We start from the raw sequence: 41694 nt of genomic DNA on the forward strand, positions 1-41694 counted from the left end.
TGCTGAAAAAGTTTTTCGGTGGGGGCAGGGTGTGGGGTGTGGGGTGTGGGGTGTGGGGTTTTACCGGTTTTGAGGTGGCCAATTACCTAATTTTCAGGGAAAAAGTGCCTAAATTTACCCCCGATCACTCCCAGATCCAGTACTTTTTGATTGACAAAAGGTCTAAAAGTCTTACCCAACAAGGTTTTTACCCACATTCCGCACCCTAGTCGTTGAAATCAAAAGTTGCTCTAGCCCTTGTATAGTAAGACTTTTAGCGATTACTAAGAATTATGAAGTGTCACACTCTAGTCAGCGATCGCCAGCTTAATGAGAGTTTATCTCAATAATTTGGTATCAGAGCTATCAGATTTTTAGGGCTAATTGTGCATCTGCTGGTCAAACAAATTAGCCTGTAATTCAGAGCCGGCAATCGTTTTGACGATTTAGATAAAATTTTCAATGTGACACTTTAGGGTGCGGAATGTGGGTTTTTAGATTTATTCAGCAAGCCCTAGATAGCGGCAAATTTGTCACATCTTCCCAGAAATTTCTTGACAATTGCTAGAGGAAAGGGTATATTAAGGGCAGATTTTCTGAAGTTTTATGTCCCTATCTAAAGTTATCAATCATGGGGGGCGGGAGAAGCGTAGCTTATCAAAGGCTCTGCTGAAATCCTTTTCCCTAGTCACGGCCACTGCGATCGGATGTATTAGTATCGCCACCAGTGCCACTGCGGCCGATTTTAAATTCGCTTTCGGTAGCAAAGGTAACTTGGACGGTCAGTTCAATAACCCCTACGGTATCGCCGTCGGTAGCGGTGGTAAGATATATGTAGCCGATACTGCCAACAATCGCATACAGGTGTTCGACTCCAATGGAGGCTTCCTGTCCACTTTCGGTATCTTCGGTACGGGGACAGGTCAGTTCGATTCACCCAGTGGTATCGCTGTCGATGGCGTTGGTGATATCTATGTGGCCGATACCTACAACAACCGCGTACAGGTGTTCGACTCCGATGGAAAATGGAAGTTAAATGTCGGGGTCGGTGCTTTGAGTATGCCCAGTGGTATCGCCGTCGGTAGCGTAGGTAATATCTATGTGGCCGATACTCTCAACGATCGCGTACAGGTGTTTAACTTCAGTGGAGTCTTCCTGTCCACTGTCGGGGTCGGTGATTTGAGTATGCCCCAAGGTATCGCCGTCGGTAGCGGTGGTAATATCTATGTAGCCGATACTGCCAACGATCGCGTACAGGTGTTCGACTCTAGTGGTACCTTGCTGTCCACTTTCGGTAGCTCCGGTTCGAGGAACGGTGAGTTCTTTTCACCCGGTGGTGTCGCTGTCGATGGCGATGGTAAGATCTATGTGGCCGATACGCTCAACGATCGCATACAGGTGTTTAACTCCGGTGGTGTCTTCCAGTACGCTTTCGGTAGCTCTGGTTCGGGGAACGGTCAGTTCCATTCACCCAGTGGTATCGCTGTCGGTGGCGGTGGTAATATCTATGTAGCTGATACGTTCAACAATCGCGTACAGGTATTCAGAACGCCCGAACCTTCTACTATTATCGGATTAGGCATACTAGGGGGCGGTTTAGTGGTGCGTCGCCTCGCTAAACGTGGTTAATCGGTGTGGAGTGGGGAGATGAGTTAAAATTTTCCTAATTCCCCACCCTTTGCGGTTAAAAGCTTTAATTGTCCTGCTGCCTTTGTAAGTCCTCGATAGTTGCGGGGGATAAATCGGTAAATCGGGCAATTTCTGGGATAGGAAAGCCAGCAGATAGCATTTTTAGAGCAATTTGTCGAGCTTTTTCTTCTTTGCCTTCCTCTTTGCCTTCCTCTTTGCCTTCCTCTCTGCCTTCCTCTAAAGCTTCTTGATAGACTTTAGTTTCTCTTAGATCACTTAAACTAAACATTTTTTCTATCTCCTTACGGTTTAATTTGGGCAATTTATAAATGAGAATTGTCTCAATTAATTCGAGAATGTCCTCTCTTTTTAAAGACTCCTGGAATTGTTGTCTAACTTGTTGAATCAGTTCTTTTCCTTGCCCTAAGGTGTTGGCTTCCGATTCCACAATTAATTGTAACACTTTTACCCCCAGAGAATCCCCCTCATCTAACTGATTCAGATAATAACAGTTAACCCGGCCTGACTCAAAGAATTCTTGATAACGAGATTTGGGACTATTTTCAATTTCCCGATGGGGATAAATGATCACCCCTTGCCAATTGTTACTAATCTCACTTTGATGAAAATAGAGAAATATTTCACTAAAAAAGCGCGAGTAAAACCGTTCATCTTTTTGAAATTGTACCTCAACAAAGTAAATCGGATCATTCAGGTTATCGGGAAGAAAGACCCCATCTAAACGAAAAGCGAGTTGTTTAACTTCTAGGGAGGAAAATTGATAATGATTGACGGTTTCTGGGGGAAGATTGAGCAAATCAAAGAAACTTTCGGGAAAAGTCTCAAAGAGACGATAGAAAATACTGTCCGTTTTCACTCAATTTTGTCCCTCAATGACTTCTGGTACTTGTTCAATTTCTAAGTCTAAAGCTTGGGCAATTTGTTCTACACTTAATCCTAAGGCTGATAAACGGGGAATAGAGTTTAATTTAGCGGTTAATGCTCCTTCCTCTAAAATATCTTGATAGATGACGGATTCTCTCATAATGTCACTCCGAAGGATTTTTTTAATCGTCTCTCGATTGTAATTCCTCGATTGCGTCGGGGGATAAATCGGTAAATCGGGCGATTTCTGGGATAGGAAAGCCAGCAGATAGCATTTTTAGGGCAATTTGTCGGGCTTTTTCTTCCTTACCTTTTTGTAGTCCCTTTTCCTGGCCTTCCTCTAAAATATCTTGATAGATGACGGATTCTCTCATAATCTCACTCCGAAGGATTTTTTTAATCGTCTCTCGATTTAATACTAACCCGGCGAGAATACTGGTAGCGGCAGCGAGATTGCTTTGCACCTGTTTTTGGGAGATAGTTTCTAGAGAACGGGACACCTGACTTAACACCTGTTCGGGATCATCGGTGTTGCTGAGGATGGCAAAGGGTAATAAACCGGGTTGATGGAAAAATTGTGGCGTATTTTCTTCCCAAAGACGGATGACTTGAAAAGAATGAAAGGTTTCCCCCAGACGGAAAGTATTTTCTTGCACTAGGGGGGAATCACTGCGTCGCAGATAAATTACCACTTGACGCATTGGTTTTTGGGGATGACGACGATAGACGCGAAGGCGATAATCGAGCATTCGGAAGGGAATTTTGGAGTCGGGGTCGGTTTGAAATTCGGTATGGAGAATTAATTCCTCTGACTGCAAAAAAATCAGAGAATCGGCGCGAATGGGGTCTAATTGTAATTCCGTCGGGTCGAGGACGGTTAAGGAGAGGGGAGAACCCAATAACCAAGTGGCTAGATCATCGGAGAAGTTTTCGGCAATAAATTTACAAATATTATCAAACATTGCGAGCGTTCTGCCTTTGTAATTACTACCATCCACATCAATAAATTCAAGATTACTTGCTATAAATTCCTTAACAATTAAGCTAGATAACCCCCCGATAATTAGTAAAATTCTTTGATTTTATGGTAGTCTTTGAACCAAGCTTACGAAATATTATATCACCGATTCAGATAGATCATGATTTGATCCTGTTTTAATTTCACAAACATAATTAAAGGTAGCATGATCGGTCTGAATAACCAACTTTACATCAGCCAATAATTTACCCTATATATAGGGTTTATCTTGAATAGTTTCCTGAAAATTAGGTAAGGATTCCAGACAGGTCAAACATTGATGAAATAGGGGATGTTTGGGCTACATAAGCAATAGAAAGTTACCTTTTCTCTAAAATTAGTAAATATTCTGATTTCATGCCATCAGGATTTTTATTCTTGCGAGATTTGAATAATTGTCTGGTTTTAATTCTATCCTCAAAGACGGTATCAAAAATAAAGCCATTTTCCTGAAAATATTCCCCTAATATTCGCCAAGTTTCTACTTCCACCCCATCCACTTTCGGATTACCCACAAAAATGCAAGCTTTCCCAGCTTGTTTTAATTTTCTGGTGGCATTTTCTAAAGCATTGATAGTGTGACAAAAATAGGAATCGAGTATTTTATGTAAATTCTCTTTCTCTAAAGTCGATCTCACTTGATTTAAGGTTTCGGTTTCGATTAATCTGGTAGCCTGTCGGTAGGGAATTTCTAGCTTAGAGATTTTTTGTACTTCTTTTTCTGTATATCCTAACCAATATAAATCTAGTTTTGCTGTTCTGATATATTCTTGTGCTTGCAGATAGGGGGGGGAACTAATTAAACAATCTAACTCTAGATTTTGATCGATCTCAAAAGTGGCACTATCTACTCCCCCATAAAAAAGCACCTGATTACAATTATGCCAAGTGACGGCAATATATTGATTAACGCTGGTTAAAGTTTCAAAACTCATCTCTTTAATCGTTTGTTTTAATTCCTCTTGCCAATCTCTTTGTAATAGTTCTTGTATATCTGATTTTTTGTATTTCGATTGAAATAATTTTGGTTTCGTATGTTCTGCATAGGAAAACTGTTTACTAACTTTCACTAAAACCGCTTGAATGATCTGGGAATACAAATCAGCTTCTAGATTTTTTTGACCTGCCCACAGTTTCTGCAAAACTGCTAAAATCTCCTCTGGATACCAATAGTTTAAATTTGACCACTGAGGGATAAATTTATCCTCGTTGGCAAAAACTTGTAAGATTTTTTTATCTAACTCTGAGTAACTCAATTGTTCTTGGTGTTCTGTGATCTTAATCGGTATAATATGGTTTAAAAGATAATTCAGGTCAGTTAAAACCGCGTTTCTTTGACAAAGTTTAGCCTCTAAACCCACCGTACCAGAACCAGCAAAAGGATCGATAATCCAATCATCCTTTTTAGTGTAATTATCAAGACAAAATCTCACCACTTGGGGAATAAATTTAGCAGGATAATAATAGATGCCATGGGTTAGATAACTGGTGCTGGTGATTTCTGGTACTAAATCTCGAAAAGAAACTAATCGCGGGGTTCCCCGATTAATTTCTTCTAAATTATTAAAATCGAAAAGTTCTAACTGCATGATTCGGCTATCAATTCTTCCTAGGGTAGGCCAGCCAATTAAAATAAAGATTAAAACCGTAGTCGATCAATATTCTAACTTATCGTCCCTTAACCTAACCGAGAACTCAACTTTTTTACTTTTTACTTTTTACTTTTTACTTAACGTGATATACTGCCAGAGGAAAAAATGACGTTTTAATTAGTCTGCGTGAATAGCCAATCCTCGACGATCATAGAACAGGTTAGAGTCCTTGACCCCCTGACACAAACCGATCGCATTGCCGATGTCTGGATTGAGGAGGGGGTAATTAAAGCGATCGAATCTCAGCTTCCCCCAAGAGAAAATAGTAACTATATTTCTGGTCAAAACTGTATTTTTGCCCCCGGATTAGTCGATCTCTACAGTCATTCTGGGGAACCCGGCCACGAGGACAGAGAAACCCTCGCATCTCTGATCCAAGCTGCCACGGCCGGAGGCTGCACCCGGGTGGCAATTCTCCCCAATACTCTCCCCCCCCTCGATCACCCCGCAATCATTAGCACATTACAGCAAAAAAGTCAAGGGTTTTTTGACTCAAAATCGACTCGTCTGCATTTTTGGGCAAGTCTCACACTAGGAAGACAAGGGCAAAAAATGACCGAATTAGCTGATTTAATGCCTGTAGCGGTGGGTTTTACCGATAATCGCGGACTGGAAGATTTGGGACTGTTGCGGCACTTATTGGAATACCTAAAACCCTTCGGTAAAAATATCGCCCTTTCCCCCGTAAATCAGCAATTAAAGGGTAATGGAGTCATGCGTGAGGGAGAAACCTCGATTCGCTTCGGTTTACCGGGGGATCCTGCTATTTCCGAAACCACTGCTTTAGCCACAATTTTAGAAATCGTCGGCGAAATTAATACACCTGTTCACCTAATGCGAATTTCTACCCGTCGAGGAGTGGAATTAATTCGCGAGGCAAAAATGCGGGGATTGCCGATAACCGCTAGTGTGACGTGGTTGCATCTGCTCTTAAATACAGGATCGATCGCCAGCTATCATCCCAGTTTACACCTCGCTCCACCCTTGGGCAACGAAAGCGATCGCAAGGCGTTAATTGCGGCAATTAAGGAGGGAATTATCGATGCAATCGCGATCGATCATCGTCCCTATACCTACGAAGAAAAAACCGTCTCTTTTGCAGAAGCACCCCCCGGCGCGATCGGGTTAGAATTAGCTTTACCGCTACTCTGGGAAAAATTAGTAATAACTGGGCAATTATCAGCTTTACAATTGTGGCAAGCGCTTAGTCTCAATCCCTGTCATTGTTTACAACAAAAACCGGCATCTCTCAACCCCGGTAATCCCGCAGAAGCAATTCTTTTTCATCCCCAAGCAAGCTGGAAAGTAACGGCAAATAATCTTCACTCCCTCAGTCATAATACTTTCTGGTTAAATCAAACAATTACGGGAAAAGTCTTAGAAATGTGGAATTTTTAAAGGGTGGCCAATTTCTATCTTGAGACTCTCCTAGTTTTTTGGATAATGATCAGCTAGAATTCTAGAGAGAACTAGAGTAATGCCATGGAAAAAGAACTGGTATCGGACAAGCGCGGTTATCTGCTTCGCACGGTGGCAGAAGCTAAAGAAATTGTCCTTAATTGGTTGCGGGAAATAAATTTAGTTAATGCGATTAAATTAGGTTTACCAGAAGTGGATGACAGATATCATATTTGGCGAATTCCTTTATGTAATGAACAGAAAAAAACCGTTGGGGAAGTGGTGATCGATGCCTACACCACCGAAATTTTGTTAGATAAAACAACTCGGACTGAAATTATTATCGCTCGTCTGTTAAAACAGGATGAATCTAAATTAGAAACCCGCAAGAAAACCAAAAAAGAATACAAGCTTTCCTCTCTGAGAAATACCATCGGATTTGGTGATTGTGGCGAACTTTTGGAGGAAATGCCAGCAGAAAGTGTTGATTTAATCTTTACCTCACCACCCTATTTTAATGCTCGCCCAGAATATTCGGAATTTGAAGAATACGAAACCTATCTATTGAAGCTGCGACAGGTAATCAGAAAATGCCATCGAGTTTTGAGTGAAGGGCGTTTTTTTGTCATTAATATTTCTCCCGTGCTGTTGCGTCGTGCTTCCCGTAATCAAGCTTCTAAACGTATTGCTGTCCCCTTTGATTTGCATCGAATTTTTGTTGAGGAAGGTTACGATTTTATTGATGATATTATTTGGCTAAAACCAGAGGGAGCAGGGTGGGCAACTGGTAGAGGGCGCAGATTTGCTGCCGATCGCAATCCTCTCCAATACAAAACTGTGCCAGTGACTGAATACGTTTTAGTCTATCGTAAACACACGGATCTACTCATCGATTGGCATATTCGTAATCATCCCGATCAAGAAGTAGTAAAAGCCTCAAAAATTGCCGATGGTTATGAACGCACTAATGTCTGGAAAATTAACCCAGTCACTAACTCAAAACATCCCGCCGCTTTTCCCGTAGAATTGGCAGAAAAAGTGATTACCTATTACTCTTTTAAAGGTGATGTGGTTTTAGATCCCTTTGCTGGTTCAGGAACCGTGGGACTAGCGGCCGCTTCTTTAGATAGACGTTTTGTTTTATTCGAGAGTAATTTTAATTATATTGAACTGATACGAAAGCTAATTACTGAAGGCAATCAGACTGATTTAGACTCAGTTATTTGGCTTAATTGTCCGTTAGAAAACTAACAATGAGCGAGGTAAACACCATGACAGCCAGTAAAAGTCACGCTTATTTTACTCCAAAAGACTATCTGGAAATAGAGAAAATTAGTCCCATTAAACATGAATATATACAAGGGCAAATCTTGGCGATGGCGGGGGCCAGTAAAGCCCATGTTATCATCACAGGTAATCTTTCAGCCCAATTAATTAATCATTTACGGGGTAGTGGTTGTCTTGCCTACGCTACCGATATGAAAGTGCGTCTCCCTAGCTTAAATATCTTCTATTATCCCGATTTTGCCATTACTTGTGACGAACGGGATCGAGTTTCCCAGGAAGATTTTATCCTGCATCCGCGAGTGATTATCGAGGTTTTATCCGACTCCACAGCAGCCTTTGATAGAGGCGATAAATTTGCCAATTATCAAACTATCCCTGAATTAGAGGAATATCTACTTATCGAGCAAAAACAAGTCCTAATCGAACAATATCAACGTCAATCTAATAACCTCTGGATTCCCCATATTTATCAAGCGGGAGATTTAATCACTATTAACTGTATTAACTTTTCTTGTCCGATAGAAATTCTTTATCAAAACCTAGAAATTCTTAGCTAGAATTTTGACCGTAAAAATAGTAAAATGGGGTCAGGTATTATAGGAGAAATTTGCCCTATTTCCTAACCCCCCAACAACTTAGATAATTAACCCCTTTGTCGAGTATTGATCACCTCACCGGCTGCATTAACTAACTCTAGCTGTAGCGGCATTTGTCCCATAGCGTGAGTGGAACAACTTAAACAGGGATCATAGCAACGAATACCCGCTTCCACCCGGTTTAACATCGCTTCGGGAATTTCGCCACCATGGATATAATGTTGGGCGATTTGTTTCACCGTTTGATTCATGGCCAAATTATTATTACCCGTGGCAATAATCAAATTCACCGTTTCAATCAAACCATTTTCATCCACTTTATAATCATGGAATAAAGTACCCCGGGGCGCTTCACTAACTCCCACCCCTTGCAGATTATTAATTCCTGCTTCGGCCCGGCAGCGTGGAGAAACTATATCGGGATCGTCGATTAAAAGTTCGATACGCTCTAAACAGCCTAAAATCTCCACTAATCGGGCATAATGATAGTAAAAAGAAGAGGTTGCTACACCACCGACCCGATGGCGATATTCCCGTAACTCGATATCCGCTCCCTCCGTGCCAAAATGGGAACAAACATTTAAGCGCGCCAACGGACCAACCCGATAGATACCGTTGGGATAACCGAGGGGTTTATAGTAGGGAAACTTTAAATAAGACCATTTTTCTACTGATTCGCCGATATAATCGCGATAATTGTCTTCGCTCAGGTTATCGGCCACGATATTGCCTTGACTATCGGTAAAACGAATATGACCGCCGTAGTGTTCCCACTCGTCCCGTTTACCGACCAGTCCCATAAACAGGGAAGGGAAATTCCCAAAAGCGGCGATTTCTGTGGTTAAATTGTCTAGAAGTCCTTTAAACAGGTTTAAGGCCGTGTAAAGAGTCGCTTTAGACTCCGGCAGTCGTTCTTTAATCCATTGTCGCCCTTCTTCGCTCAGGGGAGAACGCACACCTCCCGGGACGGACCAAGCGGGGTGAATTTTTTTTGCTCCCAAAAGTTCAATAACTTTCTGTCCAAATTGACGTAAACGGATGCCCGCTCGCGCTAGGTCGGGATCGGCCGCGATTAAACCGAAAATATTCCGTTTAGCGGCGTCACTTTCCCAACCAAGCAGAAAATCGGGACTGCTAAGATGGAAAAAGCTTAAAGCATGGGATTGGGTTAACTGTCCCAAATTCATCAAGCGCCGCAGTTTTTCACCCGCGGGGGGGATTTGCACCGCTAGAATTTTATCGCCAGTTTTGGCGGCACAAAGTAGGTGACTAACGGGGCAAATGCCGCAAATTCGGGCAGTAATTCCCGCCATCTCCCACATCGGCCGTCCCTCGCAGAATTTCTCGAAACCGCGATACTCGACCACATGAAAACGCACGTCATCCACTTCCCCCCCATCGTCAAGGAAAATCGAGATCTTGGCATGGCCTTCGATCCGGGTGACGGGATCGATAACGACGGTTTTAGTCATAGTAAGTCCTCATTGTTCAGGAGTTTCACAGAACGGCATTGTGGAGATTGCGATCGAGCTTGGTTTCAACGATAATTTATCCCGATCTCCGCCCTGCTGTCTCTATGATAGTTATTACCCCCCTAGCAATCCTAATTTTTTTGACAATTTTTTCCGATTCTCAATCGGAAAAAAAATTAAAATTTTGTAGCAAATACTACAGAAAATAGTTCGGAAATCCGCAATGATTACATCTCGCTTTGCTGGTGTTGATCGGTCATTATATATATAGAAGTCGGTTCTCGGCTGTCAGTCTTCCTCTCAAAGCTGAGGGTGAAAGGGTCGGAAGTCAGCCAAATTGTTTATGACTAATCGGGAAAACCGCCTTTTTGTCTTGTAATCTTACCTAACAGTATCAGCGGCACTGCCGAGGATTCAGGAAAAAGCGACCCAAAAACAAGCGATTGTAGTTGATAGTCCTACACTATAATACTTTTGTTCTGGATGTTGAGAAAAAAGCATAGACTTAACATCATACCAAAGAATGAATTAACTTTGAACCTTTAGGGGATTGCCCGCGTCTAAAAGCGCAGGATACAATCAAAGAAATTCCGATCAAACTCATACCGACTTCAGATAAGCCAGACTCACCCGCGAGTCGGAATAGTAACAGACTTTTTCTGTGTCAAGGAGTCACCACCAAACCAATGCCCACCGCAAAAACCAACCAAACTCAATCACAGCCCACCCTCAATGCCGATATGGTGCGTACCTATCTGCACGAAATTGGGCGAGTTCCCCTCCTAACTCACGAACAAGAAATTATTTACGGCAAACAAGTCCAACGGATGATGAGCCTGTTAGAAGCGAAAGAAGCACTATCGAAGCAATTAGGACGGGAACCACAGCGCTTGGAGTGGGCGGATTCGGTGAATTTAAGCGAAAATGAACTGGATCGAGCCTTGAAGACCGGCGATCGAGCTAAACGGAAAATGATTGAAGCTAACCTCCGCTTGGTGGTTGCGATCGCCAAAAAATATCAAAAGCGGAACATGGAATTCCTAGATCTAATTCAAGAGGGTAGTCTGGGATTAGAAAGGGGTGTAGAGAAATTTGATCCCACCAAAGGTTATAAATTTTCTACCTATGCCTACTGGTGGATTCGACAAGCGATTACCCGTGCGATCGCTCAACAGGCCCGCACCATTCGTTTACCCATCCATATCACCGAAAAACTGAATAAAATCAAAAGAACCCAGCGCGAACTCGCCCAAAAACTGGGAAGAAGTGCCACTCCTGCCGAGATTGCCCTGGAATTAGAGCTAGAACCCGCTCAAATCCGCGAATATCTCAGTATGGCTCGTCAACCCATCTCCCTTGATGTGCGCGTCGGCGATAACCAAGATACGGAATTGTCGGAATTATTAGAAGATAGCGGAGTTTCTCCCGATACCTTCATCACCCAAGAATTATTACGGCAAGACTTAGCCAATCTCCTGGCCGAATTAACTCCCCAACAACGGGAAGTAATTACTCTCCGTTTCGGTTTAACCGATGGCAAAGAGTTATCCCTAGCCAAAATCGGTCAGAGAATGAACATCAGTCGGGAACGGGTGCGACAATTAGAACACCAGGCCCTGGCTCATTTACGCCGTCGCCGGGCCAACGTCAAGGAATATATTGTCGCTAGTTAGTAAAATTAGCAAATAACCAAGAAGGAGAGCTTGCGCTCTCTTTTTGGCTCTTCTCTACTTTGTGTGATAAGCACTGATTATCATTCGTAGGAGTCTTGCTAGGCAAGGCTTTGAAGACTATATTTCTATAAAATTATCCCTATTCTTCTTCCCTCCACACAGAAACCAGAAGAGCCTCTTTTTTTTGGGTTTAATTAATATAGAATCCCGATTAGTTTTCACCTGTGGCAGTTCCTTCATGACTAGATCGACAGAAACAGCGACCCCAACACTATACGAAGAAGATTTTTATCTCTGGCTAAAAACCACGGCAGAACAATTAAAAAAAGGCAAATTTGCCGAGGTGGATTTAGATAACTTAATTGAGGAGATTGAATCGATGGGGAGAAGTGAAAGACACGCGCTCAAAAGTCTTTTAACTCGTCTCCTAGAACATTTACTCAAATTAACTTACTGGCAATCGGAAAGAGACCGGAATGGCAATCATGGTCATGGAGAAATCAATAATTTTCGGGCAGAAATTCAAGATTTACTGGAGGATAGCCCTAGTTTAAAGCCCTATCTTCGGGAGATTTTTGAGCCATCCTACCATACAGCTTTAGAGACCGTCCGGAAAAAAATGGGTTTATCCCCCGGCGGTTTACCCAGTCAGATAATTTTTAATCTCGAACAGGTGTTAGATAATCAATGGCTGCCGATCGATTGGGAATAAACTATTGACTGTCTAAATCACTCCTTAAATCGCTAAACAGTCATCAGTGAACTGAAAACTCAAATCTGATAACTGATAACTGATAACTGATCTGGTTTTATTCAAGCAACTTCTTCAGTAGAGCATCCACTTCCTGGAGGCCAGATTGATTATTTTTCTGCACATAAACCGCTCGCGCTTGCTTAAAAGCTTCCGCAGCCTCTGTTTTTCGTCCCCGGCCCGCGTAGGCCCGACCGAGATTAAGATAGACATCGGCGTTATTGGGGGCGATTTCGGCCAAATCTTGATAGGCGATAATTGCTGCAAGATAATCTTTTCTGGCCAGATGGATGCGACCGATTCCCGCTTGTGCTTCCAAAGATTGGGGTTGCAGGAAAACAGCCCGACGATAAAAGGGGAGAGCCTCGTCAAAACGCTCTTGTTTTTCGAGTAAAATACCTATTTTTAGCTGAATTAAAAAATTTCCTGCACTTTGTCGCTCTATTTCCTTTAAAATTTGGGTTCCGCCATTTAAATCGCCCTGTTTGAGCAAAAGGCTGGCCAGTTGCAATCTTAATTCACTATTGTTAGGGAATCTTTGCAGGGATTTTTGGAGAAAATCGAGGGCTTCGGTGCTTTTATTCTGTTCGATCAAGGCTTTACCCATGATTTCGTGGGCTTGCTGATTATTGGGGTCGAGAGCTAAAACCCATTGGTAAACTTCGCCCGCTTTAGCATAGTTTTTTTGGCGTAATAACACCACCCCTAAACCGAGGTAGTGTTGGACGTTTTTCGGTTCTATTTGGATAGCGTAGTAGTAAGCGGTGGCTGCATTGTCATAATCACCGATATTAGCCAAACTATAACCGAGCGCATGGAAAAAGTCGGGATTACTCGGATCGAGACTTAAAGCTTTTTGGTATGCTTGGGCGGCGGCGTTATAATCCCCTTGCCGCGTTTGTAAAAAGCCGATCCCGGAGAAAATTTTGGCATTATTGCCATCAAGGGCGGCAGCCCGCTCGTAAATGGCTATAGCTTCCCCATAATTGCCATTTTTGACCAATTGCCGCGCTTGACGCAGTAGTTCGTTAACCTGTGAATCCTTGCTCACGATTGCCCCTGCGGGATTATCGGCGATCGCAATTGAGGCAGAGAAACAGCCCCCCGCGAGAAGACCGACGAGCAAGATTAAACGGGTAAATTGTTTCATCGCTTTACCTTTGTTAACGATTCTTAATTAAAGTTTATTGTAAATGGTATTGACAAAAATCAACTATTCTGCATCACCCTTGGGCGAGATTATTGCGGGCTTCTTGGGCGACTTGGGCGCTTTTGTCGCCGGTTAACTGGGTCAAAACAGCGATCGCATCTTGCCCCCCTAAGCGGCCTAAAGCTTGAGCGAGACGATAGCGCAGTTGCCAGTCATCATCATTAGCCAAGGGAACAAGTAAAGAGACGGCGCGAGGGTCGCCTAGTTCCCCAAAAGCGCTAACGGCGGCCGTTTTTACCAATTCATTATCGGAGTTAAGGGCGATTTCCAGCAGTTCAAAGCCCCGGGGTTCCCCCAATTCGCCCAAAGCTGCCACAATGCTAAATTGAATTAACCAGTCGCAGGATTGTTGATAGACGGCCACCAGATCATCGTAGGCTGCCGTTAATTTTAACCCCCCGATCGCATCGGCCGCGGCCGCTTTTACGTCTGCTTCCGGATCATGCAACAAGCGATCGCGTAGAATAGTTAAGGCCAGATCAAGATTCTGACGACCGAGGATATCTAGCTGACTTACCGCCGAATAACGCACTCTAGCGTTACTATCCTTAATTAAAGGCTGTAACATCTCGAAGGCGATTTCTGGGGCTAAATAACGCAGTTGATTAACTCCCGATAAGCGATCGCCATAATCATCGGAATCGAGCAGCCGTTGCACGGATTCAGGGGAATAATTCATAATTTGATGACACCCTTAACAATTGGACTGGTATTAATTGTCCCATGAATAGTTATCGACTCCTGACTATTTTGATCATGTTTAGTTCCCCGGTTTTTTGGGGCTGTAGTCCTCCCTCTCCCCTTAAAAAAGAACCTACGGCCGAGATGATCGTTTCTCCTTCTCCCAGTCCGATTATTTCCGCATCAGACATTAAAGCTGCTAATCGTTATCGTCAATTGGGATTACAGTATCGTCAACAGGGAGACTTTATCAAAAGTATTGAAGCTTTCAAAAAATCGGTACAGTTAAACCCCAATCATCTAGACGGGAGAGTAATTTTAGGCTGGACACAACACCTAGCTAAACAACCTTTAGCGGCACAAATAACCCTCGAAGAAACGATTAAAATTGCTCCCGATCATGTGGCTGCTTATAATGCTTTGGGTATTGTTTATCTTGTCGGTGGTCATCTTGACAAGGCCGTGGTTACTCATACTAAAGCCGCTAATTTAAAACCCGATAATGAAATTGCCTACTATAATTTATCCCTCGCCTATCATCGCTTAAAAGATTTTAATTCAGCTATTACTAACGCTGAAAAAGCAGTTAAATTAGAGCCGAATAATCCCCATCCTCTTGTGGCTTTGGCAATGATTTATTTAGATCAAGGTGATAGTAAAAAAGCGCGGGATACCTACAAAAAGGCTAGGGATTTAGACGGTCGTTATCGACAAAAATGGTTTCTGGCACACCTGAAGGAAGCTGGTTTTAGTCAGGAGCAAATTAAATTAGTCGAAAAGTTACTATCTGGTTAGATTGAAAAATTATTATTTCCCCTTAGGATGCCTGTCGATGTCCCAGTTTTAGGAAAATAGTTTCTAAATCTTCGCGGCAAGTATAAAACTCGCTTAAGGTCAGACCAGAAACGACTAAAGATTTCAACAATTCGGCACTATCTTCTAGGGTTCCCGTAAATTTAACCCGGAGAGTATTAGTATGAATAATTCTTTGCCAACTTTCCACAAAAACACATTGTTTAAGAGCAGTTTCTAAGGCTTCTAAATTGCCTAGAGTCGTAATCTGCAAGTATTGACCAGCTAGACGTTGATTTAATTCTTGTAAAGAGGTACTTTCCACTAGATAACCTAATTCCATGATGCCCACAGAACTACAAAGTTCGGCCAAATCACTAAGGACATGGGAGGAAATTAAAATCGTCATACCTGCCGATTGTAAGACTTTAATAATCTCACGAAATTGTAGGCGAGCGATCGGGTCTAATCCAGAAACTGGTTCATCGAGAAGTAAAATTAAAGGTTCATGAATAATCGTTCGGGCTAAACTTAAACGTTGTTTCATCCCCCGGGACAAAGTAGCGATCGAATTATGGCTTTTACCGGTTAATTGTACCAGTTCTAGAACCTCATAAATGCGGCGATGACGTTGGGAGCGAGGGATATGATAAAGACGGGCAAAATAATCCAGATAATTCCAGACATTTAGGTCATCGTAGAGGGGAAAATTATCGGGTAGATAACCTAAGTTTTTTTTGAGACGGGGATTACTCTCATCTCTTAAAAGACGTTCTCCGTGCAGATATATTTCTCCCGTTGTCGGTTCTTCCGCTGCCGCTAACATCCTAATTAAAGTGGTTTTTCCCGCTCCATTTGGACCGATTAACCCGTAAACTTCCCCCGCTTCAATCTGTAAATCCACTTGATTAACAGCCCCATGGCGGTCAAATTGTTTGGTTAAACCAACGGTAGCAATGGCTAATTCGGGTGTGTTCATAAAGTTTTAGTAGTGGGATTGCTGACAAACTGGCCACCACATTCTTAACATTAACGTTTGGGTTTCCCGTTATCAATAGAACCACTCTTGATGGTATGGTGAGAACCACAACTAGGACAAGGCAATACAGGCGAAGAGGTGATTTTGTTCTGTGTTAGACTGATATTTGAGTAAGTCTAACACGAACCACAAAAAGATATTGATCAGAAAACTGATCATCAAGCTAGATGTTTAAAGACTGATTGGGTTCCAATTATTTTTTTTTGTTAATGAATATTTTACACAGTTCATACCAGATAAGCAAGAGGGCTACGCCACTACCACCAAATCCTTACCTTGCGCTATTTTACCCCCGAAGGTGAATTAGTTCCCACTCCCGCAGAAGCGGCAGGCAAAGCAGAAAATCGAGTCCAACAGGAAAGGCAGAAAGCCGCAAAATTAGCGGCTAAATTGCGGGAATTGGGCATAAATCCCCGATAAAATTGCTAATTATCCGATGATTTCTGGATTTAATACGATGTATAGACGAGAATTACTGCAATTTATTGGCTCTCACGCTCTTTTTGGGGCTATTAATCCAGAATTTGCTTGGAATTATCAAAATATTGACCATTGGGGCGAATTATCAAGGAATTATCGCCTCTGCACCACGGGAAAGCAACAAACACCGATCGATCTGAGTATAGTGACTGAAAAAGAGCTATACCACCCCACCTTTAATTATCGTCCTGTACCCCTAAAAATTCGCCATAACGGTCGTACAATCTTGGTTCAGACCGAAAAAGGTGGAAACATGAGTTTTCACGGCGAAAACTGGGATTTATTGCAGTTTCATTTTCATCACCCCAGCGAACATCAGATTAAAGGTCAGTCTTTCCCTCTAGAAATTCATTTAGTGCATCGAAATGGGAGAGGAAATTTAGCAGTTGTGGGTATCTTAGCCGAAATTGGCGCAAATAATCCCTATTTACCAACCATTTGGGCTTATTTGCCCCAAGAACCTTCTCCTGAAATGATTATCCCCGATACTTGGGTCAATCCCGGGCTTTTACTGCCAGAAAATAGCGATTTTTATGAATATCGGGGGTCTTTGTCCACTCCCCCCTGTAGCGAGGATGTTCTCTGGTTAGTCTGGCAAAATGCGATCAAAATTTCTCCCCAACAACTGCAACAATTGGCTGAGATTTTTCCGAGTAATGCGAGGAATATTCAACCCTTAAACGGGCGCTCGATCCTGCATTCCTAGCCGAAATTGTCGGCATTTTGGCTAATTTAGATAATTTTATTAACTTTTAGACCAACAATGGTAAATAACTCAGGAATGCGCTCAATAACTAAAGCTTCGGTGGCTGTCCAGTCACTTTCCTTAGTGGCTAAAACCCCAATAACACTCAGAGGAACCTGTAGAAATAGGTGACTTAAGAGGAGAGCGATCGCAGCGATTACTAAACCTAAAAGCCGCCATTGGGGAAGATAGGCGGCCACGGCAGCCGCTAGAGGGGCAAAATTATAGATTGGCCAAGCGATGAGAATTAGAAGGACGACTCCCAAAAGAGTAAGAAGACGATGGCGAGGACGTTTAAAAAGAGAGAGAATTTTTAACTGTTCGGGGGTGAGTTGACTCGGTTTGAGAGCGACCAACAAAAGACTAAAGATATCAAAAGGTTTTGTCCACTGCATCCAAAAGACGGGTAGGATAGCGATCGCTCCTAGAAATAGCCATTCTAGCCAAAGAAAAGGCAAGGGATCGCCCACAGCTAAACCAATCCAAGCGATTTGTAAAAAGATTGGCACAGCCGCTAACCCTGCCAGATGAATCCACAAAAAAGGTTCTGATTTCATAGAGGGAAGTGGGGAGATGGGGGAGCAGGGGAGTGGGGGAGTGGGGGAATTATGAATTATGAAGTGGGGAGATGGGGAGTGGGGGAGTGGGGGAAAAAAAAGCGGCCTCCTGACTCCTGACTCCCGACTCCTGACTCCCGACTCCCGACGGTTCAAGTCTAATTAACTGGATAAAGTGCGGCGTTTCATGACCATTTCGTAGGCTTCGATAATGTCGCCTTCTTTCCAGTCATTGAATTTAGAAACACCGACACCGCACTCGAAACCGGTGGCCACTTCCCGGGCATCTTCCTTCATCCGTTTGAGGGAATCGAGAACTCCCTGATAAACAATTTCCTTGCCGCGACGCACGCGCAGGAAGCGGTTCCGCACCAGTTTACCAGATTGGACATAACAGCCCGCCACGGCTCCCCGGCCGACGGTGAAGACGGCACGCACTTCGGCAAAACCGAGGTGTTCTTCCACTTCTTCGGGGTCGAGAAGACCTTCCATCGCCCCTTGAATATCATCGAGAAGCTTGTAGATGATATTGTAATCGCGGATATCGACCCCTTCCCGATCGGCGGATGCGCGCGCACCACTGGCAAGGGTGGTATTAAAGCCCACCACCACCGCACCACTAGCGGCGGCCAGATCCACATCGGTTTCGGTGATTTCCCCCGGAGAGGCGAGGAGAACGCGAATCTGCACTTCGTTTTGGGGTAACTGTTTGAGCGCACCGAGGATGGCCTCGACGGAACCTTGCACATCTGCCTTGAGGATGAGATTAAGTTCCTTGAGTTGTCCTTCTTGAGCTTGGATAGAGAGGGTGCTAAGGCTAACGCGACGGGAGGAGAGGGCCTGTTGTAAACGGGTGTTGCGTCGTTCGATCGCCCGTTGATCAGCGATTGATCGGGCCTCTTTTTCACTTTCATAGACATCGAATTCATCGCCAGCGGCCGGCACATCACTGAGACCGAGGATTTCCACGGCGAAGGAGGGGGTGGCCGCTTCGACTTTTTGACCGCGATCATCGATCATGGCCCGAATTTTACCGAAAACGGAACCGGCGACGATGCTATCACCGACCCGGAGAGTGCCATTCTGGACGAGCAGGGTAGCCACGGGGCCTTTGGTGCGATCGAGGTTAGCTTCGATGACGGTTCCCTTCGCCAAGCGATCGGGGTTAGCGACCAATTCCTCCACTTCTGCCACCAAGAGGATCATTTCCAGCAGATTATCGAGATTTTCACCCCGCAGGGCGCTAACGGGAACCATGATCGTCTCACCGCCCCAATCTTCGGCCACCAGTCCCTGTTCGGTCAATTCCTGTTTAATCCGGTCGGGGTTAGCTGAAGGTTTATCGACTTTGTTAATCGCCACCACGATGGGGACTTCGGCAGCCCTGGCGTGACTGATTGCCTCTTTCGTTTGGGGTTGTACGCCGTCATCGGCGGCTACCACCAGCACGGCTATATCGGTGACTCTCGCCCCGCGGGCGCGCATAGCGGTAAAAGCTTCGTGGCCGGGGGTATCCAAAAAGACAATCTGTTCCGGTTTGCCGTTATGTTCCACATCGACGTGGTAAGCACCGATGTGCTGGGTGATGCCGCCTGCTTCCCCCTGGGCGACTTTGGTTTTGCGGATCGAGTCGAGGAGGGTGGTTTTACCGTGGTCAACGTGACCCATAATGGTGACGACGGGGGGACGACGCTGGAGACTTTCCCAGTCGGAGACATCGATCATTTCCGTGGTTTTGATCGCCGCCGACTGGGTGCTGGGGGTTTCCACGGCGATCTCGAAGTCCCTGGCGATCATTTCGATCGTGTCCACGTCGAGAGTTTGGGTGATATTAACCGCCATCCCTTTAAAAAATAGGGTTCTGATGATCTCAGTTTCGGGGACTTTCATCAATTCCGAGAGGTCGCGCACGGTGAGACTGCCGGTGACGACGATGCTTTCCGGGCGTTTTTCCTCTTGGGGTTCTTGGCGCTCGCTTTTCGGTCCGCCAGTGTGGGCGGTTGGTTTACTGGGCCGCTTAACTTTGACTGCTGTTAGAGTGCCAGGGGTGGCAGCCTTAGCGGTGGGCGGTTTGGGGGGACGAGCGGTGGAGAGGGTAAAACTGGGGGTATTAATTAACCCGGACAGTTCCGATTCTAGATCATCGTCATCTTCAAAGAGCGCTTGGGTGCGGCGTTTGTTTTTGCCGGCAGTTTTGGCGGTTTTGGCCGCTTTTTTTTCTTCCTCTTCTTCTTCTTCCCAGCTAGATTTTTTGGCCATGCGAGGGGGCATGGTGGGTCGTTTGAGTTTTTTGGGCCCGTCTGCTCCGAGCAATCCGGTATCTGTATCGATTTCTGTGCCATCAACACCAGATTTCTTGGTGGTATCGGTTTCCTCCTCGCTGGTAGCCGAGATTTTAGCGGGTAACCCGGGGCGAACCGGGCGCTTCAACTCCACCGTCTCCCGCACTTCCCTAGCTGGTTCCGCCAGTTTCGGGCTTTTTCCGTCGGGTTTGCGGTTGAGGGTCGGTTTTTCTGGTTTAGCCAAGCCTACCCTACGCTCAGGACTAGGGGCGTTTTCGCTCTCGCCGCGCTCGCGTTTTTCTCCCCGGCTCCTGTCGTTACTGCCAGGAGCATTTTTAGATCGGGGTTCTGGCCGGCCCGAGGCAGTTTCAGGGCGTGGTTTCGGGGTGAGGGAAGGTCGATTAGGTGGGGCGATTAAGGTGGGGGATGCTTCTGGCACTAGCGGGGTTTCGGTCGGGGTTTCTTTAACACTGGGGCTATGAGATAGCATCTCTGCTGCAGTGGCGGGAGTTTTTTCGGCCGCCTCGTCGCGCCCTGGGGGAGCAACGAGGGGTTTAACCGGGGGACGGGGGGGACTGATTAAAGTCGGTTTGGCCGAGGAACCGGCTTGACCGGGATAGCTTTCCCTTTCTTCGCCGGTTTCGGGGCGGTTGTGTTTATGCAGGGCTAAAATCTTTTGTTTTTTTTCTTCGGCAGGACTAGCCGATTCTCGCTGACCCGTGCTATTTTTACTGGTACTCGAGGCAAATCCCTTCGCAGCGATCGCTTTGATGCGTTGGGCATCCTCTTCGCTGATCGTGCTACTGTGGCTCTTGTACTCGATGTTCAACTGGTCACAGATGTCCAAAATGTCTTTGTTGTCTAGATTCAATTCTTTTGATAAATCGTAAATTCTGACTTTCGTGTTACTCATCCATTATCCCCCGGCTAAAGTGTTAGTGATCCTATAAGTTGGCTGATTTTTTGATCCTGTCAGGACTGTCCCATTTCCATGCTAACGATTTTGTGGCTATGATCCTCAATTTTAATCCTGATTTGGACGACCTTGCCAGGCAGTCCCGAGTCGCTCTTGCAAGGATTCATAGAGCGTTTCGGGAATATTGGCTTTTAGGGCGCGTCCGAGACGATTTTTTTGTCGGGCTAGTTGCAGGCAGTTGGGCTGTGGACAGATATAGGCTGATCTTCCCATGCCTTGATCTAATTGTATCTGTCCGGACGGGTGTAGTCGGACAATTCGCCAAAAGGATTCTTTCGGGGCGAAGAGACGGCAGCTAATACAGCGTCGATAATTGACGAAGGTGTTCATTCTCGGTCTAAATCATGGGATTCTGGGTCTGTTTCAGCGGTTTTTACCTCTTGTTCGCCTTTATAGAGGGCTATATCCTTAATATCGATTTTCCAGCCCGTCAGACGGGCGGCTAGACGCACGTTCTGCCCTTCTTTGCCAATCGCTAAACTCAATTGATCCTGTGCCACCAGTACCAGTGCTTGTCTTTCTTCGGCATTAGTGAACAAAACTTGGTCGATACGGGCAGGACTAAGGGCATTGGCGATGTAGGTGGCGGGGTCTGGAGACCAACGAATCACGTCGATTTTTTCGCCCCGCAATTCGTTAACCACGGCTTGAATCCGCGAACCTCTGGCCCCAATACAGGCCCCAACCGGATCCACGTCTCTTTCTAGGGTATCGACGGCGATTTTTGTCCGCGAACCAACGTGACGGGAGGGGGGATTGGCTTCCCGGGCGACGGCGACAATACGCACGATTTCCTCCTCGATTTCGGGAACTTCGTTGGCGAACAGATATACTACCAAACCCGCCGCCGCTCTGGAAACGATTAATTGCGGGCCGCGGTGAGAACCTTCCAGAACTTTTTTGAGCAGAACTTTAAAGGTGGCGTTAGCGCGATAGTTATCGTTGGGCAGCTGTTCCCGTTTGGGTAGTTCTGCTTCCACTTCCGGTTGACCGTAGGTACTTTGTACCATGACAATAGCGGCCTGTCTTTCAAAACGGACGACCCGGGCCTGTAAAACGGTTCCTTCCAGCTCTTGGAACTCCTCTTGAATCATTTTGCGTTGGTTATCCCGCAGTTTTTGCAGTAAAACCTGTTTAGTTTGAATCGCCGCCATGCGACCAAATTCTTTTTGGTCGGGGGTGACATCAAGAACTACTTCATCCCCTAACTGGGCCTCATCGGCCACTTCTTGCACTTCTTTGAGACCGATGTGATGGTCGGGATTGGTCACTTCTTCGACAATAGTTTTAGTAGAAAGGATGCGAAAGCCTTCTTCTTCTACGTCTAATTCCACATCAAAGTTATTGAAATAATCTTCATGGAATTGAGCAGCTTTTTCTAAACTTTGAGCGCGTCGATAACGTTCATACCCCTTGAGAAGTGCTTCACGCAAGGCTTCTTGTACGGCATTTTTGGGCAGATTATGTCGTTGGCTAATTTCTTCGAGCATTATTTTTAAACCAGGCAAATTAACAGTAGCCATAATTATTTTTTCTCCTTACTTTTGAGTGATTAGTTTTTTAGCCATTAGCTTTGTATCAGTTATCAGATGTAAGTTATCAGATGTAAGTTATCAGATGTAAGTTTTAAGTTAATTAGTTAGTTATTTATTTATCTTCATCTTTATCTTTATCTTCATCCCTGATCACTGATTACTGATTACTGATTACTGTTTACTGATTACTGATTATTGCGCTGCTCATCTAAACGGACGCTGATGACGGTAGTGCGATCGATGGTCAGGGATCGACCTTTTTGGTTAAGATAAATAGATTGCTCATCTCTACCTTGCAGTTTTCCGCGCCATTCTTGTGGTTTTCCTTGGCTATCCTGGCCAGTAACGATGACGGGAAAACCTTTAAAAGACTGAAATTCGCGCTCACTGCTCAGTTGTCGAGAAATGCCGGGGCTAGATATTTCTAAAACGTAGGCCCCGGGTAAGATTTCTTGACTGTCGAGGGCGGTTTCTAAGGCCCGACTCATCTGCTCACAGTCCTCTAAACCAGTATCCCCCCCCAGATTGCGAATATCGACGCGCAGGACGGGAGGCCTTTTATTGGTTTGGAAAACGATATCGACCACTTCTAGCCCCAAGTTTTCAGCGATAGGGGTGGCTAGGTGCAGCAGGTCGGGAATGAGCGGATGGGTCATGATTTAGACAACAAAAAAAGCGGGCGAAACCCACTTCCCTAAACTGTTAGTGATTGGGATAGGCAGTTGTTAGACCACCTAGCTAAATACAATATAGCAAAAAACCGTCATCACTATTTGCCCCCGGGGTCGTGCCTGGGGGAAAACAGAACAGTGGTCACGATCGAGTCGATCTGTCACAATGAATACAGGGTAACTAGATATAGAGTCAATTATGGATCAAAAATCTCCACTCACCGTAGTTAGAGCCAAGTCAGCTAAGAATCGTGGTCGTCGGCCAGTATGGAAAGGGATGGTCACCACTTGGATGATTCTGCAAACCTTTGGCCATGTCACTCCTGCTTGGAGTCAAAAAAACCAAAATACCCTCACCTACGGTGAATTGTTAGAGAAGATCGAGCAAGGAAAGGTAAAAAAGGTCGAAATCAATCCTTCTTTGCAGCAGGCAGCAGTTACCCTCGTCGGTCAAACAGACAAGGATCCCCCGAAAGAAGTCAATTTATTTGACCAAAATCCCGAATTAATCAAGAAACTCGATGCTGAAAAAATTGAGTACGGCATTCTCCCCAGCACTGACAATTCGGCCTTGATCAATGTTCTCACTAACCTGTTAGTGATTATTATCGTCTTGGGATTATTGGTGTTTATTATCCGTCGTTCTGCCAATGCTTCCGGTCAAGCGATGAACTTCGGTAAATCAAGGGCGCGGTTTCAGATGGAGGCGAAAACTGGCATAGAATTCAATGATGTGGCGGGTGTGGATGAGGCCAAGGAAGATCTACAGGAAGTGGTGACATTCCTCAAACAACCGGAAAAATTTACGGCTATTGGCGCAAAAATCCCCAAGGGAGTCCTGTTAATCGGGCCTCCGGGGACGGGGAAAACTTTACTGGCTAAAGCGATCGCGGGAGAGGCGGGAGTGCCTTTTTTCAGCATCTCCGGGTCGGAATTCGTGGAGATGTTTGTCGGGGTTGGTGCGTCGCGAGTGCGAGATCTGTTCCGAAAAGCCCAGGAAAATGCCCCTTGTTTGGTTTTTATCGATGAAATTGATGCCGTTGGTCGTCAACGAGGGGTCGGTTATGGGGGAGGTAATGATGAACGGGAACAAACCCTGAACCAATTATTGACGGAAATGGACGGTTTTGAGGGAAATACCGGCATTATCGTCATTGCCGCCACCAACCGCCCCGATGTTTTGGATTCGGCCCTGCTGCGTCCGGGTCGTTTCGATCGACAGGTGGTGGTGGATTATCCAGATTTTAAGGGACGTTTGGGCATTTTAGAGGTCCATTCTCGCGATAAAAAGGTGGCTGCCGATGTTACTCTGGAGGCGATCGCCCGTCGCACCCCCGGTTTTACCGGGGCAGATTTGGCTAATATGCTCAACGAAGCGGCGATTTTTACCGCTAGAAGACGGAAAGAGGCGATTACCATGGCGGAAGTCAACGATGCGATCGATCGGATTGTGGCCGGTATGGAAGGGCGCGCTTTAGTGGATAGTAAAGCCAAGCGTTTGATCGCCTATCACGAAGTTGGCCATGCGATTGTCGGTACTCTCTGTCCCGGCCACGATCAGGTGGAAAAAGTCACCCTGATTCCCCGGGGTCAAGCGCAGGGGTTAACTTGGTTCACTCCCGATGAAGAACAGGGTTTAACCAGTCGTTCCCAGTTATTAGCCCGAATTGCGGGATTATTAGGGGGACGAGTGGCGGAGGAATGTGTCTTCGGTGAGGATGAAGTGACCACCGGGGCCGGTAATGATATTGAAAAAATTACCTATCTGGCCCGACAGATGGTAACGCGTCTGGGAATGTCGGAATTGGGATTGATTGCCCTAGAGGAGGAGGGCAATTCCTATCTCGGTGGTGCCGGTGCCGGTTATCATGCCGACCATTCTTTTGCGATGATGGCGAAAATTGATGCACAAGTACGGGAACTTGTCAAGCAATGCCACGATTTAGCAACAAAACTTATCCTTGACAATCGTGTGGCGATTGATCGCTTGGTGGATATACTGATTGAACAGGAAACCATTGACGGCGACGAATTCCGGCGTTTATTGACGGAATTTCAGCAACAAGCGGATCGGTCAATGGTGACTACGGTTTAATTTGCCCTTCGTCTCCTCGCTTCGATTAAGTGGTTAGGAGACGATTTCAGCAGACAATCTGCTAATCAGTCGGACAAAGCCAGAATTAACGACTAACATTGTGAGCAGGAATTTTGTTAATGGAATGACCGTTATGATTGCCTTTGGTGGAAGCAATAATATTAGCTTCTAAAGCTGAATTGATCTCGGCCAACATTTCTAGATTGAAACGATAGCCGACGTTGCGGACGGTTTGAATTAAATTAGGTTGTCTGGGATCGGTTTCGATTTTTTTCCGCAGAGAGAGAACATGAGTATCGATTGTCCGGGGATTATCAATTTCCTCGGGCCAAGCGCGACGCAGTAAATCGGCTCTTGATAGGGGTGTTCCCTCCGCTTGGGCTAAAACGTAGAGTAGGCTAAATTCTTGGGGCGTTAATTCGATATACTCCCCGCGAAATTGTACCCGTCGTTGGGCTAAATCTATTTTTAATTGCCCATAATCCAAGTGTAGAGGAGCAGCCCTACTGCCTAAACGACGAGTTAACACTTCTACCCTAGCCATAAATTCTTGCATTCCGAAGGGCTTTCTCAGGTAGTCGTCGGCCCCTGCTTTTAAACCATTGACCACGTCTTTTTCGCTATTGCGGGCCGAGAGAATCAGTATTAAAGACTGTTTTTGTTGATCAAGCCAACGGCAGAGTTCGATTCCATCCCCGTCCGGCAAGTCGGAATCGATAATTGCTAAGGTGGGTTGACGATGAAGGAAAGCTTGACGCGCACTTTGCAGGGTTGCCGATTGATTAACTAAATAACCGGCCTGTTGCAGATGCCAAGCTAATAGCGATCGCAAGTGCGGGTTGCCCTCAACAATAGAAATATGCATCGATACCACTTGAGTTTCTGCCCCATTACTGCACAGATTGACACATTGTCAAGGTATCAGAATTAATGTCAAGATGTTGTAACAATCGTAACATTCGTTAGCTGTCAGCTTTGAATCAGTGATCAGTGATCAGATCTGAGTTTTCAGTTCACTGATTACTGTTTACTGTTGACTGGTCACTGAAAAAAAGCTCCCCGCTCCCTGCTCCCTACTTCATAATTCACCCCATGTGCAACTAATTTTGGCTCTTCTCGACTTTGTGTGATAATTTTTGCTTATGGAATCGTGAAATGCTTATCGGGCAAGACTTTTAGGACTATTTTGCGGATATTCTATCAGTATAGACCTCGTTTTCACACAGAAACCAGAAGCGCCATATTGTCTGTCTGATAATATCTTATTGATTGTTCTCTCAGCCATTTAACCACTAAAAAAGCACCAGAACACCATGATAGATAACTTTGCCGCCAACGACCTCTATAACTGTATAGATAGTCTAGATTCCTCAGATTTTCAGAAATTCCTAGCGGGGAATAAGTCATCAATTTTTCCCACCATAGCCACTAATCGAGCCACATCTCTTTTCAAAGAAGAAGTAGCGAGCATTGATCTTGATCTTACTACCTTAGATAACGCCGGTAATACCTTAGCAACGGCGCGTGATATCACCATTGGAGCGACTCCCACCAGCTACAGCGATTTTGTTGGTTCTACAGACACCGATGATTACTATCGTTTTAGTTTAGGAACCAGTAGCAACTTTAGCCTCAATTTAACGGGATTAAGTGCCGATGCCGATGTGTCCTTATTGGATAGTAATGGCAGTGTGATTACTAGCTCCACTAATGACGGTAACATCAGTGAGAGTATTACTCGTCAACTGAATGCGGGTACTTACTTTGTCCTGGTTTATCCCTACAGTGGCAGCACTAACTATGACTTAAGTTTAGCTGCCACTGCGGGGAGTCCTGATAACGCTGGCAATACCTTAGCAACGGCGCGTGATATCACCATTGGAGCGACTCCCACCAGCTACAGTGATTTTGTTGGTTCTACAGACACCAATGATTACTATCGTTTCAGTTTAGGCAACAGTAGCGACTTTAGCCTCAATTTAACGGGATTAAGTGCCGATGCCGATGTGTCCTTATTAGATAGTAATGGCAATGAGATTACTAGCTCCACTAATGGCAGTAACATCAGTGAGAGTATTACTGGTCAACTGAATGCGGGTACTTACTATGTCTGGGTTTATCCCTGGAGTGGCAGCACTAACTATAACTTAACCCTGTCGGCGACCACAGCCACAGTTGTACCCGGATATAGTGCCACTTCAGGATACGGTTTAGTTAATGCCGCAGCAGCCGTCGCCGGAGCCTTGAATCAAAGTACTTTTGCCAATGTTCCCACTTTTGGTGGTGCTAATGACTGGGGGGTTAACTTAGTTAATGCTCCGGAAGCTTGGGCAAGAGGTTATACAGGACAAGGAATCGTCGTTGCTGTACTAGATACAGGAGTTGACCGCAATCATGCCGACTTAGCGGGCAATATTTGGACGAATGCGGGCGAAATTGCCAATGATGGGCTTGATAACGATGGCAACGGTTACGTTGATGACGTTTATGGCTGGAACTTTGCCAATGGCAATAATAACACTTTAGATGGCAACCGCCATGGTACTCATGTGGCGGGAACCATTGCTGCCGGTAATAATGGTTTCGGAGCCACTGGTGTGGCCTACAATTCCAGAATTATGCCGGTGAAAGTTTTGAGCGATTCCGGTAGTGGCAGCTATAGTGGCGTTGCCCAAGGAATTCGCTACGCCGTGGACAACGGTGCCGATGTGATTAATATGAGTTTGGGCGGTGGTAGCACTAACAGTGCAGTTCAATCGGCCCTCCAGTATGCCAGCAGTCGCGGTGTTATCGTGGTTATGGCCGCCGGTAATGCGGGGGCAGCTCAACCCGGTTATCCCGCTTTCAATGCCACCTCTTGGGGTCTTGCCGTAGGTGCCGTTAATAGTTCTAACCAGATGGCTTCCTTCTCCAATCGTGCTGGCTCCAATTCTTCGATGAGCTATGTCACCGCTCCAGGCGTGCAAGTGTATTCTACTATCCCTAATGGTGGCTATGGTTTCTTGAGTGGAACCTCCATGGCAACACCCCATGTGGCCGGAGTGGTGGCCCTAATGTTGAGTGCCAATCCTAATCTGACCGATGCTCAAGTACGTCAAATTATTACGGCCACAGCAGGTAATGTCGCCTAAAACTTGGCTGTTTTTCAGCCTCAGATTTCTTACCTTCAGCCATCAGCGAAAAGCTGATGGCTGATTCCTAGATCTCAGACAAAAAAAACTCGTTTACTTTTGCGTAAACGAGTTTACTTTCCATGATACGATTAATAGTCCTGGGAATTATTTGGCAACTGCTACCGGTGCTTTGACGGGCTGGGGCTGGGGCTGCAGGTCGCGCAAACTTGGGAAAAGGAAGTGGTTTTCCTCCACATATTGCGCTCCAAACAGTCCTTTTTCAGCCCAGAAATAGCGATCGGTTGTATGCTCGTTACGCTTAACAATCAATAAAGCTGGTGGGCTAATGCCTATAGCTTGAATATACTTACGCGCCGCAGTTACGGGTTTATCTTCGCCACTTTCAATACTATACTGGGGTATAAGTTCAAGTATCTTACGTCCTTCTTGACGACGGCGACTTTTACGTTTCCGTTTTCTGGCCAACCCAATTACCTCCTGTTTTGGCTAATCGTTGTAATGATAGTTACAAAAGCCGTAGCAATTGTATCCGTTCTAGACCAAGAAATCAAGTGTCTCTCACAAAGCCAATTACAGACAAGTTTGACTAGAAGCTAGACTGAGACTAGGTTTAAGTTTTTGTTACAAAAACACACCCACAAATATCGATACAAAACTTATTATTCTTAAACTTTTTTTAATATATACCGTGATCCACCCCGAAAATAGTGCTAAACCCTTGTCCTAATTGCTTTTTGCTGGCTGCCCTCGACTCAAGAGGAGGGTCATTCTCCCCTATGTAAACTGGGAAACAAAACTCGCAACCCTAGCTGTATCTAGGTTTTCTGATTTTTTACTTTTTACTTTCTTGGTATGCCCTTCTCCTCCCCCTCCCGGACTCCCCTGAGTGATGATTTTATTGCCCTGTGTCAGGCACAGATGGAACTTTTGCGAGAGCAAATGGAAACGGACAGAAGTGCGGTTTATTTAACTGAACCTTTATCGAGTAATTTAATCCCAGTCGTTGTTTATCCGCCTTTTAACCCCCCTTCTCCCCAAAAAAAGCGGCTTTCCTTACAACCGGGGCAACCGGCGGCAGACTTGTTAACTGCGGTTAAGTTAGAAGATTTATCCCACCTCTGGGGTAATCAGGAGACCGTCAGCAGTCATCGCTTGTTTTTACCCTTAATGTATGAAGAGGGCATGATCGGATTATTGGTGACAACCAGAGAAAAACGACCTTGGCAAAGTTGGGAATTAACCCGGATGGAAAAAATCACCCAAACCCTCGCTTTGGCCTGTGTACTCGATCGCCAATTAGGAGAAGAACGTTATTATCGACAATGGCAACGTCAGCGCCTCGATACCTTTCTCCATCAAATCCGCAATCCCCTCACCGCTTTAAAAACCTTTGGTAAACTTCTGCTCAAAAGGCTTTTAGCCGAAGAAGGTAACGATCCCGCCATTACTGGTATTCTGAGGGAAAGCGATCGAGTTCGGGACTTAATCGCCGAATTTGAGGCACAAATTCAGCAAGAAAGCGAAAATTACCCCACCGTCGATATTCCTCTCCTGCAAGCGCAATCTTCCCCCACCGCCTTTCTCTTGCCTGCTGGCAGCGGCCAACTAACTCCGATCGATCTCCATGATCTTCTCGATCCGCTGCTCCTTTCGGCCCAGGCCGTAGCCAAAGAGAGAAATCTCAGTCTAGAAACGATTCACGGGGAAGACATACCACTTATTTGCGCCAATATCCCCGGTTTGCGGGAAGTATTCAGCAATTTAATTGATAATGCCCTCAAATATACTCCTGCTGGCGGAAAAGTCACCGTCGAGGTGCAGAATGTTAAGAATAGTGTAGAAATTGTTTTTAAAGACACGGGTTATGGTATATCGAGGAGCGATCAAGAAAGAATTTTTCAACGTCACTACCGGGGAGTGCAAGCAGGGGGAGATATACCCGGCACAGGATTGGGTTTAGCGATCGCAAAAGAATTAATTACCAGCATGGGGGGGACGATTGAATTTATCAGTCCCAATCCCGAGCAAACAAGTTCCCTCTACCCCGGCACGGTTTTTCGGGTTCATATACCAGTTATACCCGATGATAACCTCAGTATAGAGGGATGATCTGGTCGTCAATTCTGCCTATTTTCTCGATCGGGAGATTCCTGGGGCGATCGGTTAAAATATATGGAAAATATCAGTGTCAATGGTAACTTGGCTGTGAACCAAAGAATTAACAGTAGCTAGAGACAATCAATTACACACATCTAAGTAACTCTTGCCTTTTGCCCCTTGCATGAGTGCCTATCCTAACCAAGAAGTTAATTTTGTCCTATTACTTAAATTATGCCGACTATCGAACAATTAGAACCCGCTAATAAGGCCGATGTGGTAGTATATATGCCCTACTATGCCAAGGACAAACATAGTATCCTGCCCTATGCGATCGCTTTGTATCAAGCAGGATTTTTAGAAGGTCGTCGTCGCATAGAAAACAGTCAAGGGATTCCCTTTGTGGCGTCTTGGTATGTATCAAAATTGCCCTCGGAATTGACCCGTTGTCGTTTACAATTTGAAGGACAGGCCGACCTAAGCTATGAGATGACGATTATTAACGCCGAGTTGATCGAATATCTCATCGATGCGATTAAAACCTTTAAGCAGCTAGGTTCAGCCGACTTTTCGCAGGGATTTTATCGGAAACTGCTGCGATTTGAAGAATAAAAGTCGGGATTTTACGGGTTAAAAAGGAGCAAATCGTGGCGAAATCAGCCAAATCTATACTCATATCTTCCCTGGAACCCCTCAGTGGTAAATCGGGAACTATCGTCGGTTTAGCGCATCTCTTGCGGCAAAAAGGCCTAGAGATAAGTTACGGCAAACCAGTGGGCAATTGTCCGGGCTACGTCGATGGGCAATTGGTCGATGAGGATGTAGAATTTATCCGGCAATTACTAGAATTATCCCCCGATCAGCTGCGTTTACCCGTGATCTATACAGATGTGGATTCCGTTGCTAAACGTCTGCAAGGTGCAGATAAACAGGACTACGGCAATATTCTTGCTGGCTATCTCGATCGGGTTAACAGTGATATTACCCTCCTCGAAGGGCCGGGGACTCTCTGGGAAGGGAGTATTTTTCAGTTATCGATGGGGGAGATGGCCAAAATTCTCCAGACTCCGATCCTATTGGTGGCCCGCTATAGTTCTCCCCTGATTGCCGATAGTCTGCTGAAAGCGCAACAGGAATTAAATAATCAGCTGCTGGGGGTAGTAATTAGCGATATCCCCGCCGATGATTGGGATGAAGTACAATCTCTCCTTAAACCCTATCTCGCTGGCCAAGGTGTGGAAGTTTTAGGACTGTTACCCGCTAGTAAACTGCTGCGCAGTATTAGTGTTCGGGAAATTGTCCATCTTTTAGAGGCCAAAGTATTATGTCGGCCCGATCGTTTGGATTGGATGGTAGAAAGTTTAGCGATCGGGGCGATGAATGTCAACGCCGCTTTAGAATATTTTCGCAAGGGGGAAAATATGGCCGTGATTACGGGTGGCGATCGCACAGACCTCCAGTTAGCTGCCCTAGAAACTTCCACCACCTGTTTAATCTTAACTGGTTCTATCTCTCCAGATCCCCTGATTTTGGGCCGGGCCGAGGATTTAGAAGTACCGATTCTCTCGGTAAATTTAGATACTCTCAGTACCGTGGAAATCGTCGATCAGGCCTTCGGGAAGATTCGCTTACAGGAACAGGTAAAAGTCGCTTGTATTCGAGAATTAATGGAGGAATATTTCCAGATCGATCGCCTGTTAGAAAAGTTAACAACAGAGGGGTAATTTCTCCCCGGCTGCCGAGAATTTCATTGGAAATCCCTTCATGAGTCTATCATCCTCCCCTGTGTCCCCTCCGGTCAAAGAAAATGACTGGAGATTATTATTAAGATTACTTCCCTACGCAAAAAAGCAAAAAGCCCTGCTATTTTGGTCATTAATACTTCTTTTTCCCCTATCTCTCACAGGGGCGATCCAACCCTTAATTATCGGTCAAGCGGTCTCCCTTTTGCAAAAGGAACAAACTTGGGATTTTTTGGCTCGAATGCCCTTAACAGCAGCCATTAATACCCTAATTATTATCCTCTCGGCTGCGATTATTTTACGACTGATTTTAGGGACAACACAAGGTTATCTAGTGCAGAAAGTCGGTCAGTCAATTACTGCTAATGTCCGGGAAGATTTATTTACCCATGTCACCTCCCTTTCCTCCAGTTTTTTTGATCGCTCTCCCGTGGGACGTTTAGTCACTCGTTTAACCAGCGATGTGGAAGCATTAGGAGAAGTTTTTGCTAGTGGGGCGATCGGAGTTGTCAGTGATTTGGTCAATATTTTAGTTATTATCATCACCATGTTTACCCTACAATGGCAATTAGCTCTATTGTTGGTGTTGATGTTATTTCCCGTCACTGCTTTAATTATCTTTTTTCAAAAACAATACCGCATCGCTAACTATCAAGTACGCGAGGAATTATCAAAACTTAATGCCCAATTACAGGAAAATATAGTCGGAGTTAATATTGTTCAATTATTTCGCCGCGAACGCTTTAATGCTGAAATGTTTCGCGCTATCAATACTCACTATCGTCAATCCCTAGATAAAACAATTTTTTATGATTCGGCTGTCTCGTCCACTTTGGAATGGATCGGATTAATTGCCGTGGGAGGAGTATTATGGTTAGGCGGGATTTTGATTCTCCAGAAAACCATTGATTTTGGGGTTTTATCAGCTTTTATTTTATTCTCCCAACGTCTCTTTAATCCCCTGCGTCAGTTTGCCGAAAAATTTACTATGTTTCAAGCGGGTTTTACTGCTATAGAACGAATTGGTGAATTAATTAGTATTCCCATTGAAATCAAAGATTATAACAATAATAAGGAGATTTATTTCCCAGAAAAACTTAAAACTGGCGAGATTATTTTTGATAATGTTTGGTTTGGTTATAAACCCGATGAATATATTATCAAAGGTCTCAATTTTACCATTCATCCAGGGGAAAAAGTCGCTTTAGTTGGTCCGACTGGTGCGGGAAAAAGTTCGATTATTCGTCTTCTCTGTCGTCTTTACGAACCAAGTAAGGGCAGAATTCTAGTGGATGGTATCGATATCCGTTATCTTCCCCAAGCGGAATTAAGACGTTATATCGGTGTCATTCTGCAAGAAACTTTTCTCTTTGCCGGAGATGTTACTCGCAATATTACTTTAGGGGAAAATTATGATTTTGAGCAGGTGAAGGCAGCAGCTAAATTAACTAATATCGATCACTTTATCGAGGAGTTACCCGATGGTTATCATACCCGTTTACGGGAACGGGGTGCAAATTTATCGGGAGGACAAAAACAATTACTCGCTTTTGCGAGAGTCGCTATTCGTAACCCCGAAATTTTAGTTTTAGATGAAGCTACCGCTAGTTTAGACGTGGGGACAGAAGTATTAATTCAAGAAGCTTTAGAACAGATTTTAGTCGATCGTACCGCTATTATTATCGCCCATCGTCTCTCCACTATTCGCGATGTCGATCGAATTCTTGTCCTTAAACGCGGGGAATTAGTCGAATCGGGAACCCATGAAGATTTATTAACCGAAGACGGCCTCTACGCTAGTTTATATAAACTGCAAATGTTAGGCACAGATAGTTAACAGTTATCAGTGATCAGTGATCAGTGATCAGTTATCAGATTAAAGTGATAACTGATAAGTTTTAAGTTTTAAATGATATTATTCGCCGATCAATCTTCACTAATTACTGTTTACTGATTACTGTTTACTGTTTACTGTTTACTGTTTACTGGACGGCTACGCCGTGCCTTTGGCAACACTGACAAATCCCCCACTTCCCACTTCTCACAATGCCTTCGCCAGAATCTGCTCCGCTAATATCACAACTGCAAAAAAAAGTCAATAGTTTAGATGTACCATTTTATGCGCCAGGGCATAAGCAGGGGGAAGGAATCGGGGAAGATTTAAGTAATTTACTGGGAAAAAGCGTCTTTAAAGCCGATTTACCCGAATTACCCGACCTTGATAATTTGTTTGCCCCGACGGGGGTGATTAAAGAAGCGCAAATTTTAGCAGCCGAGACATTTGGGGCAGATAAAAGCTGGTTTTTAGTCAATGGCTCCAGTTGTGGCATTATTGCGGCGATTTTAGCCACTTGCGGCGAGGGAGATAAAATTATTTTGGCGAGAAATATTCATAAATCGGCAATTTCGGGCTTAATTCTCTCTGGGGCGCAGCCTATCTTTATCAATCCCGAATATAATCCCACTATCGATCTAAATTTAAATATAACCCCCCAATCCCTCGAAAATGCCCTGAAACTTCATCCCGACGCCAAAGCGGTGATGGTAGTCTCTCCCACCTATCAAGGGGTTTGCTGTGACTTAGAAACTATCGCCCAGATTACCGATCATTATTCTATCCCGCTGCTCGTCGATGAGGCTCACGGGGCGCATTTTGCCTTTCATCCCGATTTACCTCCGGCTGCCCTGTCTCTCGGCGCTGATATGGCTATTCAGTCCACCCATAAGGTTTTAGGGGCCTTAACTCAAGCATCAATGTTACACTTAAAAAGCGATCGCATTAGTTCCGAAAAAGTCGATCGAGCCTTACAATTAGTTCAAACCACTAGCCCTAGTTATTTGCTTCTCGCTTCCCTTGATAGTGCTAGAAAGCAAATGGCGACGCAAGGACTAGATTTACTGACCAAAACCCTCGATTTAGCCGCTTCTGCCCGAAAAGAACTCAATAAAATCCCTAATATCTCTGTTTTAGACTTTCCCCATTCTATCCCGGGTTGTCACTGGTTTGATCGCACTCGTTTAACGGTAATTGTCAAAAATTTTGGCTTAACTGGTTACGAAATAGACGATATTTTGCGAGAAAAATACGCTGTCACCGCAGAATTACCGACTTTAAGCCAACTTACTTTTATTATCTCCATCGGCAACCATCGCGAACACATTAATCGCCTAATTACTGCTTTTCAATGCCTTCAATCTCCTGACTCTACCAGTTTACCCCTGACTCCTGCCCCAGTCACGGGAAATCTGGCTATTTCTCCTAGAAAGGCTTTTTTTGCCCCTACAGAGATAGTATCCCGGAAAAATGCCCTCGATCGTCTTAGTGCTGATGTTATCTGTCCCTATCCCCCCGGTATTCCCGTTTTGATGCCGGGTGAGTTAATTTCTCAGGAAGTCCTCGACTATCTGCAAACTATTTTAGACCTCGGTGGCACGATTACCGGCGGTAGTGATGATAATTTAACCACTTTCAGGGTTTTAAAATAATCGCAAAATTATCTGATATATTAACCGGAAAAAGGCGGTAATAGCAATTGCTCCGATGGCTGCCATCACGGCAATGATAGCAATTTCAGGAAAATTTAGGCTTCCTTGCAGTTGCGAAAGAAAGAAGATGAGGGTGAGGGTAATTGCTGCTAGAATCGGTAAATCTCTCCCTTCAATCACTTTTTTAAATAATGCCCAAACTAAGCCACCTAAGATCATAAAAGCGATGACAATTCCTAGCGAGGGGAGTAAACTATTTAAGGCAATTACTAATAATGTCCCCTCAAATCCTGTAAAGGCAGCATTAGCGAAGGTTTCCCCAAGAGAAAAGCGGGAAGTTTTTCTAATCACTGGAGAAGCTGGAGGGGATGGAGGAATTGGAGAAGGTGGAGGAGATGGAGGAGATGGGGGAGGTGTATTTAAAGCGGTTAAAACTTCTCCACAGGATTGAAATCTATCCAGGGGATTTGCTAGTAACATTTTATTGAATACTCTTGCTAAATCTGCACTGATGTTGGGGGCATAATTTTGCCAATTCCAGACCTGTTTTTGGGGATCGTATAGATCATCAGGATCGCGATTAGTTAAGAGTATAACACAGGTAGCTGCTAGGGCATATAAATCTGTGGCTGCCGATACCTGATTGCCTAATTGTTGTTCGGGAGGAGCAAATCCAGCTGAGTAAATTGTTGTGGATTTCTCTTGTGTATTACTAGGGTTATTGGTAGCCTGTTTTACTGCCCCAAAATCGAGTAAATAGAGGCGGCCATTTTGGGAGCGCATGATGTTAGATGGTTTTATATCCCGGTGAATGGAACCATTTTCATGAATAAATTTGAGGATAAGAAGTAATTCTTTGAGAATGTTTTTGACTTCACTTTCTTGAAAGGGTTTTTGTTGCTGTTGGAGAATTTCTTCTAAGTTTTTACCGTCGATATATTCCTGGGCCAGATAGAAAAATTGCTCTTCTTTTCCCGTTAATTGATTCTTGACTGTTAAAGGGAAAAAAGCATAGAGATCGGGGATTTGGGGATGTTCTCGGCCTAAATCTTCTAAAACGTGCGCTTCTTGAAAAAATAAGTTTTTCGCTTTTTCTAAAGCTTGGGGACTTAAATTACCGGAGGGTTGAAATTGTTTGAGTACACATTTAGCTTTTTTGGGACTATAACGATCTACTGCTAAAAATGCTGCCCCAAATCCTCCTTGTCCCAATAGACGTTCCGGTAAATAACGTCCCCCCAAAATTAATGGCATCCCGCAAGTAATACAATATTTCTGCTCGATCGAGGTTAAGCGATTGCTATCGTCTAGGTCTAGGCACTGATTACGCGGTTTCGGACAGTGGGGACGCGTACAAATAACTTCCATAGTCACCGTTTCCCGTGGTACTGCTCTTAGTTTAGCTACTACCGGCAATTCGGGTTAAAATTTTTATTCTTGAGAAAGAGTTACAAAGAGGGTTCGTAGGCCGACACGGATTCCCATTATACTACAAGGTTAGCAGAAATTTTGGAGTTTGTCAAGTCTTTGGCCGAAAAAAATTCAGCCAGATAAGGGCGGTTATCGAAAAAATCGGGTCACGCATATCATTCAAGGCCAGGGTTCTGGCCACGACTTGAGCGAAACGGTCTTGAACCATCTACTCCCGTGTCACCTCGTTTTGAGGCTCTTGAAAATATTGCTTTTTTTTCTCAAAGACAGTAAACTCAAATGTATTGTAAATGTATTTCAGATGAATTATGACTCTATATCTAGTAGAGGATGATCGACAAGAAAGGACCAAAGAACAAGTGAGCGAGATATTGGAGCGCATTGCCACAGTCGCATCAAAATCGCAGGGAGAGTTAATCGAAGCCCTAATCGGTGAAACAGAGGGGCGGTTATTCCTGATTATCAAAGCGATCGATCGCGCCTCCCTCGAACAAGTACTAGAAAACGCTGGGCTAGGTTGGCAACTAATCAAGGAAATGCGCTTGATTGGGCAGGACTTAGCCACTGTGCGAGAGCGCAAAGACAAAGCCAACTATCTAGTACAGTGGAATTTACCTCCGGGGCTAACGATGGAAACTTACCTGCAACGAAAAGCGGAGAAAACCCCCCTTTATGCTCAAGTGCCTGAAGTCAGTTTCGAGCGTACATATATTTGCGAAGACTTGAGTAAATGTCTCTGTTTCTACGATAGTCCCGATGAAGCGGCGGTAAAAAGAGCCAGAGAAGTGGTCGGCGCACCCATAGATAGTTTGACCTCGATTGAAAATATTCAGCCCTAGGAGAGAACAATGATGCTAGATCGAGGCTCCGAAATCAGTTCTTTTCTGGAAGAAAGAGCCACTGACCTCAACAACGGTACAGCTAATCTCAACGTCGGTTGGGCCCTAACCAAGCTAGGAGAATCGGGCTGGTTCGGCTATGCTATACCTGAAAGCTTAGGGGGTCGGGGTGGCTCCTTATCACAGGCAGTAGAGGCGATCTCCTCTGTGTCCCAATGCTGCCTGACCACCGGTTTTGTTTTCTGGTGTCAGCGCGTCTTCATTCAATATCTGGCCGCCAGTAATAACACTTACCTACAAAACAAAATTCTACCTGCTGTTCTCAAGGGAGAGATAGCCGGAGCCACAGGACTCTCCAACGCGATGAAGTACCTCGGCGGGATCGAGGAGCTGCGTTTACAGGCAAAGATCGAGGGAGAAAACGTCACTGTTAATGGCTTCCTGCCCTGGGCCTCTAACCTCGACTCTAAGGGAGAATTTATAGTGGCCGTTGCCGCTCAAACCACATCTGGACAAACTCTTATCCTCGCCCTTCCCTCCTTCGCAAAAGGGTTAAAACGGGGTGAAGACCTACAATTATTGGGTTTACAAGCTTCCCGCACCAGTACCCTTGAATTCGATCGAGTTCAGTTATCTCACGACTGGATTATCAGCTTGGAAGCAGCAAAATTTTTACCCTCAGTCCGCCCCTGTTTCTTGCTGTTACAATGCGGACTGGCCCTTGGCATTACGCGTAAATCCCTTGGGGAGACAGAGAAAAGTTTAGGGGGAAAGGCCGCGGTAGCCAGCGATCGTTATTTCTTCGCCCGGGAGCGTCTGACTCGTCTAGAAAAGAAAATCGAGCAATTCAGCACCCTAGAAAGCTTCGATCTCGGACGAACACGCCAACTATTCACCCTCAGAGTGGACATTACCCGGTTAGCGGTGGAATCCGTATGGTTAGAAGCGGAAATTAAGGGAGGAAAAGGCTATTTTCGTAATAGCGACACGGCGCGACGGCTGCGCGAGGTCGCCTTTTTACCAGTGTTAACTCCGAGCCTGATTCAACTAGAAAGAGAGTTACAACGTCAGTCCTCTACCGATAAAATTCTCACTGGCGAACTTGATCGAGCGGGGGTGAGGGAATGAGCGTCGCCACTGATTACCCCGTCCTCACCCTCAAAAATCTCCACAAACGCTATAAAACCCGCCATGGCTACCGTACCGTTTTTGAGGATATTAACCTACAGGTGCGCTCCGGTGAGGTGGTTTGTTTGCTCGGGGCCAGTGGTTGCGGTAAATCTACCCTCCTTGCTACCGCCGCTGGTTTGCAAAGTGCCGATGGCGGAGAAATACAATTGCACTCACGACCCCTACAAGCACCAGACATCCGCAGCTCGATCGTCTTTCAATCCCCCGCCCTTTTACCTTGGTTAACCGTTTGGCAAAACGTGGCTTTTGGTTTGAAATTAAAGCGGATGCCCCGCCTCGATCATCAGCAATTACGCGAAAGGGTTCACACCGCCGTTAAAAGCGTCAAACTAGATGGCTTCGAGCGTGCCTATCCTCATCAACTATCCGGCGGTATGGCTCAGAGAGTTTCTCTAGCCCGCGTCCTCGCCCGCCGCCCCTCTCTCCTCCTCCTGGATGAGCCGTTTAGCGCCCTCGACGCGATCACCCGTTTCGAGATGCAAAAACTCCTCCTAGAAGTCATAGCTCTCTATAACAGCACGGTTCTCCTCGTTACCCACGACATCGATGAGGCCCTGTTAGTGGCCGATCGAGTTCTTCTCATGGGCCGTCATCCGGTGGGCATCCGCCGAGAATGGACCATCTCGATGCCGAAACCCCGTTTCGAGTCAGCCAAGCTTTTGAGTGATCTACGCCAGTCAATTTTTCAAGAATTAGCCCTTGTCATGACACTGTAAATCCATGAACCTACACGATAATTGTGCTTGTTGCGGCATGAGCCGTCGAGATTTTCTGAAACTTTCGGCACTGTTTACCAGTTCCTTCGGGGCAGCGATCGCCGCCGATAATTGGAATCTCCCCGTTAACGCCAATGCCAAAGATCAGCCTGTGAAAATCGGTTATCTACCGATTACGGATGCCGCCCCCCTATTGGTAGCCCACTCGCGAAAACTTTATCAAGCGGAAGGTTTAACTACAGAACAACCGCGCCTATTCCGTTCTTGGGCGCAGATTGTTGAAGCCTTTCTCGCTCGGCAGGTGAACGTTATTCATGTTCTTTTTCCCACCTCGATCTGGATTCGTTACGGGCGCAATTTCCCCGCTAAAATCGTCGCTTGGAACCATACCAATGGCTCAGCCCTCACCGTCCTTCCCGATATTGAAAATCCCAGGGAATTGGGAGGTAAAACGATCGCGGTTCCTTTCTGGTATTCAATTCATAATTTGGTCTTGCAACAACTCTTACAACGTAACGGGCTGAAAATAGTTCGCAAAGCCAAGGACGCGCCGATCGCTTCTAACGAGGTTAATCTAGTGGTTCTCCCGCCCCCGGATATGGTATCAGCCCTCGCCAATAAGAGCATCGGTGGTTATATCGTTGCTGAACCTTTCAACGCGGCGGCGGAAAATCTAAAAACCGGTAGGGTTCTCCGTTTCACTGGCGATGTCTGGAAGAATCACGCCTGTTGCGTCGTCTTTGTTCACGAGGAGGATATTAGGCAACGGAAACAATGGACGCAGAAGGTGGTAAACGCCCTCGTTAAAGCCCAACTCTGGTCCCGGGGCAATCGCTCCGAAGTGGCCCGGATTCTCTCTAAAGATGGTGGAAAATATACGCCTCACCCGCTGCCAGTATTGCAACGGGCGCTTAATTACTATGATCGCAATTTCTATAAAAAAGACGGGGCGATCGAGAATCCAGACTGGCAGGTCAACCGGATCGATTTCCAGCCCTATCCTTTCCCTTCCTATACCGAGGAACTGGTACGCTTACTCAAAACCACTCAGGTGGAAGGAAATACGGATTTTCTCCAAAAACTGCAACCCCGACAGGTGGCCCGGGATCTCGTGGATGACTCTTTTGTCCGTAATGCCTTGCAACAGGTGGGCGGACCGAAAGCTTTCGGCTTACCGAATAATCTCTCCCGCATCGAGACGATCAAATTTTAAAGGTCTGAACCTATGAAGTCACAATCTTTGACCTCCCCGCCAAGAGCTTTACTACCCTTATGGGGTATCGGTTTTGGATTATTGCTCTGGTGGCTATTTACCAGTCCTCTATGGCACTCAAACCCGATTTTAAATGATTTTTCCCCTGAGCGATCGTTTGTCGCTTTATTACAGCTTTTTGTTGGGGGGGAGATTATGCCCCATATCCTCACCAGTTGCCGCCGGGTTATTGTGGGCTTGGTTCTCGCTAGTGCCATCGGTGTGCCGTTGGGGGTATTAATCGGGTTGTATCGCTCCCTTGAATCGGCTTTGTCGGCCCTATTTCTGAACTTCCCCCATACATATATACCATAATAGCCCAAAACCCTTATCCATCAATGGATGTACCCCCTTAACTTTTCTTAATGTACCCATGTAATTTGTAACATTTCTTAATGGACAA

36 protein-coding genes and 3 pseudogenes are annotated in these 41694 nt (G+C 45.2%); 22 read left to right on the forward strand and 17 right to left on the reverse strand.

Annotated features, from left to right (window positions below; all coding sequences use genetic code 11):
* The first annotated feature begins 29 nt into the window (after positions 1-29).
* Positions 30-209, forward strand: coding sequence for a hypothetical protein (locus tag IM500_RS07800; protein ID WP_287738090.1), 180 nt, complete (start codon positions 30-32; stop codon positions 207-209).
* 376 nt (positions 210-585) lie between these two features.
* Positions 586-1608 carry a 6-bladed beta-propeller gene (locus IM500_RS07805; RefSeq protein ID WP_287738079.1) on the forward strand — a complete coding sequence of 341 codons (1023 nt, stop codon included), beginning with the start codon at positions 586-588 and terminating at the stop codon, positions 1606-1608.
* A gap of 64 nt (positions 1609-1672) precedes the next feature.
* Here IM500_RS07805 and IM500_RS07810 read toward each other — a convergent pair whose 3' ends face one another.
* The 4 genes from IM500_RS07810 to IM500_RS07825 form a co-directional block, all read right to left on the reverse strand.
* Positions 1673-2485 (reverse strand): Rpn family recombination-promoting nuclease/putative transposase, encoded by an 813-nt coding sequence (locus tag IM500_RS07810; RefSeq protein WP_287738080.1) that lies wholly within the window; start codon positions 2483-2485, stop codon positions 1673-1675.
* Positions 2486-2653 (reverse strand): hypothetical protein, encoded by a 168-nt coding sequence (locus tag IM500_RS07815; RefSeq protein WP_199328878.1) that lies wholly within the window; start codon positions 2651-2653, stop codon positions 2486-2488.
* 22 nt (positions 2654-2675) lie between these two features.
* Positions 2676-3455 (reverse strand): Rpn family recombination-promoting nuclease/putative transposase, encoded by a 780-nt coding sequence (locus tag IM500_RS07820; protein WP_190723243.1) that lies wholly within the window; start codon positions 3453-3455, stop codon positions 2676-2678.
* A 376-nt stretch (positions 3456-3831) separates the two neighbouring features.
* Positions 3832-5100 carry a DNA methyltransferase gene (locus IM500_RS07825; RefSeq protein ID WP_190723244.1) on the reverse strand — a complete coding sequence of 423 codons (1269 nt, stop codon included), beginning with the start codon at positions 5098-5100 and terminating at the stop codon, positions 3832-3834.
* A 189-nt stretch (positions 5101-5289) separates the two neighbouring features.
* Here IM500_RS07825 and IM500_RS07830 point away from each other — a divergent pair, with 189 nt between their 5' ends.
* The 3 genes from IM500_RS07830 to IM500_RS07840 all read left to right on the forward strand — a co-directional run bounded on the left by IM500_RS07830 (position 5290) and on the right by IM500_RS07840 (position 8405).
* The gene (locus tag IM500_RS07830; RefSeq protein WP_190723245.1) at positions 5290-6561 is read left to right on the forward strand and encodes a dihydroorotase; all 1272 of its coding nucleotides are present in this window, start codon (positions 5290-5292) and stop codon (positions 6559-6561) included.
* A gap of 84 nt (positions 6562-6645) precedes the next feature.
* Complete coding sequence (locus tag IM500_RS07835; RefSeq protein ID WP_287738081.1) at positions 6646-7812, forward strand: DNA-methyltransferase; 1167 nt, start codon at positions 6646-6648, stop codon at positions 7810-7812.
* 20 nt (positions 7813-7832) lie between these two features.
* Positions 7833-8405: a Uma2 family endonuclease gene (locus IM500_RS07840; protein ID WP_190723415.1), complete on the forward strand. Its 573-nt coding sequence runs from the start codon at positions 7833-7835 to the stop codon at positions 8403-8405.
* Positions 8406-8491: 86 nt separating this feature from the next.
* Here IM500_RS07840 and IM500_RS07845 read toward each other — a convergent pair whose 3' ends face one another.
* Complete coding sequence (locus tag IM500_RS07845; protein ID WP_002798537.1) at positions 8492-9916, reverse strand: Ni/Fe hydrogenase subunit alpha; 1425 nt, start codon at positions 9914-9916, stop codon at positions 8492-8494.
* A 686-nt stretch (positions 9917-10602) separates the two neighbouring features.
* Between IM500_RS07845 and IM500_RS07850 the strand changes: the two genes are divergently transcribed.
* The gene (locus tag IM500_RS07850; protein WP_002760224.1) at positions 10603-11589 is read left to right on the forward strand and encodes an RNA polymerase sigma factor, RpoD/SigA family; all 987 of its coding nucleotides are present in this window, start codon (positions 10603-10605) and stop codon (positions 11587-11589) included.
* Between the two features lie 238 nt (positions 11590-11827).
* On the forward strand, positions 11828-12301 hold the full coding sequence (locus tag IM500_RS07855) for a DUF29 domain-containing protein (RefSeq protein ID WP_190723247.1): 474 nt from the start codon (positions 11828-11830) through the stop codon (positions 12299-12301).
* Positions 12302-12398: 97 nt separating this feature from the next.
* Here the strand turns inward: IM500_RS07855 and IM500_RS07860 are convergent, their stop codons facing one another.
* Positions 12399-13490, reverse strand: a complete 1092-nt coding sequence (locus IM500_RS07860; RefSeq protein WP_287738082.1) for a tetratricopeptide repeat protein — start codon at positions 13488-13490, stop codon at positions 12399-12401.
* Between the two features lie 73 nt (positions 13491-13563).
* Positions 13564-14229 (reverse strand): phycobilisome degradation protein NblB, encoded by a 666-nt coding sequence (gene nblB / locus IM500_RS07865; RefSeq protein WP_190723249.1) that lies wholly within the window; start codon positions 14227-14229, stop codon positions 13564-13566.
* A gap of 44 nt (positions 14230-14273) precedes the next feature.
* On the opposite strand from nblB, the gene IM500_RS07870 reads away from it, so the two are divergent.
* Complete coding sequence (locus tag IM500_RS07870) at positions 14274-15026, forward strand: tetratricopeptide repeat protein (RefSeq protein ID WP_190723251.1); 753 nt, start codon at positions 14274-14276, stop codon at positions 15024-15026.
* Between the two features lie 22 nt (positions 15027-15048).
* On the opposite strand, the gene IM500_RS07875 is transcribed toward IM500_RS07870, so the two are convergent.
* Both IM500_RS07875 and IM500_RS07880 read right to left on the reverse strand, forming a co-directional pair.
* A complete protein-coding gene (locus tag IM500_RS07875) occupies positions 15049-16002 on the reverse strand; it encodes an ABC transporter ATP-binding protein (RefSeq protein ID WP_190723252.1) in 954 nt (317 codons plus the stop codon).
* 53 nt (positions 16003-16055) lie between these two features.
* Positions 16056-16218: pseudogene (locus IM500_RS07880) on the reverse strand (ISNCY family transposase); the annotation flags it as partial.
* Between the two features lie 120 nt (positions 16219-16338).
* Between IM500_RS07880 and IM500_RS07885 the strand changes: the two are divergent.
* Positions 16339-16482 (forward strand): annotated as a pseudogene (locus tag IM500_RS07885) (hypothetical protein); the annotation flags it as partial.
* Between the two features lie 37 nt (positions 16483-16519).
* Complete coding sequence (locus tag IM500_RS07890; RefSeq protein ID WP_190723256.1) at positions 16520-17248, forward strand: carbonic anhydrase; 729 nt, start codon at positions 16520-16522, stop codon at positions 17246-17248.
* Between the two features lie 26 nt (positions 17249-17274).
* Here the strand turns inward: IM500_RS07890 and IM500_RS07895 are convergent, their stop codons facing one another.
* The 5 genes from IM500_RS07895 to rimP form a co-directional block, all read right to left on the reverse strand.
* Positions 17275-17844: a low-complexity tail membrane protein gene (locus tag IM500_RS07895; RefSeq protein ID WP_190359887.1), complete on the reverse strand. Its 570-nt coding sequence runs from the start codon at positions 17842-17844 to the stop codon at positions 17275-17277.
* A gap of 162 nt (positions 17845-18006) precedes the next feature.
* Entirely contained in the window at positions 18007-21039 is a 3033-nt protein-coding gene (gene infB / locus IM500_RS07900) for a translation initiation factor IF-2 (RefSeq protein WP_190723258.1), read from the reverse strand.
* A 111-nt stretch (positions 21040-21150) separates the two neighbouring features.
* Complete coding sequence (locus IM500_RS07905; protein ID WP_002798549.1) at positions 21151-21432, reverse strand: YlxR family protein; 282 nt, start codon at positions 21430-21432, stop codon at positions 21151-21153.
* Complete coding sequence (nusA, locus tag IM500_RS07910) at positions 21429-22625, reverse strand: transcription termination factor NusA (protein WP_190723260.1); 1197 nt, start codon at positions 22623-22625, stop codon at positions 21429-21431. Before nusA ends, IM500_RS07905 begins: the two co-directional genes overlap by 4 nt.
* Before the next feature lie 197 nt (positions 22626-22822).
* On the reverse strand, positions 22823-23293 hold the full coding sequence (gene rimP / locus IM500_RS07915; protein WP_190723262.1) for a ribosome maturation factor RimP: 471 nt from the start codon (positions 23291-23293) through the stop codon (positions 22823-22825).
* Positions 23294-23507: 214 nt separating this feature from the next.
* On the opposite strand from rimP, the gene ftsH reads away from it, so the two are divergent.
* Complete coding sequence (gene ftsH, locus IM500_RS07920; protein WP_190723265.1) at positions 23508-25403, forward strand: ATP-dependent zinc metalloprotease FtsH; 1896 nt, start codon at positions 23508-23510, stop codon at positions 25401-25403.
* Between the two features lie 85 nt (positions 25404-25488).
* Here the strand turns inward: ftsH and IM500_RS07925 are convergent, their stop codons facing one another.
* Positions 25489-26277, reverse strand: a complete 789-nt coding sequence (locus IM500_RS07925; protein ID WP_287738083.1) for a response regulator transcription factor — start codon at positions 26275-26277, stop codon at positions 25489-25491.
* Between the two features lie 439 nt (positions 26278-26716).
* Here IM500_RS07925 and IM500_RS07930 point away from each other — a divergent pair, with 439 nt between their 5' ends.
* Positions 26717-28534: a S8 family serine peptidase gene (locus tag IM500_RS07930; protein WP_242034739.1), complete on the forward strand. Its 1818-nt coding sequence runs from the start codon at positions 26717-26719 to the stop codon at positions 28532-28534.
* Between the two features lie 147 nt (positions 28535-28681).
* Here the strand turns inward: IM500_RS07930 and IM500_RS07935 are convergent, their stop codons facing one another.
* A complete protein-coding gene (locus IM500_RS07935) occupies positions 28682-29002 on the reverse strand; it encodes a DUF3155 domain-containing protein (protein WP_002798554.1) in 321 nt (106 codons plus the stop codon).
* Between the two features lie 387 nt (positions 29003-29389).
* Here IM500_RS07935 and IM500_RS07940 point away from each other — a divergent pair, with 387 nt between their 5' ends.
* The 5 genes from IM500_RS07940 to IM500_RS07960 all read left to right on the forward strand — a co-directional run bounded on the left by IM500_RS07940 (position 29390) and on the right by IM500_RS07960 (position 35862).
* The gene (locus IM500_RS07940) at positions 29390-30646 is read left to right on the forward strand and encodes a GAF domain-containing sensor histidine kinase (RefSeq protein ID WP_190723268.1); all 1257 of its coding nucleotides are present in this window, start codon (positions 29390-29392) and stop codon (positions 30644-30646) included.
* A 222-nt stretch (positions 30647-30868) separates the two neighbouring features.
* Entirely contained in the window at positions 30869-31246 is a 378-nt protein-coding gene (ebsA, locus tag IM500_RS07945; RefSeq protein WP_190723270.1) for a type IV pilus biogenesis protein EbsA, read from the forward strand.
* 35 nt (positions 31247-31281) lie between these two features.
* On the forward strand, positions 31282-32358 hold the full coding sequence (locus tag IM500_RS07950; protein WP_190723272.1) for a phosphotransacetylase family protein: 1077 nt from the start codon (positions 31282-31284) through the stop codon (positions 32356-32358).
* A gap of 40 nt (positions 32359-32398) precedes the next feature.
* Complete coding sequence (locus IM500_RS07955) at positions 32399-34213, forward strand: ABC transporter ATP-binding protein (protein WP_287738084.1); 1815 nt, start codon at positions 32399-32401, stop codon at positions 34211-34213.
* A 209-nt stretch (positions 34214-34422) separates the two neighbouring features.
* Entirely contained in the window at positions 34423-35862 is a 1440-nt protein-coding gene (locus IM500_RS07960; protein WP_287738085.1) for an aminotransferase class I/II-fold pyridoxal phosphate-dependent enzyme, read from the forward strand.
* Here the strand turns inward: IM500_RS07960 and IM500_RS07965 are convergent.
* The gene (locus tag IM500_RS07965; protein ID WP_190723278.1) at positions 35854-37230 is read right to left on the reverse strand and encodes a serine/threonine-protein kinase; all 1377 of its coding nucleotides are present in this window, start codon (positions 37228-37230) and stop codon (positions 35854-35856) included. The two genes, IM500_RS07960 and IM500_RS07965, sit on opposite strands and share 9 nt — an antisense overlap.
* 371 nt (positions 37231-37601) lie before the next feature.
* On the opposite strand from IM500_RS07965, the gene IM500_RS07970 reads away from it, so the two are divergent.
* The 5 genes and pseudogenes from IM500_RS07970 to IM500_RS07990 all read left to right on the forward strand — a co-directional run.
* On the forward strand, positions 37602-38132 hold the full coding sequence (locus IM500_RS07970; protein ID WP_287738086.1) for a DUF4242 domain-containing protein: 531 nt from the start codon (positions 37602-37604) through the stop codon (positions 38130-38132).
* 12 nt (positions 38133-38144) lie between these two features.
* Positions 38145-39260: an acyl-CoA dehydrogenase family protein gene (locus tag IM500_RS07975; protein ID WP_190723282.1), complete on the forward strand. Its 1116-nt coding sequence runs from the start codon at positions 38145-38147 to the stop codon at positions 39258-39260.
* Entirely contained in the window at positions 39257-40039 is a 783-nt protein-coding gene (locus IM500_RS07980) for an ABC transporter ATP-binding protein (protein WP_149988525.1), read from the forward strand. The genes IM500_RS07975 and IM500_RS07980 overlap by 4 nt, the downstream gene beginning before the upstream one ends.
* A gap of 4 nt (positions 40040-40043) precedes the next feature.
* Positions 40044-41252 (forward strand): ABC transporter substrate-binding protein, encoded by a 1209-nt coding sequence (locus IM500_RS07985; protein ID WP_287738088.1) that lies wholly within the window; start codon positions 40044-40046, stop codon positions 41250-41252.
* Positions 41253-41264: 12 nt separating this feature from the next.
* Positions 41265-41576: pseudogene (locus IM500_RS07990) on the forward strand (ABC transporter permease family protein); the annotation flags it as partial.
* Positions 41577-41694: the final 118 nt, after the last annotated feature.

Origin of the sequence: Microcystis sp. M179S2, assembly GCF_020245805.1 — a bacterium.
GTDB lineage: Bacteria > Cyanobacteriota > Cyanobacteriia > Cyanobacteriales > Microcystaceae > Microcystis > Microcystis aeruginosa.

Bases quoted from the DNA above. Each gene is read 5' to 3' on its own strand.
- IM500_RS07805 (WP_287738079.1), top strand. From the start codon at position 586: ATGTCCCTATCTAAAGTTATCAATCATGGGGGGCGGGAGAAGCGTAGC.
- IM500_RS07815 (WP_199328878.1), bottom strand. From the start codon at position 2,653: ATGAGAGAATCCGTCATCTATCAAGATATTTTAGAGGAAGGAGCATTA.
- IM500_RS07820 (WP_190723243.1), bottom strand. From the start codon at position 3,455: ATGTTTGATAATATTTGTAAATTTATTGCCGAAAACTTCTCCGATGAT.
- IM500_RS07825 (WP_190723244.1), bottom strand. From the start codon at position 5,100: ATGCAGTTAGAACTTTTCGATTTTAATAATTTAGAAGAAATTAATCGG.
- IM500_RS07835 (WP_287738081.1), top strand. From the start codon at position 6,646: ATGGAAAAAGAACTGGTATCGGACAAGCGCGGTTATCTGCTTCGCACG.
- IM500_RS07840 (WP_190723415.1), top strand. From the start codon at position 7,833: ATGACAGCCAGTAAAAGTCACGCTTATTTTACTCCAAAAGACTATCTG.
- IM500_RS07845 (WP_002798537.1), bottom strand. From the start codon at position 9,916: ATGACTAAAACCGTCGTTATCGATCCCGTCACCCGGATCGAAGGCCAT.
- IM500_RS07850 (WP_002760224.1), top strand. From the start codon at position 10,603: ATGCCCACCGCAAAAACCAACCAAACTCAATCACAGCCCACCCTCAAT.
- IM500_RS07855 (WP_190723247.1), top strand. From the start codon at position 11,828: ATGACTAGATCGACAGAAACAGCGACCCCAACACTATACGAAGAAGAT.
- IM500_RS07860 (WP_287738082.1), bottom strand. From the start codon at position 13,490: ATGAAACAATTTACCCGTTTAATCTTGCTCGTCGGTCTTCTCGCGGGG.
- nblB (WP_190723249.1), bottom strand. From the start codon at position 14,229: ATGAATTATTCCCCTGAATCCGTGCAACGGCTGCTCGATTCCGATGAT.
- IM500_RS07870 (WP_190723251.1), top strand. From the start codon at position 14,274: ATGAATAGTTATCGACTCCTGACTATTTTGATCATGTTTAGTTCCCCG.
- IM500_RS07875 (WP_190723252.1), bottom strand. From the start codon at position 16,002: ATGAACACACCCGAATTAGCCATTGCTACCGTTGGTTTAACCAAACAA.
- IM500_RS07890 (WP_190723256.1), top strand. From the start codon at position 16,520: ATGTATAGACGAGAATTACTGCAATTTATTGGCTCTCACGCTCTTTTT.
- IM500_RS07895 (WP_190359887.1), bottom strand. From the start codon at position 17,844: ATGAAATCAGAACCTTTTTTGTGGATTCATCTGGCAGGGTTAGCGGCT.
- infB (WP_190723258.1), bottom strand. From the start codon at position 21,039: ATGAGTAACACGAAAGTCAGAATTTACGATTTATCAAAAGAATTGAAT.
- IM500_RS07905 (WP_002798549.1), bottom strand. From the start codon at position 21,432: ATGAACACCTTCGTCAATTATCGACGCTGTATTAGCTGCCGTCTCTTC.
- nusA (WP_190723260.1), bottom strand. From the start codon at position 22,625: ATGGCTACTGTTAATTTGCCTGGTTTAAAAATAATGCTCGAAGAAATT.
- rimP (WP_190723262.1), bottom strand. From the start codon at position 23,293: ATGACCCATCCGCTCATTCCCGACCTGCTGCACCTAGCCACCCCTATC.
- ftsH (WP_190723265.1), top strand. From the start codon at position 23,508: ATGGATCAAAAATCTCCACTCACCGTAGTTAGAGCCAAGTCAGCTAAG.
- IM500_RS07930 (WP_242034739.1), top strand. From the start codon at position 26,717: ATGATAGATAACTTTGCCGCCAACGACCTCTATAACTGTATAGATAGT.
- IM500_RS07940 (WP_190723268.1), top strand. From the start codon at position 29,390: ATGCCCTTCTCCTCCCCCTCCCGGACTCCCCTGAGTGATGATTTTATT.
- ebsA (WP_190723270.1), top strand. From the start codon at position 30,869: ATGCCGACTATCGAACAATTAGAACCCGCTAATAAGGCCGATGTGGTA.
- IM500_RS07955 (WP_287738084.1), top strand. From the start codon at position 32,399: ATGAGTCTATCATCCTCCCCTGTGTCCCCTCCGGTCAAAGAAAATGAC.
- IM500_RS07960 (WP_287738085.1), top strand. From the start codon at position 34,423: ATGCCTTCGCCAGAATCTGCTCCGCTAATATCACAACTGCAAAAAAAA.
- IM500_RS07965 (WP_190723278.1), bottom strand. From the start codon at position 37,230: ATGGAAGTTATTTGTACGCGTCCCCACTGTCCGAAACCGCGTAATCAG.
- IM500_RS07970 (WP_287738086.1), top strand. From the start codon at position 37,602: ATGACTCTATATCTAGTAGAGGATGATCGACAAGAAAGGACCAAAGAA.
- IM500_RS07975 (WP_190723282.1), top strand. From the start codon at position 38,145: ATGCTAGATCGAGGCTCCGAAATCAGTTCTTTTCTGGAAGAAAGAGCC.
- IM500_RS07980 (WP_149988525.1), top strand. From the start codon at position 39,257: ATGAGCGTCGCCACTGATTACCCCGTCCTCACCCTCAAAAATCTCCAC.
- IM500_RS07985 (WP_287738088.1), top strand. From the start codon at position 40,044: ATGAACCTACACGATAATTGTGCTTGTTGCGGCATGAGCCGTCGAGAT.